Annotated in this window: 56 protein-coding genes and 1 other annotated feature (1 of these 57 cut by a window edge); of the genes, 11 read left to right on the top strand and 45 right to left on the bottom strand. The window is 60.8% G+C overall.

From position 1 onward, the window contains the following. Positions 1 to 122 carry the 5' end (the start) of a hypothetical protein gene (locus Q0908_RS06210; protein ID WP_299281951.1) on the bottom strand. The gene continues 415 nt to the left of window position 1, outside the view, so the window shows 122 of its 537 coding nt (coding positions 1-122); the start codon lies at positions 120 to 122; its stop codon lies beyond the left edge, outside the window. A 133-nt stretch (positions 123 to 255) separates the two neighbouring features. Between Q0908_RS06210 and Q0908_RS06205 the strand changes: the two genes are divergently transcribed. Beyond that, positions 256 to 660, top strand: a complete 405-nt coding sequence (locus tag Q0908_RS06205) for a SufE family protein (RefSeq protein WP_299281949.1) — start codon at positions 256 to 258, stop codon at positions 658 to 660. Positions 661 to 665: 5 nt separating this feature from the next. Here Q0908_RS06205 and Q0908_RS06200 read toward each other — a convergent pair whose 3' ends face one another. The 12 genes from Q0908_RS06200 to Q0908_RS06150 form a co-directional block, all read right to left on the bottom strand. Then, positions 666 to 1,043, bottom strand: a complete 378-nt coding sequence (locus tag Q0908_RS06200; protein ID WP_299281947.1) for a response regulator — start codon at positions 1,041 to 1,043, stop codon at positions 666 to 668. A 76-nt stretch (positions 1,044 to 1,119) separates the two neighbouring features. Beyond that, positions 1,120 to 1,485, bottom strand: a complete 366-nt coding sequence (locus Q0908_RS20380) for a helix-turn-helix domain-containing protein (RefSeq protein ID WP_366868799.1) — start codon at positions 1,483 to 1,485, stop codon at positions 1,120 to 1,122. Positions 1,486 to 1,668: 183 nt separating this feature from the next. After that, positions 1,669 to 1,905: a hypothetical protein gene (locus tag Q0908_RS06195; RefSeq protein WP_299281945.1), complete on the bottom strand. Its 237-nt coding sequence runs from the start codon at positions 1,903 to 1,905 to the stop codon at positions 1,669 to 1,671. Positions 1,906 to 1,908: 3 nt separating this feature from the next. Next, positions 1,909 to 2,160, bottom strand: a complete 252-nt coding sequence (locus Q0908_RS06190; RefSeq protein WP_299281943.1) for a hypothetical protein — start codon at positions 2,158 to 2,160, stop codon at positions 1,909 to 1,911. A 39-nt stretch (positions 2,161 to 2,199) separates the two neighbouring features. Further along, positions 2,200 to 2,463, bottom strand: coding sequence for a hypothetical protein (locus Q0908_RS06185; RefSeq protein ID WP_299281941.1), 264 nt, complete (start codon positions 2,461 to 2,463; stop codon positions 2,200 to 2,202). Positions 2,464 to 2,487: 24 nt separating this feature from the next. Beyond that, positions 2,488 to 3,675: a glycosyltransferase family 4 protein gene (locus tag Q0908_RS06180; RefSeq protein WP_299281939.1), complete on the bottom strand. Its 1,188-nt coding sequence runs from the start codon at positions 3,673 to 3,675 to the stop codon at positions 2,488 to 2,490. A gap of 18 nt (positions 3,676 to 3,693) precedes the next feature. Then, positions 3,694 to 4,860 carry a polysaccharide biosynthesis/export family protein gene (locus Q0908_RS06175; protein ID WP_299281937.1) on the bottom strand — a complete coding sequence of 389 codons (1,167 nt, stop codon included), beginning with the start codon at positions 4,858 to 4,860 and terminating at the stop codon, positions 3,694 to 3,696. 226 nt (positions 4,861 to 5,086) lie between these two features. Then, positions 5,087 to 6,355, bottom strand: a complete 1,269-nt coding sequence (locus Q0908_RS06170) for a hypothetical protein (RefSeq protein ID WP_299281935.1) — start codon at positions 6,353 to 6,355, stop codon at positions 5,087 to 5,089. Continuing rightward, positions 6,352 to 7,680: an oligosaccharide flippase family protein gene (locus tag Q0908_RS06165; RefSeq protein WP_299281933.1), complete on the bottom strand. Its 1,329-nt coding sequence runs from the start codon at positions 7,678 to 7,680 to the stop codon at positions 6,352 to 6,354. Before Q0908_RS06165 ends, Q0908_RS06170 begins: the two co-directional genes overlap by 4 nt. 298 nt (positions 7,681 to 7,978) lie before the next feature. Then, on the bottom strand, positions 7,979 to 8,620 hold the full coding sequence (locus tag Q0908_RS06160; RefSeq protein ID WP_299281931.1) for an HAD family hydrolase: 642 nt from the start codon (positions 8,618 to 8,620) through the stop codon (positions 7,979 to 7,981). Between the two features lie 11 nt (positions 8,621 to 8,631). Next, on the bottom strand, positions 8,632 to 9,606 hold the full coding sequence (locus Q0908_RS06155) for an ATP-grasp domain-containing protein (protein WP_299281929.1): 975 nt from the start codon (positions 9,604 to 9,606) through the stop codon (positions 8,632 to 8,634). A 28-nt stretch (positions 9,607 to 9,634) separates the two neighbouring features. After that, a complete protein-coding gene (locus Q0908_RS06150) occupies positions 9,635 to 11,080 on the bottom strand; it encodes an FAD-dependent oxidoreductase (protein WP_299281927.1) in 1,446 nt (481 codons plus the stop codon). Positions 11,081 to 11,246: 166 nt separating this feature from the next. Here Q0908_RS06150 and Q0908_RS06145 point away from each other — a divergent pair, with 166 nt between their 5' ends. The 3 genes from Q0908_RS06145 to Q0908_RS06135 are packed head-to-tail and all read left to right on the top strand — an operon-like array spanning position 11,247 to position 14,794. Beyond that, positions 11,247 to 12,224, top strand: a complete 978-nt coding sequence (locus tag Q0908_RS06145; RefSeq protein WP_299281925.1) for a polysaccharide deacetylase family protein — start codon at positions 11,247 to 11,249, stop codon at positions 12,222 to 12,224. Beyond that, complete coding sequence (locus Q0908_RS06140) at positions 12,224 to 13,471, top strand: glycosyltransferase family 4 protein (protein WP_299281922.1); 1,248 nt, start codon at positions 12,224 to 12,226, stop codon at positions 13,469 to 13,471. The genes Q0908_RS06145 and Q0908_RS06140 overlap by 1 nt, the downstream gene beginning before the upstream one ends. Further along, positions 13,472 to 14,794, top strand: a complete 1,323-nt coding sequence (locus Q0908_RS06135; protein WP_299281920.1) for a nucleotide sugar dehydrogenase — start codon at positions 13,472 to 13,474, stop codon at positions 14,792 to 14,794. Between the two features lie 5 nt (positions 14,795 to 14,799). On the opposite strand, the gene Q0908_RS06130 is transcribed toward Q0908_RS06135, so the two are convergent. The 15 genes from Q0908_RS06130 to Q0908_RS06060 all read right to left on the bottom strand — a co-directional run bounded on the left by Q0908_RS06130 (position 14,800) and on the right by Q0908_RS06060 (position 32,650). Then, positions 14,800 to 16,218: a hypothetical protein gene (locus Q0908_RS06130; RefSeq protein WP_299281919.1), complete on the bottom strand. Its 1,419-nt coding sequence runs from the start codon at positions 16,216 to 16,218 to the stop codon at positions 14,800 to 14,802. Next, complete coding sequence (locus tag Q0908_RS06125) at positions 16,190 to 18,109, bottom strand: AAA family ATPase (RefSeq protein ID WP_299281917.1); 1,920 nt, start codon at positions 18,107 to 18,109, stop codon at positions 16,190 to 16,192. The genes Q0908_RS06130 and Q0908_RS06125 overlap by 29 nt, the downstream gene beginning before the upstream one ends. A 1-nt stretch (position 18,110) precedes the next feature. Continuing rightward, entirely contained in the window at positions 18,111 to 19,304 is a 1,194-nt protein-coding gene (locus tag Q0908_RS06120) for a glycosyltransferase (protein WP_299281915.1), read from the bottom strand. Between the two features lie 9 nt (positions 19,305 to 19,313). Then, positions 19,314 to 20,453: a glycosyltransferase gene (locus tag Q0908_RS06115; RefSeq protein WP_299281914.1), complete on the bottom strand. Its 1,140-nt coding sequence runs from the start codon at positions 20,451 to 20,453 to the stop codon at positions 19,314 to 19,316. Further along, the gene (locus Q0908_RS06110) at positions 20,450 to 21,523 is read right to left on the bottom strand and encodes a glycosyltransferase family 2 protein (protein ID WP_299281913.1); all 1,074 of its coding nucleotides are present in this window, start codon (positions 21,521 to 21,523) and stop codon (positions 20,450 to 20,452) included. The genes Q0908_RS06115 and Q0908_RS06110 overlap by 4 nt, the downstream gene beginning before the upstream one ends. Further along, entirely contained in the window at positions 21,451 to 22,428 is a 978-nt protein-coding gene (locus Q0908_RS06105; RefSeq protein ID WP_299281911.1) for an NAD(P)-dependent oxidoreductase, read from the bottom strand. The genes Q0908_RS06110 and Q0908_RS06105 overlap by 73 nt, the downstream gene beginning before the upstream one ends. 12 nt (positions 22,429 to 22,440) lie before the next feature. Further along, complete coding sequence (locus tag Q0908_RS06100) at positions 22,441 to 23,697, bottom strand: class I SAM-dependent methyltransferase (RefSeq protein ID WP_299281909.1); 1,257 nt, start codon at positions 23,695 to 23,697, stop codon at positions 22,441 to 22,443. Positions 23,698 to 23,719: 22 nt separating this feature from the next. Then, positions 23,720 to 23,947: a hypothetical protein gene (locus Q0908_RS06095; protein WP_299281907.1), complete on the bottom strand. Its 228-nt coding sequence runs from the start codon at positions 23,945 to 23,947 to the stop codon at positions 23,720 to 23,722. A gap of 257 nt (positions 23,948 to 24,204) precedes the next feature. Beyond that, positions 24,205 to 25,422, bottom strand: a complete 1,218-nt coding sequence (locus Q0908_RS06090; RefSeq protein WP_299281905.1) for an aminotransferase class I/II-fold pyridoxal phosphate-dependent enzyme — start codon at positions 25,420 to 25,422, stop codon at positions 24,205 to 24,207. Beyond that, positions 25,419 to 26,642: a CDP-glucose 4,6-dehydratase gene (rfbG, locus tag Q0908_RS06085; protein ID WP_299281902.1), complete on the bottom strand. Its 1,224-nt coding sequence runs from the start codon at positions 26,640 to 26,642 to the stop codon at positions 25,419 to 25,421. The genes Q0908_RS06090 and rfbG overlap by 4 nt, the downstream gene beginning before the upstream one ends. A gap of 11 nt (positions 26,643 to 26,653) precedes the next feature. After that, positions 26,654 to 27,460 (bottom strand): glucose-1-phosphate cytidylyltransferase, encoded by an 807-nt coding sequence (gene rfbF, locus Q0908_RS06080; RefSeq protein ID WP_299281901.1) that lies wholly within the window; start codon positions 27,458 to 27,460, stop codon positions 26,654 to 26,656. A gap of 94 nt (positions 27,461 to 27,554) precedes the next feature. After that, a complete protein-coding gene (locus Q0908_RS06075) occupies positions 27,555 to 28,757 on the bottom strand; it encodes a hypothetical protein (RefSeq protein WP_299281899.1) in 1,203 nt (400 codons plus the stop codon). Beyond that, entirely contained in the window at positions 28,750 to 29,205 is a 456-nt protein-coding gene (locus tag Q0908_RS06070; protein ID WP_299281898.1) for a GtrA family protein, read from the bottom strand. The genes Q0908_RS06075 and Q0908_RS06070 overlap by 8 nt, the downstream gene beginning before the upstream one ends. Next, entirely contained in the window at positions 29,202 to 30,437 is a 1,236-nt protein-coding gene (locus tag Q0908_RS06065; protein WP_299281897.1) for a glycosyltransferase family 4 protein, read from the bottom strand. Before Q0908_RS06065 ends, Q0908_RS06070 begins: the two co-directional genes overlap by 4 nt. Before the next feature lie 50 nt (positions 30,438 to 30,487). Further along, positions 30,488 to 32,650 carry a nucleoside-diphosphate sugar epimerase/dehydratase gene (locus tag Q0908_RS06060; RefSeq protein WP_299281895.1) on the bottom strand — a complete coding sequence of 721 codons (2,163 nt, stop codon included), beginning with the start codon at positions 32,648 to 32,650 and terminating at the stop codon, positions 30,488 to 30,490. Between the two features lie 883 nt (positions 32,651 to 33,533). On the opposite strand from Q0908_RS06060, the gene Q0908_RS06055 reads away from it, so the two are divergent. From Q0908_RS06055 to Q0908_RS06040, 4 genes are read left to right on the top strand one after another with little or no spacing between them, the layout of a single operon-like run. Next, positions 33,534 to 34,133 (top strand): sugar transferase, encoded by a 600-nt coding sequence (locus Q0908_RS06055; protein ID WP_299281893.1) that lies wholly within the window; start codon positions 33,534 to 33,536, stop codon positions 34,131 to 34,133. After that, the gene (locus tag Q0908_RS06050) at positions 34,130 to 35,041 is read left to right on the top strand and encodes a formyltransferase family protein (protein ID WP_299281891.1); all 912 of its coding nucleotides are present in this window, start codon (positions 34,130 to 34,132) and stop codon (positions 35,039 to 35,041) included. The genes Q0908_RS06055 and Q0908_RS06050 overlap by 4 nt, the downstream gene beginning before the upstream one ends. Beyond that, on the top strand, positions 35,038 to 35,745 hold the full coding sequence (locus tag Q0908_RS06045) for a PIG-L deacetylase family protein (RefSeq protein WP_299281889.1): 708 nt from the start codon (positions 35,038 to 35,040) through the stop codon (positions 35,743 to 35,745). Before Q0908_RS06050 ends, Q0908_RS06045 begins: the two co-directional genes overlap by 4 nt. 22 nt (positions 35,746 to 35,767) lie before the next feature. Then, positions 35,768 to 36,955 (top strand): DegT/DnrJ/EryC1/StrS aminotransferase family protein, encoded by a 1,188-nt coding sequence (locus Q0908_RS06040; RefSeq protein ID WP_299281887.1) that lies wholly within the window; start codon positions 35,768 to 35,770, stop codon positions 36,953 to 36,955. Positions 36,956 to 36,977: 22 nt separating this feature from the next. On the opposite strand, the gene Q0908_RS06035 is transcribed toward Q0908_RS06040, so the two are convergent. From Q0908_RS06035 to Q0908_RS05970, 14 genes are all read right to left on the bottom strand, one after another. Further along, a complete protein-coding gene (locus Q0908_RS06035; protein WP_299281885.1) occupies positions 36,978 to 37,979 on the bottom strand; it encodes an NAD-dependent epimerase/dehydratase family protein in 1,002 nt (333 codons plus the stop codon). Continuing rightward, complete coding sequence (locus Q0908_RS06030) at positions 37,976 to 39,310, bottom strand: UDP-glucose/GDP-mannose dehydrogenase family protein (RefSeq protein WP_299281884.1); 1,335 nt, start codon at positions 39,308 to 39,310, stop codon at positions 37,976 to 37,978. The genes Q0908_RS06035 and Q0908_RS06030 overlap by 4 nt, the downstream gene beginning before the upstream one ends. 171 nt (positions 39,311 to 39,481) lie before the next feature. Next, entirely contained in the window at positions 39,482 to 40,171 is a 690-nt protein-coding gene (gene phoB / locus Q0908_RS06025; RefSeq protein WP_299281882.1) for a phosphate regulon transcriptional regulator PhoB, read from the bottom strand. 12 nt (positions 40,172 to 40,183) lie between these two features. Next, positions 40,184 to 40,885 carry a phosphate signaling complex protein PhoU gene (gene phoU / locus Q0908_RS06020; protein WP_299281880.1) on the bottom strand — a complete coding sequence of 234 codons (702 nt, stop codon included), beginning with the start codon at positions 40,883 to 40,885 and terminating at the stop codon, positions 40,184 to 40,186. 12 nt (positions 40,886 to 40,897) lie between these two features. Continuing rightward, positions 40,898 to 41,695, bottom strand: a complete 798-nt coding sequence (gene pstB / locus Q0908_RS06015) for a phosphate ABC transporter ATP-binding protein PstB (protein ID WP_299281878.1) — start codon at positions 41,693 to 41,695, stop codon at positions 40,898 to 40,900. An 11-nt stretch (positions 41,696 to 41,706) separates the two neighbouring features. Beyond that, a complete protein-coding gene (pstA, locus tag Q0908_RS06010) occupies positions 41,707 to 43,029 on the bottom strand; it encodes a phosphate ABC transporter permease PstA (protein WP_299281876.1) in 1,323 nt (440 codons plus the stop codon). Further along, a complete protein-coding gene (pstC, locus tag Q0908_RS06005; protein WP_299281875.1) occupies positions 43,029 to 44,492 on the bottom strand; it encodes a phosphate ABC transporter permease subunit PstC in 1,464 nt (487 codons plus the stop codon). The genes pstA and pstC overlap by 1 nt, the downstream gene beginning before the upstream one ends. Before the next feature lie 98 nt (positions 44,493 to 44,590). Beyond that, positions 44,591 to 45,631 carry a substrate-binding domain-containing protein gene (locus Q0908_RS06000; RefSeq protein ID WP_299281873.1) on the bottom strand — a complete coding sequence of 347 codons (1,041 nt, stop codon included), beginning with the start codon at positions 45,629 to 45,631 and terminating at the stop codon, positions 44,591 to 44,593. A gap of 117 nt (positions 45,632 to 45,748) precedes the next feature. Further along, positions 45,749 to 46,822, bottom strand: a complete 1,074-nt coding sequence (locus Q0908_RS05995) for an ATP-binding protein (RefSeq protein ID WP_299281872.1) — start codon at positions 46,820 to 46,822, stop codon at positions 45,749 to 45,751. Between the two features lie 11 nt (positions 46,823 to 46,833). Next, complete coding sequence (locus Q0908_RS05990; RefSeq protein ID WP_299281871.1) at positions 46,834 to 48,021, bottom strand: aminotransferase class I/II-fold pyridoxal phosphate-dependent enzyme; 1,188 nt, start codon at positions 48,019 to 48,021, stop codon at positions 46,834 to 46,836. Further along, positions 48,018 to 48,341: a hypothetical protein gene (locus Q0908_RS05985; RefSeq protein ID WP_299281870.1), complete on the bottom strand. Its 324-nt coding sequence runs from the start codon at positions 48,339 to 48,341 to the stop codon at positions 48,018 to 48,020. The genes Q0908_RS05990 and Q0908_RS05985 overlap by 4 nt, the downstream gene beginning before the upstream one ends. Further along, the gene (locus Q0908_RS05980; protein WP_299281869.1) at positions 48,341 to 48,868 is read right to left on the bottom strand and encodes a gamma carbonic anhydrase family protein; all 528 of its coding nucleotides are present in this window, start codon (positions 48,866 to 48,868) and stop codon (positions 48,341 to 48,343) included. The genes Q0908_RS05985 and Q0908_RS05980 overlap by 1 nt, the downstream gene beginning before the upstream one ends. Next, a complete protein-coding gene (gmk, locus tag Q0908_RS05975; protein WP_299281867.1) occupies positions 48,865 to 49,512 on the bottom strand; it encodes a guanylate kinase in 648 nt (215 codons plus the stop codon). Before gmk ends, Q0908_RS05980 begins: the two co-directional genes overlap by 4 nt. Before the next feature lie 4 nt (positions 49,513 to 49,516). Continuing rightward, positions 49,517 to 50,431 carry a YicC/YloC family endoribonuclease gene (locus Q0908_RS05970; protein ID WP_299281865.1) on the bottom strand — a complete coding sequence of 305 codons (915 nt, stop codon included), beginning with the start codon at positions 50,429 to 50,431 and terminating at the stop codon, positions 49,517 to 49,519. Between the two features lie 196 nt (positions 50,432 to 50,627). Between Q0908_RS05970 and Q0908_RS05965 the strand changes: the two genes are divergently transcribed. Then, the gene (locus Q0908_RS05965; protein ID WP_299281863.1) at positions 50,628 to 51,329 is read left to right on the top strand and encodes a PAS domain-containing protein; all 702 of its coding nucleotides are present in this window, start codon (positions 50,628 to 50,630) and stop codon (positions 51,327 to 51,329) included. A gap of 73 nt (positions 51,330 to 51,402) precedes the next feature. Here Q0908_RS05965 and Q0908_RS05960 read toward each other — a convergent pair whose 3' ends face one another. Further along, positions 51,403 to 52,776 carry a class II 3-deoxy-7-phosphoheptulonate synthase gene (locus tag Q0908_RS05960; protein WP_299281861.1) on the bottom strand — a complete coding sequence of 458 codons (1,374 nt, stop codon included), beginning with the start codon at positions 52,774 to 52,776 and terminating at the stop codon, positions 51,403 to 51,405. 187 nt (positions 52,777 to 52,963) lie between these two features. Between Q0908_RS05960 and Q0908_RS05955 the strand changes: the two genes are divergently transcribed. Beyond that, positions 52,964 to 53,968, top strand: a complete 1,005-nt coding sequence (locus tag Q0908_RS05955) for a GlxA family transcriptional regulator (RefSeq protein ID WP_299281859.1) — start codon at positions 52,964 to 52,966, stop codon at positions 53,966 to 53,968. Positions 53,969 to 54,035: 67 nt separating this feature from the next. Next, complete coding sequence (locus tag Q0908_RS05950; protein WP_299281857.1) at positions 54,036 to 54,203, top strand: hypothetical protein; 168 nt, start codon at positions 54,036 to 54,038, stop codon at positions 54,201 to 54,203. Between the two features lie 283 nt (positions 54,204 to 54,486). Here Q0908_RS05950 and Q0908_RS05945 read toward each other — a convergent pair whose 3' ends face one another. Both Q0908_RS05945 and Q0908_RS05940 read right to left on the bottom strand, forming a co-directional pair. Further along, entirely contained in the window at positions 54,487 to 54,720 is a 234-nt protein-coding gene (locus Q0908_RS05945; protein ID WP_299282380.1) for a hypothetical protein, read from the bottom strand. Continuing rightward, positions 54,670 to 54,781 (top strand) — a sequence feature (AL1L pseudoknot). (Overlaps the previous gene by 51 nt.) A 172-nt stretch (positions 54,782 to 54,953) precedes the next feature. Next, positions 54,954 to 56,360, bottom strand: a complete 1,407-nt coding sequence (locus Q0908_RS05940) for a hypothetical protein (RefSeq protein ID WP_299281855.1) — start codon at positions 56,358 to 56,360, stop codon at positions 54,954 to 54,956. Between the last annotated feature and the right edge of the window lie 371 nt (positions 56,361 to 56,731).

Here is a 56,731-nt window from a genome sequence, read left to right as displayed (position 1 = left end):
CGCACCGGTTGGGGCTCGTTCCGGCCGAACCAGTTGGCGGGATTGACCCGGCTGTCGCGCACAGTTGCGCAGGCGGTCAATGCGATCAATGCAACGAAAATCGAAACGGTTCTGAGGCGCATGGTCTGCTCGTGTCCTGTTTTTATGGGAATGTGGTAGCCCAAGTCGCTCCGCTTGAAAAGCATACATTGCCGGGCTGGACGTTTGCGCCGCGCGCGCCTAGGTCCGTTGGGACAGCAAAACCGTGAGGCCCAGATGGCGACCGCCGCATTCGAAGAGATTGTTGAGGATTTTGAGTTCCTGGAGGACTGGGAGGACCGGTATCGCCATGTCATTGATCAGGGCAAGGCGATGGACCCGCTGCCTGAAGCGCTGAAGGTGCCCGCGACCAAGGTCGATGGCTGCGCAAGCCAGGTGTGGCTGCATCCGGTGATCGAGGATGGTAGGTTTCATTTTGACGGCGAAAGCGATGCGATGATCGTGAACGGGCTGATCGCAGTCCTGCGCAGCCTTTATAACGGATTAACCCCGGCAGAGGTGCTGGCCGTCGATGCGCGCGCTGAAATGGTACGCTTGGGTCTTAACGATCACTTGTCCGCGCAACGCTCAAACGGATTGCGCGCCATGATCGAACGGATCAGGTTGGTCGCGGCGGAGTAGGGGCCTCAGACCGCTGATATGCGCTGATCTTGCACGACCTGCTTTAATTTGGCGGTCAGTGCGTGCAGCGAAAATGGCTTGTCCAGAAATTCAAACCCGTCGCGGCACAGGTCATTTGCCATCGTTCCGTTGCCCGATGCAAAGATGACTGCGGTTCCGGCGTTTTTCAGCGCGCTGCCAAGAGCGATGCTGGTCTGGCCGCGATCCACGTTAATATCGAGGATCGCCAAATCAAAGCGCGCGCGGTCGGCCAACTCCTGAGCGGCGGCGAGCTTGTAGGCGACCTCGAGCGTCTCGAACCCAAGCGTCTGAAGATGCGCGCCAGTGTCCATTGCCACCAGCGGTTCATCTTCGAGGTACAAAACTTTCAGGCCTTCAAACACGCGCTATGGTCCAATCGCAGTTGCATCAACATAAATTCTAAGCGCACAACGGCACACGCGCGCTTTGGTTCCCGGCTTACGGGTAAGGTTTTGTGCGTGTGACAAAAATGCGCCTCGTGCTGTCAAAGGATCGCTTGATCGTGTCAGGCTGCGGACCGGGAACTAAGAAAGGCCAGTTTAGCGCGCTCACCGGGTGCCGGATCAGTTTGCGTTGCGTGGGACGGCGGTGCAGCGTGCGCTGGTGCGCGGCCATCGCGAAGTAACCAGCGTACTTCTTTGGGACAAGATCATCGGCCCAGAAGTTGCGTTTGATCTCACGCAAGATCGTCGACTTGTGCCGTTTTAGAACCCGAGCCATCTCTCGAACGGGCACTTTTGCATGCCACCAATCCTCAATTCTACGGCGTTCTCTCAAGCTCAGTTGCGTGTAAACGGCTCCCATGCCATGATCTCCCATTAGATAACGTATTGTTTTCTAATAGGAGTCGCACTTCAGGGTAGCGCGCGCCGCGCTAAATATAAAACGCCTATAATCCATATTATGTAAAATGTGTGATGGCGAGCAAACCGTTAGAGCCGCGTAAATGCTGGGCACCTATCGCATACGCCGAGATGGCTATGTCGTTCAGGGCTCCAAATCCAGCCCTGTCACCTCGGTCAGGCTCTTGATCTCCGGCGCGTAATAGCTTTCCGATGCGCCGCGCAGATCAGAACTTAGCTTTGGGTACACTGGTGGGTGCACCACAAGGTTGCGGGTCGCAGTCACCGGCCGGGTGTAACGCACCGGATCGATCACTGGTCGGGGCGGTTTCAGAAACGCTCGTAACCATTGGGAAACAACAGCTTCAGACTTGTATTTCACCTTTTACTTCAAGGGTGGCGCGAGGGCGTCCTGGTATCCGATATGATCGGCCAGAGACGTCAGTTGACGTACCGAATGCTTTTGAATGTCATCAAACCTTAGAAACAGGAACCGTTCTGCCGTGAAGCGATCCACAAAGCGCGCGATGTGGTGCGCATCGCGGCCGTCGCTGATGAAACACATCTGAGGATGCGCGCGCGCAGGGTCCAGATGTGCTGCGATATCCGCGTCCACCTCACCGTGGCGATACAGCATGCAGTCATCCGAGTCCGCACGCTCGAACGGGTCGCGGATCTACATGATCAGCTTCACATTGGGCGCGTGGTCCTTGATGCGCGCGCCGGCTGCGGGATCCGTGAGGTAGGAGTTGAATTTTTCACCCAGGATGGCACCACGGGGTCGCGGAAATTGATCCGCATACCACGCAGGACCTTTGCTAAAATTGCGCGAGAAATAGTGCAGCTCGGGGTCCGGCATGGTGATGTCGAAGTTGCGCTGAAGCGAGTTTTGCAGCCAAGTTGTGGCGCATTTTGCCCCACCGATGATCAGGAGGTCCAACTTGAGATCAGACGTATGTGTTTCCTAAAGCTGTCGCGCCACCAGCCGTTCGTAAATGGCGCTGATTTTTGAAACGTGCTTGTCCGTACCGTAGTTCTCCACCACATCCGCCTTTGCGGCGGCAATTATCCGTGACCTGAGGTCTGGGTCTTTTTTGAGCGCCAGGACCGGTTCTACAAAGGCGCCTGGATCGTCCTTGTCGACCAGAAATCCGGTCTTGCCGTGGGTTATGGCCTCGGGGTTGCCGCCGTGATCCGTCGCGATAACGGGCGTGCCAAGATACATGGCTTCGATCAGTGTGCGCCCGAACGGCTCGTTCAGCGCGGTCACCAGCATGGCATCCACCCCAGCCATGTAAGGCTGGATGGGGCTGCGAAATCCCATGAGCCGGACACGCGGTCCAAGCCCCAACTCTGCTGCCAGAGCGGCCGCAATTTCATCCAGACGGGAGTCCGGGCGCTCCATTTCGCCAAAGATCAGACCATAGACCGGTGTGTCTGGCAATTGCGCCTGAACGGCGGCCACCGAACGGACAAAATGATCCGGCCGTTTGCGTACGATCATGGAGCCGAAGTACCCGAGTATAAGCGCATGCGGCTCAATCCCCAGCTCAGCACAGACTTGCGCGCGTGCCATGGCCGGATCGGGTGGGGTCGTTGCAAAATCAAACGGGCTGTGAACGATGTCGCAGCGCCCTTGGATCTTGCGTAAGGGATTGTTCGGCTTGGCATATTCGGACACCGTCACGATCCGATTGGCCAGCAGTGGGGCGATCTTGTTGATCCCTACCCCGTCCGGGTCTTGGCGATGATGCCACAGCAAAGCGCGGCCAGACAGACGCGTTGGTAGCACCCAATTGGCATGCATCCGCCCGTCATTTGTGTGCACGATATCCGCGCCGATCCGCTTCAACACCGCGCGGAGCGCGGGAAAGGTACGGCCCATATATCCCATAACACCGGTCGAATTGCTGGTCGCCAATGTGCGTTCAGACCCGAGGACCGGAATGTTGGGCACGGCCTCGAAAGTGTCCGCGCTGTCGCGCAGCATGTCGGCGAATGGGCCCGTGGGGCGATGGATCAGGATGCGTGGATCAAACCGATCCAAGTCGAGGTTGCGGATCAGCATCATCGCCGAGATGTGGCTGCCGCCGATTTCGTTCCCGCCGACAAATGGAAACAGGACGCGGATACGTTTGGACGTGCGTGCCATATTTACAGATGCCCGTGCTTACTCGGTCAGAAAGGCGGCAAGCGGCTGGATGGCTTCGAGCAAGTCGCCGGGTTTGACGAGCGTGTCGCGGGTCACAGTGATGGTTTCCGTGCTGTCACCTGTCGTCCGGGTGATCCGGTATATCGGAGGCTCTTTTGCGGCCAGGGATGACGTGGCCCCGCCATCATTCGCCATATAGTCACGATGAATGGCTTGGGTGGTCAGAAACCGGATGCGCGCCTCGGCCAGGGCATCGCGGGTCTGTTTGAGTTCCGTCAACCGGCGCAACCGCGCCTGATCCAGAATCCCGGCTTCTTCACGCAAGGCCGTGTTGCGCTGTTGCTCGGCTGTGAGGCGCGCAACTTCGACTTGCAGGCGCCGTGCCTCCATATTCGCGATGCTGGTTTGCAGTGCGGCGACCCGCGTGTTGATGACAAGACCACGCTCCTGAAGGGTCGAGATCCGCTCAAGTTCCTCTTTTGTGCTGTCGATCTGACCGGTGATCAACTGCATCTCCTGGTCCAACCGCACGATCTGTTCGTCCAGCAAACGCTGAAGCTCACGCAGCGCCTCTTGTTGAGATAAAACAGCCGTTTGGTTGGCGTCCTTCAACTGGCTTTCGATGAGTGACAAGGTGACACTCTCATCGGTCCCCTGCCCTTCGTAGCTGGCGATTTCAGCGACCAGCCGGGCCTCTTGGGCCATGAGCGCGTCGAGGTTGACCCGGACCTGTTCCAGACGGCCGCGCAGCTCGATATCGGGCTTCGTCGAGGTCTGACCGGGCTCATAGGTGCGCGGCGGGCCGCCCGCCAGCGCCAGCGCCTGTCCCACGGTCAGCCCGGCACTGAAAGGATGCGCGCCGGGGCGGTCCACGGCACCGGTCACGAAAACGGGTCGGTATTGCGAGACCTCAATGGCGACAGTCGGGGCATCCGGCAACCCAATGCGACGCTGCAACATCGCGCTGATTTCGTCTGACAGAGCCTGAGGTGTCTTTCCGGTCGCTTCGACCTGCCCGGCCAGCGCGACCGAGATCGCCCCCCCTGCCCCCACCTTGTATTCACCGCTGACGCCCGCCCATTCCTGATAGGTCTGATCGGTAAAGCTCCAATTGCCAGCGCGGATGAAAATCGTGTCGCCAGGTGACAGCGTGTGGGTTTCGGCAAAGCCGGGTTGCGCCAGCACGACAAGCGCTACCGCGCCAATCAGTCGTCTGCAAAGTCGCGGTAAAGACAAGTGGGATGTGGCCATATGTGACACGATCAAAAACCTTCAAATTTGAAACTATAAAAATGGGCGCACAAAGTGCTGAAATATGTCTGCCAAATTCGCCTAAAAGCTGCCGGGTTGTTATCACAAAAGCGGCTACGTTCAAAATACAAACATCTGTTGGCACGATCGCTATTCGGTCTCAGGCGTTCTTTGGGGTTCCCTTTGGTGGCGCGTGGTCCGTTTCGGGCTGGTTTTGGGTCGTGGTGCGCGCAGATACGGCTGCGGCACTCAGCGCGAGAGCCAAAATGAACGGCACCGCCCAGAACCGTGCATAGACATGGGCAAATCCATTCATGGCCAGCGCGAACATCAACAGCACAGTCAAACTCAGCCCGCCAAGCAGCCGGGTTTCGCTATATTGCAACGCGCGCCAACTGAGGAATATCCCGGTCACAAACAGCCCAATCAAACCCAAAAGCGCCATCAATGATCCCTCGGTCAGCAACAGAAGATAGGTGTTGTGAACCGGCGCGCCGTGCAGGCTGAACACGCGGTATTGATCAGTCCCAAGACCGACAAACAACGTGTCGCGCGCAATGTCCATGGCTTCTGAAATCAGCTCCATACGCCCGGTGAATGTGCCAGCGGCGCTGATGTCGCCTGTGGTCAGCATCCCCATAACGCGGCGCACGAAAATATCCGGCAAGATTGCGTCGCCGAACACAAAGATCGCAATCGCGGCCACCAGTCCGACGCCCAGAACCCATGCTGTCAGCCGCAAGGACCCGGTGAACACCGCCAGTGCAACCACCCCGATCGTGGCGAGAAAGAAGCCGGTGTTCGAGGCCGTCAAAATCAGCCCATAGACCAGCACGACAATGCAGACCCCAAAGGTCACGATCCTGATCCTTCCGAGATATGTGAGGAAAAACGCATAGACGATGGCAAGGGCCGTGAGTGTGCCCGCTGCATTCTCCCGCTCGATCAGCGAGGTCAGCCGACCGCTACCGGACATGAACCGCAAGTCGTCCGGTGTGTAATGCGCCACGTAGATGCCGTGGATCATGATCAAGACCAGCGACAGCACAAAGGCATGTATCAGCCTCAGTGTTTCCTCCAAAGGTCGATTGCAGATCAAAACCGGCAGCAAGAGCATCGAAAAACCGTATTGCACAAAGCCGACCAGCCCGTCGCGCGGGTCGCCGTTCACGAGCGATCCGATCAGCAGCCCGCCTTGCAGCAGGATCAGGCTCACGATCCAGAACGACGTGGCCTCGCCAAAGAATTTCAGCGGCATACGCTGCCGAAGCGTCATGGCCACCAACGCCAATAGCGCCATGATGTCGCTGGCCGTGACATAGATGTTGGGCAAGCGCAGGAAGTTCATAGGCGCAAGGAACACGACAGCGACCACCAGCCATGTCTCGACCTGCGACAGCGTCAGTCCGTGTGATAGCGGACGGCTCATGCATGTACCTCGGTTTGGATCGGGCTTGCGCGGGTTTCAATCGTTTTGCGGGCGCGCACCGTGTCATGGATGACCACCCCACAGCTGCCAAGCCACAGCAGGTTGAACAATACGTGATTGAGCGACAGCCCCACCGGTCCAAGCCACACGATCAGCGGCACGGTCAGCGCAAAGAATAACACGGTCGCGATCAGCGTGATCCACACCAGTTCGCGATCCTTGCGGATGGTCTGCATCGAAGGGTTGGCCATGATCCCGCTGAGGTAAATTGCGACGGCCAGCAGTTGCACGCTGACCAGCAGAGCCGCATCGCGAAAGCCCTCGCCAAAGAACAAGGCCAGCAGATCGCCCATGTAAAAGGCCGCCGGCACATAGAACACTACGCTCAGACCACCCAGGACCAGTGTTGTAGTCACCACCGGCTTTCGAAACGCCCGCGCAGTGCCGGAGGACCAGATGCGCACGAGTTCGGGATAAACCGCCTGGCTGAGCGGGCGCACCAGCCGCAGCGTGGCGTGCGACAACCGCCGGGCCAGAAAATATGCGCCGACCAGTGCTGTATCCGCAAATGCAGACAGGATGACGATGTCAAACCGCTGCGTGGACTGGCGCAGGATCACGTTGATGTTCGAGTTCCAGAGCAGGCGCAGAAAGCCCGGGTTTTTGCCCAGCACACCATGCAAGCGCGGCGTCAGGATCTGCGTGTATCCGCGGCGGCGCAACTCGCGCAAACCAAACGCAAAGCCGAGGCTGCCGCTCAGTATTCGTTCGACCAGCAGGATGACGATAAAGGCCCAAATGCCCGAACCGAACCAGAACGCCACCGCGGTGAGCGCAAAGCGCACTATCACAGTGCTAAAGTCAATCCTGGCCAACAAATCGAACCGGTCCAACACCCGCAAAATCGCAATGCCTGTGGGCTGCAGCGTGAAAAACAACCCGAGGCTCAGCACCTGGACATAGCGGGTGTGCTCTTCGGACAGGTTCAACAATGGGATGGCCACGGATGCCAGCCCAACCGCAACGCTCCCCGCGACCAGCGCACCTGCCATGTCTATGATGATCGAGGCTTTGAGCAGTCGCTTGAACCTCTCTGTATCGCCCGCCTCCAGCGCCTCCATCCTGTATCTGATGACGGATTGCCACGGCTCAAGCCGGATCAGCCGGCCAACGATCCGGGTATAGGCCTGCACAATCGCGATCACACCCAGGCCCACCGGACCAACCGTGCGCGCCATCATGGCCAAGGTGACCACACCGACCAACCCGCCCAGAACCTGCGTTGAAAACAACCACCCCGCGTTTCGGATAATGCGCTTGTACATCACTTTTTGAGCCAGCCAGCCGGGATGTTGCCCTACCCGCAGCATTGGACAGGCCCCCAAAGGTGCGCGCGAGCGTGGCAGCGGCGTGTAGTGGAATACCCAAGAGAACGGTGCACGGACCCACGGGCAAGTTGGTGATCGAATATAAACAAAAACGGTCCCCAAAAATCAGGGCGCAAGCGGCGCTAAATACTGTTGGTCAAAAAAAGTGCCCGGGATAAAGCCCGAGGAAGACATGAAATATCTGCGAAGGATACACCAAAAGGGTGTCACCGCAAACCTATTGCCGCGCATTCACCTATAGCGAGAAGTCGTGCAGGCTTTGGATCACCACGTCCGCCGCATGTGCCTTGGTTTTGGGCACGGGATCATGAACCCCGCCCGCGCGCGTGATCTGCACGGTGGTCCAGCCCCGTGCCTTGGGCGTGATAAAGTCCTTGGCCGGATTGTCCGCGATATAGATCATGTGGGCGGCGGGCCCCGCGATCTGTTCCATCTCGATGAAGGCGCGCGGATGGGGTTTGCCATAGCCTTCGCCCCAGGCTCCAGTAGGCCGCAAATGTTCGATCCAACGAGGTAGGTCCAGAGCTGCAATCTTGTTGCGTTGCATATGTGCAGGCCCATCCGTGATCAGCCCAAACGGTTGCGGCGTCCGCTGTAGAAACGCGGCGGCATCCGGGCACAGCGAGACGTCGGGGGGATGGCTGCGATAGGCGTCGATCAGGGTCTGGATTGCAATGTCTGCCTCGCTCAGTCCAAGCGCGTCGCGGGCCAGATCAAAGATCGTGCGCCGCTCGCCCGCCTCGAACAAGGCCCGACAGCGGGGCCCGAACCCCTCCACCCCCGTCTCGCGCTGGACCAACTCGTCAAGATGCGTATAGGCGCTGAAGGCAAAGTCACGCTCCAGATAGAGGGTGTCATCGAGGTCAAAGACGATCATCAAGCACGCCCCTATCCCCGGTAGATCGCATCGTCATAGCGGAGCATCTCGGCACCATCGCGCCACGCATTGTCCGCGCTGCGGGGCAGATCGGCCACCTCTTCGAGCAGCCACCGCGCAAAGGAGGCACCAGCATATTCAGCCAGCGGATAACCACCGCCAAAGCGGGCGTTGATCTCGAAGACGGCGATGCCGATCTCGGGGTCCTCGATCACCTGAAAACAGGCGACGCCGCGCAAATCGGGCAAGGCGCGTAAAATGCCAGCGGCGATCTCATGCAGATCCTTGCGGCGTTCCGTGCGCCCCTTCTCAACCTCCCCTGCCCTGACCGACAAACGCTTGTGGGGAACCACGCACCGCAGCGCACCCTCGGCGTCAACGAACATGTTGATGGTGTATTCCGGCCCGGTCAGACGGTCCTGAAAGATCATCGGTTCGTCGAAGCTGTCGGGCAACGCGTCGATGTGATCAAACACGGCCAGCCCACGGCTCGCGCTGCCGCCCGACGGTTTGGCAAAGACGGGCCAGCGCAAGCCGTCCGGCGTGGCGCGCAGTTGGGCTTCGGTCAATGTGCGAGGGACGGGTACACCGGCGGCATCCAGCACGCGGGCGGTTTCGGATTTGTCCCGCACCACGTCGATCACGGGCGGCGCAGATACATGCACCCGGATGCCCGCCGCCGCAAACTCTGGCGCGGCCTGCGCCAAGGGCAGCAATTCGGGATCGATTGCGGGCACGATCAGCCCCACCCGTTCGGCGCGCGCAATATCAAGGATCGCGGCGGCATAACCGGGATCGGTAGCGCGGGGCACGGCAAACGCGGCATCAGCCGCCGCGCAGGCCGCGCTCATCCCCGGGTCCAGATCGCAGGCAATCACCCGGCCCTCAAGCCCAAGATCGCGCAGACTGGTGCGAAAGCTGCTAAGCAAACCCACGCGTCGCCCGGCAGAGCAGATGAGAACTGAAAGGGACTTGGATGTCGTCATTGCGTTCGCCTTTTCTTGGGTCATCAGGTTAGACCGCACTGCGGGCGCTGACGGCAATATTGTCGTCTTGGCGCCGGGTCGGATCCGCTGCCGCCTCGAATGCAGCCCGATCATCAGTCAGGATCGCGTTGGCGGCCTGCAAGCCAGACAGGCTGGCCCAGTCCGCACCGGGCCGGTTCACATGATAGATCGACGTCAGCTTAGACACTTCGGCAAAGACCGCCGTGCGATAGGCGGTCTGCTGTTCGCGCCAACTGGCCGCCGCATTTGTGCGCTGGAAATGCATGACATGGGCCCCGATCACGTCGGCACGGGCGAGCAGACCTGCGCGCTCCAGCTCCGAGGTCGCGATCTCGATCTGCTGCTCTGACGTGCAGTTCAGGATTTCCGCCTGCCCGTCACAGAAGAATTCGACGCAATAGGCCGCCTTGCCCTCTGGCACCATGCGCCCGCCAAAGGCCCCGAAATTTGTGATGCGCCCGCACAAAAGTGTGGGGTCATTCACCTCGAGCCATGCATGGGGAAATTGATGGGGCGTATCCAGAAACAGATAGACCAGCAGCACGGCGCGCTGCGCTTCGGACCCTGGTGCCGGCAGGTCCACCCCCTCGGTCCGGGCGGCTGGCAGGGCGTCCCAAAGCCGCTCGATTGGCATGCTCGACACCACATGGCGCGCGTTTTGAACGGTGGTCTTGCCGTCAACATCGTAGGTGACCGTCACGCCGTCGGCGGTTTGTTCCAATGCGGTGACGTTGGCCCCGAACACAATCTTGCCACCCAAAGCGGTGTATTGCGCCGCAAGCCGTTCAAACAATTGCCCGGTGCCGCCGCCCGGATGTCGCCATGCCACCTGCCGTGACACCCCCGCGCGCGCCGCCATGGCCAGCGCATTTTTTGCCGTTGCCAGCAGGCCTGTGCCCTGATCCTGATCGACCGGATTGGTGTCGGGCGGGGCGATGTCGGCCCAGGCCAGGCCGCGAAACTTTTCCCAATATCCCTGCGCGAGAATGCGGGCAAAGGTTCGGCCGACGCGGAAATGCCAGAACTCTTCGTAGGTTTCAGGCGCGCGCCGCGCGCTGGCCATCCAGCCGCGCAACAGATCAGAACCGCCCCGTGCGAGCCACCCCACGGGCATGCCGCGCGTGCGGCCACGATAGGCCCCCGACATCTCGACAATGCGCCCCTCGTAAAGACTGCCAACCCGGTGTGGATAAGGCGTGTAGTCGTCCCCCAACGCATCGCGCCACAACTGGTCGATTTCGGGAAAGCGGGCGTAAAGCTCCTTACGTCCCAGATCCAGCGTGAAATCCTGCCAGCGCGGCGAACGCATCATGCCGCCCACATGCTGGCCCTGCTCAAGCAACACGGGCGCGTGCCCCCCCTTTTGCAAGGTCAGCGCAGCACTCAGGCCCGACGGCCCTGCCCCGATCACAATGGTTTGCGCTGTATCCAAAGATACGTTTCGAGAGCCCATGACTCACACCAATTAAATTTCTCGTTACAAAAATCAGTTACAGGAAGACTGCGATTTGCTATGATTTTCAAAGTTAAATTTTCTAATTTCTTTTTTGTCACTTAAATTTGCATTAAAATCAATGGTATCTGCACAAGATAACAGTCAATTCTCCAGTGGTGGTTTTGTGCTTTCTCTGGATCTGGAGCTGATGTGGGGCGTTTATGGCAGCCATTCCATCGACTCCTATGGCCAAAACATCCTTGGCGTGCGTCGGGCCGTTCCGGCCATGCTTGACCTGTTCGAGGCCGAGGGCGTTGCCGCCACATGGGCGTGCGTGGGCCTTTTGATGTTTGAAAACCGTGACGCGCTGCGGGCCGCTTTGCCCCATCGCCGCCCACAGTTTTCCAATGCACGCGATGACACCTATGCGTTTATCGACGCGGTCGGCCCGGATGAGGCGTCCGACCCCTATCACTTTGGTCTGTCGCTGGTGCGAGAGATCGCAGCCCGCCCCGATCAGGAATTGGCCACACACACGTTTGCGCATTTCTATTGCCTCGAAGACCAGTTGGACGTGCCCGCCTTTGCAGCCGACATCGACGCAGCCATTGCCGCCTTTGAGCCACTCAATGTGCGCCCGCGCAGTATCGTGTTTCCGCGCAATCAGGTGACCAAGGATGCCCAGGCGGTCTGTGCGGCACGCGGCATTGATGTCTATCGCGGCCCCGGCCCGTTTCGCATGGATCGCCCTGGGGGGCGGGCGCAGCAGTCCACGTTGCGGCGCGGGCTCCGGCTGGCCAACAGCTATGTGCCGCTCTGTGGTCCTGCGGTGGTGGATGTCGCACGCGAGGGGGACGCCACGAATGTCCCGGCAAGTCGCTTTCTGCGCCCCTACAGCGGCGGTGCGATGGCACCTGCCCGTTTGCAGATCAACCTGATCAAACGCGAGATGGCGCAAGCCGCCCGCCAGAACCGCCTGTTCCACTTGTGGTTTCATCCGCACAATTTCGGCACCCACACGGACGAGAATCTGGCGTTGCTGGCAGAGATCGTGGCGTTCTGGCGCAACCTGAATGACCGCTTTGGCTGGCCGTCGCGCACCATGGCGCAAGCTGCCGATGCTGCCCGGAACACCGCCGCACAGATGCCCGGTGCGGCGTGATGCAGCGCACTGCCACATACCGGCAGGCCCTTGCGCCGGACACGGTCCAGGGCTTGACGGTACCCGGATCCCGCACGGACACGAGCCCCGCGCGCAAGCCGCGCATCGTGGTGCTGGCCAGCCTCACCTCATCGCTTGTGGGCTTCCGCTATGATCTGCTCAAGGCGATGGCGGCATCCGCAGATGTTCTGGCCTGCGCGCCAAACCCGGATCCCGTGACCGAGGCAAAGCTGGCCGAGATCGGCGTCGCCTTCAAGATCGTGCCGATGCATCGCACAGGACAGAACCCGCTGCAGGACGTTCGGACCTTTCGCGCCCTTGTGCGCTTGTTTCGCAATTTCAAACCCGACATCGTCTTTCCCTACACCATGAAGCCGATCATCTATGGCGGCCTTGCGGCGCGTTGGGCGGGCGTGGACCGGGTGCTGCCGATGTGTACGGGCCTTGGCTATGTGTTTGTCGATGACCATTGCGGCCTGCGCAAACGGCTGCTGCGCAAGGGATCGATCCAGCTTTATCGCCATGCGCTGAAGGCTGTGGACGAGGTCGTGGTCTATAACAAAGCCGACGCGGCGGAGTTCCGCCGACACCGCCTTGTGCCTCCGGGCAGTGCTGTCAGCATTGTGCCCGGCTCCGGCGTGAACCTGGACCGCTTTGCCCACCAACCGATGCCCAAAGGGCCGCCGGTCTTTCTGATGGTCGCCCGCCTGCTGCGCGACAAGGGAGTTTGCGAGTACGTTCAGGCCGCCCGCCTGCTCAAGGCGCGCCACCCCGAAGCGCGGTGCCAGCTTGTCGGGCCGGTCGATGCCAACCCATCCTCGATCACCATTAAGGAGGTGCAAGCCTGGGAGGCCGAGGGCGTCATCGAATATCTCGGCGAAGCGCCAGATGTGCGCCCCCATCTGGCGGCCTGCAGCGTCTTTGTGCTGCCCTCCTATCGCGAGGGCGTATCGCGCACCGTGCTTGAGGCGATGTCAACAGGGCGCCCCGTTATCACATCCGATGCGCCCGGCTGCGCCGAGCCTGTAGACGAAGGCGCCAGCGGGTACGTCGTGCCGGTGCGCAATGCGGACCGGCTGGCAGATGCGATGGCCCGGTTCGTGCAGGACCCTGATTTGGCCGCACGTATGGGCATTGCGGCGCGTGAACGGGCGGCGGCGCGCTTTGATGTGGTCAAGGTCAACGCAATCCTCATGGCCAAGCTTGGCCTGACCCCCACAGTGCCGCATGCGGAAATGGATTTCTAATTGGATACGTCACCGACCCCTGCCCGCGCCGACCAACATGCTCTGATCGCCGAACGGGTCGCCGTGATCGGGCTCGGCTATGTCGGTCTGCCCGTGGCCCTTGCCCTGTCCAGAACGGTGCAGCATCTGGTGGGCTATGATCATGCGGCCACGCGGGTGCAGACCCTTGTCGCTGGTCAGGATACCAACAACGAAACAACCGGTGAGGAGCTGCACACCACCCGCACGCAATTCAGCGCCGAGGCCAGCGATCTGGCGGGATGCACCACCTTCATCATCACCGTGCCCACGCCGCTTGACGGCTTCAATCGCCCCGACCTCAGTGCGATCCTGTCCGCCTGTAAGGTCATCGGGCCGCATGTGACACGCGGGGGCGTCGTCGTGCTCGAAAGCACCGTCTATCCGGGCGTGACCGAAGACGTCATGGGCCCGGCCATCGAGGCAGCATCGGGCCTGATCTGCGGGCAGGACTTTTTCCTCGCCTATTCGCCCGAGCGGATCAATCCCGGTGACAGCGTCAACACCTTTGAGACGATCACCAAGGTCGTGGCCGGGCAGACCCCCGATATAACCGAACGTGTTGCCGCCCTTTACGGCTCGGTCGTGACGGCAGGGATCCACAAGGCCGGTTCGATCCGCATTGCCGAGGCGGCCAAGGTCATCGAGAACACGCAGCGCGACATCAACATCGCGCTCATGAACGAGTTGTCGATCATCTTTGAGCGCCTCGATATTCCGACCCGTGATGTGCTGGAGGCCGCTGGCACCAAGTGGAATTTCCTGCCCTTTTCACCCGGTCTGGTGGGCGGGCATTGCATCGGGATTGACCCCTACTACTTGGCGGCCAAAGCGGTCGAGGTGGGCCTGCACCCTGAAATGATTCTGGCCGGGCGGCGCACCAATGACGCGATGAGCAAGTTTGTCGCCGAACGCGCCATCCGCATGCTGACCACGGCGGGCCTGTCGCCGGGCCAGGCGCGCGTCGGCGTTCTGGGTCTGACCTTTAAGGAAAACGTGCCTGATCTGCGCAACTCACGCGTGCCCGAGATCGTGCGCATCCTGTCGGAATATTCGGTGCAGCCGATCCTGTTCGACCCGGTCGGATCGCCCGACGACCTGCACAGCCATTACGGGCTGACGATGGTGCCGCTGTCAGAGCTCTGTGACCTCGATATGCTCATCCTTGCGGTGCCACATGAGTCGTTCCTGACCGAAGGCGCGGACCTTACGGCCCGCATCCGCGAAGGGGGCATATTGCTGGACCTCAAGAGCGCGCTGCCCCGCGATGCTATCCGCCCGGACATCACGGTATGGTCCCTCTAGGGGCGTCAGTCCAGCGGATCGCCCGCCATTTCGGCGAGCCAGCTTTCCACAAAACTCAGACCCGTCAACGCATCGTGCGCCCATGGATCATTTGCATTCTCCGGGTCGAGGTCATCACGCCCCGCCTCCCATGCATCGGGTAAGCCGTCGCCATCCGTGTCGCGCATCTGTGCCGGGTCATTGATCGTCGCAAGATCCGGCCAGCCGCCCACCTGTGCCACCTCGTCGATCACTTGCCCGGTGCAGGCGATGACATCTGCCGTCACCTGAGCATCAAGCGAGTCCAGATCGCGGGTGCCTGCGATGCGGTCCCCGGCATGGGCCAACAGGTGATCGACGATTTCGGCCGCGGGCATTGGGGCCACCGACAGCGTGGGCAAGTCGTCCGACACCTGCTGGCCCCGCGCAACTGCATCCAGCACCTGAAAGTGGCGCAACCGACATCCCGCGGGCGTGCCCGTCACATTGTCCGCCACCATCAGGCGCACGGTGTTCTCATCCTCCCATTCGAACACCTGCACCGCCTCGGGCGTCTTGCGCACAGTGCTTGGACCCGTCAACGCGACATTGCCCACATAGGCCACATCGGCATCGCCAAGCAGATCGTAGACTTCGCCAAACTGGCTGATCGGGTTGTAAAAGATGTTGTTGATGACCTCGACCGGGCCGATGGATGTGCCCTTCACGTCTGGCATCCGGTCGCGGTGATGGGCAAAGAGGTTACGCAGCAGGCTGATGCGCCCGCAGGCATTGTAGACCCCCTCGGCTGAACAAATCAGCGCCCCCTTGGAATGGCGCCCTTTGGGATGGTTAGTGCGATCAAGGCTGAGGCTGAGGATACTGTCGGACAGGGTGATGTCCGAGGCGGTGCTGTTTGAGACGTGGATGTTGAACGTCTCGTCCGTGGCAAAAGACATCGACAGATTGTCGAGCATGACATGGCGCGCGTTTTCGACAGTGATCGCATCCACCGTGGGGGATGGGTCGCGGCTTGGACCGGGGCGCAGCTTGAGGTGGCGAATGACCACATCATGGGCGTTCTTGACGATCAGCGGGCCGTGACGGCCGCCAATGATACGCAATTGCACACCGTCCCCCGGTGCGGTCTGGCCTGCTATATAGACGTTGGAACCGACCATGATCGGACCTTGCAAATCGATGGTGCCCGCCACCCCAAAGATGCAGATGCGCGGTCGCGATCCGAGATCCTGCGCGCAGGCGCGCAAGCTGCCGGGGCCTGCGTCGGCCAAGGTCGTGACGGCGGTGATCATGCCGCCCTTCCACCCCACGGCCTGCACGCCATAGCCATCCGCCCCGGGAAAAGCGCCCTCGCCCGCAGCCCCGACCGGGGCACACGAAAGCAGCGACAGGGCCAACCCCCGGATCAGGCTGGGCCTAACCCTGCTGATAGGCGTCTTCGCCATAATAATGCGCATAGCCCCCATATCCGTAGGTGCGGTGTTTGCTAAGATCGACATCGTTGATGATAGTGCCCGCCACGGGGACACCGTTGTGCCGCAACCGCTCGGAGGCATCGCGCAGCACGTCCTGGGTGGTTTTGCCCCACCGCACAACGAGGATCGAGTTGTCCACCAGATTGTTCAATCGGCACGCCTCGTCCAAGATCAGCACCGGCGGCGTGTCGACAAGGACCAGATCATAGGCCGCGTTCAGATGGGTGCGCAGCTCGCTCAGTTGCGCCTTGAACACGTTGGGCGGGGTCTTGTCGCGCATCTTGATGCTGAGGAACTCAAGGCTGACATCTTCGGCTTCGTCCAGAACCAGAACCTCGGGCAGTTTGACGCCTGACAACACATCCTCAAGAGAAGATGTCGAGCGAGACAGTTCCATCAAGGCCGCAGCCCCCTGCCGGTGGAAATCGAGGTCCAGAACCAGAACACGCATCCCGTCCTGCGCTGCGGCGGTTGCAAGGGCGACGGCGACGGTGGATTTGCCTTCGTTGGGCAGACCAGAGGTTACCATCACGATGCGGCTTTTCTCGACCATGTTGAACCAGATCGTCAGGAAACCCCGCAACGCCTCGGTGAAGGCAGAATAGGGATGAGACAGGATAAACATGCTCGGCTTGTAAAGATCGCCGACATATTCATGCTTGAAGATCCGGGGAGTGTAGCCAAGGTTGGGCAGCCCGCTGACCGCACTGGTCTGATCCTCGTTCCACAGCCGCGTGTTCACGCTTTCCAGTGCGAGGGCTGCGATAAAGGACAGCACGAGCCCAGCCATAGCACTGGCTACCAGCGCGACAGGTGGGTTTGGTGAGGCGGGCTCGGACGGGATGCGGGCAAAGGACACCTGGCGATCCCCTTGCGTGATGAAATCGATCTGCGTTTCCAGATCGTTCAACCGCTCGATCGAGCTTTCATAACGCACGCTCAACAATTCCATCGCACGTTCCTGGCTGAGCAAGGACAGCTCGGCGCGGGTGCGGTCGTGCAAGGCGGCGCGGACCTCTTCCAGTTGGGCGGCGGCACGGGCACCGACGCCGTCTTCGTCTGCGCTGCCCTGGCGGGCCGCGACAATCGCCGTCAGACGGTCAACATCGCCGCGCAACTGTATGGGCAGGTCCGTATCATCAAGCTCATTCTCGCGGATGAACGATGCCAGCGCCAGTTCGGCGGCCGACAACTCTTCGCCCAGCATCTGGACCCGCTCGCGCAGGAAGGTGATCGAGTCGCTGATAGCCTGTCGGCGTTTCTGGACGTTCTGCGCAATATAAGTCTCGGCGACCGCATTCGCGATATCCGCTGCAAGCTGTGCATCAGATGCCGTCGCAATGATCTGCACCGCAAGGCTTTCACCCTCGCGGAACACTGAATAAGAGCTGAGCATTTTGTCGATCAGGCGCTCGCGCTCGCTGGCGTCACCGGCAAGCACATCGGAGGTGTCCGCGCCCATGAAGGCGGGGTTGTCATAGGGCTGCAGCGTGTCGAGCACCTGATAGGCAAACTCGCGCGAGCGCAGGATGTTCAGCTCGGTCTCAATGGTGGCACGCGACAACTCGAACGTTTCAAGCTGTACATCAGAGGACCGCACACGCGTGTCGAGCGTTGTCAGCACCACAGTTGAGCGGGTCTTGTACTCCGGCTCCATCGTGGAGACGACCACATAGGTGGCTGTCATGATCGCGGCCGTCACAAAGACGATAAGCGCCATGCGACGGCGGATGATCCGCCATATGCCGTCAAGCCCCACCCGGTCTTCCGAATGCCCTGCGAGTGAGTGAAGAATGGTCTTTGGCGGGGTCATATGTGGATGTGCCTTGGCTTGGGTGTCGGTCATGATTGTGTCGGTCATCTCATCCCTCCTTTCCTGCGCGGGCCAGATCGGCGGAGCGCGTGGCGGATGTGTTTACGGTGGAACCGTCGATGGCCTGACGATATGCGGCGCGGTGCGCCTCGACATAGTGCGGGGTGGAAAACAGGGCCGAGACGCGGGCCCGCGCCGCCTTGCCCATTTGCATGCGATGCGCTGGTCCGCCTTCGATCATCTGGGCAAGTTTCGCGGCTTGGGCGGTGGGATCACTGGGTGGTACGATATGCCCTGTGTCCCCGATCAGGTGCGCGCAATCGCCCACATCGGTGGCCACGGCAGGCACCTCGCAGGCCATCGCCTCACAAACGGCCAAAGGAAAGGCTTCGCCCCAGGCCGAGGACAGCAGAAACAGATCAAAGCCCGGCACCAAGGCATGAATGTCGTCGCGGGCGGGCACCATGCTGATCCGATCACTCAGGCCCAGTTTGTGCATTTCGGCCTCAGCCGCGCTGCCCGAGTGGCCCGCGCCGATCATCACGCCATGCACATTGTGGCCTTGTCCGCGCAGAACGCCGATGGCCCGGACCATGCTCACATGATCCTTCATGGGGTGGTTGCGCGCGGCGTTGCCGATCAGAATCCGATCATCGCGCACCCCGATCAGATCACACAGGCGCGCGCGCCCCTCGGGGTCTGGGCGAAAGACATCCGTGTCCACGGCATTGGGGATCAGCACGGCGCGCGCGCGGGTCAGGCCGATGGCCTCGTGCTGAGCGCGCGAGACCTTCGAGCAATAGGTGATCAGATCCACCCCCGGCGCGACACGCGTCATCATCCGCAGCATGGCACGCGTTGTATTTTTCTCATTGGCCACTTCCTGCAAGGAGTGGTGGATGCCCCAGACAAGCGCTGGCCGCGCGGGAGGGCGTCGGCCCGCGACCCCGGCCCACGCGGCCAAACATCCATGATACATCCACCCGTGGACGACCTCTGGGGCCGAGCGGCGCAGATGGGCACGCAATTTGCGCACCGCAGTCAATGTCGACAGCGGCGAGGTCATCCCGAGGGAGGTCACACTGGATCCTGTCTCGCGGATTGGTCCGGCGATACTGCCGTCATCCATCAACGACACCACCTCGTGCTGCGCCGCCTCGGGACCAAGCGCCGCCAGATAGCGTTGAAGCATGATTTGAGCACCGCCAATATTGGTACTGGTCACGACGTGGGTGATCTTCATCGCGTCCTCCTAGCGTTCAGATTGGGGGTGAGAGCGGACCACAGGCGTGCGGCCCCGCGCGTGGCGTGGACTGGCAGCAGCGTCGGCGATCACGTCGTCCCACTGCGCTAGTATGATGGCCGGATCAAGTCGCGCGCGCAAAGCAGCCGCGTTCTGTGCCATTGCGGCGCGCATCTTTGGCGCGGCGGCGAGGGCCCCAAGCGCTTCGGCCAGGGCCATCACATCGCCCTGCGGCACAAGGCGACCATTCACCCCGTCCTCAATCAACTCCTGAGGGCCGAAATCGCAGTCAAAAGCGACGACGGGGCGCCCATTGACCAGGCCTTCGGCCACGACATTGGGAAAGCCTTCATAGCGGCTCGACAGCACCAGAATATCGGTTTCGGCGATCCATGCACCCGGCGTCACACTGTTGCCGGGCAGATCGACCACATCATCCAGACCAAGGGCCGTGCGCTGCGCCTCAAGGGCGGCACGCTGTTCGCCTTCGCCATAGATGGTCAGGCGCAAGTCGCGGCCCTGCCCATGCAGCAACGCCATGGCGCGCAACAACAGATCAAAGCCCTTTTGGTGAGACAGCCGCCCGACAGCCGCCAGCCGCGGGGGATTTACGACTGGCGGGTCGGACTGTCCCGCGCGGGGCGCGCAGGGATTGGGGATCACTCGGATATTGTCGTGGGCACGCGTCGGCACATCGCGGCAGGCCCGTTTGGTCTGCATCACGATCCGTGCGGCCTTTGGCATCAGGGCGGACTGGGCATGCCGCCAGAGCGGGTGTGCGCCCTGGGCCTGCACATTGTTGCGTTCGGACACGATGACGGGGGTCTTGGTGCCAAGTGCGGCAATCAGCGTCTGGACATTGATCTTGGTCAGAAAGGACACCACCACATCCGGCTCTTGGGCGCGGATCAGGGCGCGGATTGCGCGTGTGCGGCGCAGCATGCTCAGCCGGGCGCGGCGCGGTTGTGGCGGGTCCAACACATGCAGGCTGACACCCTCGGGGTATTCAAAATAGGACCCCTCGGGCGGGCAGGTCATGGCCGCCACATGCACCTCGTCGCCAAGCCGGGCGCGATGCGCGGCAATCATCGCCACGATCTTTTCCGCACCGCCTGCGCCAAAACCGGCCTGTATGATGAGAAGTTTCATCCGCCCCACTCCGCCGCCTCGATCCGGGCGCGGTCCGGGGACCAGCGCGCGTGATCAGGGGGTGTATGGCCGCCGTTCAACCCGGTGTCGATCAGCGGGCGCCCAAGACCCTTGGACTGCAAGAAGATGCGCCCGATGTACTCGCCCATGATCCCCGGGAACATCGCATTGAGCGTCATCGACAACAGCAGCAGGATGGTGGTGGTGGCAAAGCCCGCAAGCCAGTCGGCCCCAAAGATAAACTTGTCTACGATATAGCCAATCAGCAGCAGAAAGGTCGACAGGCCCACAAACGTGCTGATCATCGAGGCCGACCGCAGCGGCAACAGTGAGTGGTTGATCAAGCCGTCAATTACCAATGATAACAAGGCCTTGAAAGGGCGTTTTGACGCTCCGGCCGTGCGCGCCTGGCGGTCGTCGTCAAAGCCGATCTGGGAAAGTTCCATACCGCAGATCAGGCGGCGCACGTAAGATGACTGGTCGTCAATCTGGCGCAACTCGTCCAGAATGTGCCGGTCCGTAAGGCGAAACTCACCCGCGTTTCGCGGTAGATCATCATTGCTGATCAGATCGATGAGGGCATAGGACGCGCGCCGATTGGCTGCCACGATGGGCCCATCGGGCGGGCTTTTGCGCACGCCGTAAACCACGTGATGGCCTTGACGCCATTGGTCAAGCATCTGAGGAATCAGCTCGGGCGAGTCCCGCATGTCGCACTCAAGCTGGACGGCGCACGCCCCTTGGGCCGCGCGATAGGCCGCCAGCACCGACTTTTGATAGCCGACATTGCGTGAAAAGCGGATCAGCCGCACCCGTTCATCTGCCGCCGACATCTCGGACAGAATATCAAAGGTGCGATCCTCCGAGTGATTGTCGGCAAAGATCACCTCCATCTCGTACCCGTCCAGGCCGTCAAAGACAGCACACACACGGTAATAGGCGGTGCACACATTCGCCTCATCGTTGAGGACGGGGATCAGGATCGAGACAAGGGTGGTCATGCCGCACCTGTTTGGGTCAGTTGCGCTGCGCGGGGGCGGCGTGGCGGGGTGGCGCGTGATCGTGTCCATTCGAATGTCCTTTTCAGCCCTTCTTCAAGGGTGATGCGCGCGCTCCAGCCCAGAGTCTGTCGGGCCAGCGCTGCGCTGGCAATCAATTCGGTTGCCGGCGTGGTTTGGGTCTTCTCTTTCAGCAGCGCAAGGCTTGCGCCGCAGGCTCGCAGCACTTCGCGGCCTAATTGCGCCATCGTCGGCGCCTGCCCGGTGCCGAGGTTCACCAGATCGGGTGCCACATCTCCGGCATCGGCCACGGCCAAAAGGCCAGCGACAACGTCATCCACATGGATCATGTCACGCCGATCCAGCGGGCGGTGCAGGGTCAGAGCGTCACCTTCGCGGCAGGCATTGATCAATCGCGGGATCAGGAAGTCCGGGTTTTGCATCGGCCCGTATGTGAGGGCCAGCCGTGCGGTGATCGCCGCAAAAGGCAGCCGCGCGCGCACGGACTGAAGATAATGCGTGGCCGCACACATCGAGGCGGCATAGAGCCCACGCGGCGCTTCGCGCAGGCGCTCGTCATAAGGCACAGCGACGTCCCCATATTCCGCGATGGTGCCACTGCGCACGAGCACAGCGGGCGGCACGTCGCAGGCTGCCGCCACCAGCGTCACAAGCGGGGTCAGGTTGTCCTCAAGGCTTTGGGCCGCGTCGCGCAGATCATCCTGCGCCACATAGCGGGTCGTGGCCCCCAGATGAAAAATCACATCCGCCTTGGCCACCTGCAGGGCCTGGCGCACACTGCCGACATTTGCAAAGTCAGCGTGCAGCAGTGCGATTTGGGGGCGCACGTCATCCAGGCGCGCAAGCGAGGAGCCTGCGCGCGCCAACACTGTCACCCGGTCGCCACGTGCAAGGCAGGCGCGCACCAAGTGCGCCCCGATAAAGCCCGTACCCCCTGTGATCAGAATGGATGCCATCGCCCTGCCCGCCTATTCCGTGTCAGCGCCGACGATGCGCGGCGTCGGCAAGGGTACGATGAACTTCCCACCGACCGGCTCATAGTCGGACAGCTGCGTGCGGATCTCGTCAAAGAAATTCCAGGCCAGCACCAGCATGTAGTTTGGTTTGTGCTCTGCGATGGCTTGGGGAGCGAGGATCGGGATTTTTGACCCCGGCGCGTAGAGTCCCTGTTTCAGTGGATTGCGATCCACAAGAAAATCAAGGGTTTCCGGGCCGATCCCAAAGTAGTTGAGCAACGTGTTGCCCTTGGCGGGCGCACCATATCCGGCAATTGTCTGACCTTTTGCCTTTATGTCGGACAGCAGGGCCAGTAAATCGGTCTTCATCTCTTCGACCCGCGCGGCAAAGTCGAGATATCCATCGCGATCCAGCAGACCGGCGGCCCGCTCGTCCGCGATCATTTCGGCAACGATAGGGGTGGGTGTCACACCTTGCGACGCCTTGCGCATGAAAACCCGCATGGACCCGCCATGCACCGACAATTTTGTCACATCCACCACATCAAAGCCGGTCGCCTGCCCCAGTTTGACAATGGACAGCAGGCTCAGCTCGGACATGTGTTCGTGATAGACGTTATCGAACTCGTTGGTTTCCATGATCGCCTTGCCCCACGGCACCTCGATCACAAAGGTCCCATCCTCAGCGAGCAGGATGTCGACAGAGGCCATGAACCTGTGCAGGTCACCGATTTGGTTAAAGGTGTTGGAGGTCGCGATGGCTTGTGCCCAGCCATGGTAGCCGACCACCTCCCGCGCGGTTTCGGGGGTCAGATAGGCAACATGCACCTCGACGCCCTGCTTGGCCGCGATCTCGGCCAGATTGGCCGCCGGATCGATCCCGAGGGTGCGGGACCCGTTCGCATTTGCAAAGCCAAGCATCAGCCCGTCATTGCAGCCGATATCGATGATCAACCCACCTTTCGCAATTTTTTCAAGGGCTTGAGCGAAAGACTTGAAGTGTGTGTGCATCGTGGTCGCGCCAGAAGGCACATATAGGTAGTGGGTAAAGAACCCTTCGGGGATTTGATCGGCCACCTGGATCAGCCCGCAATCCAGACAGCCTTGGGTGTTGAGCGGAAAGGCCGGTTGGGGGTCATTCAATTCGTCGGGCCGTACGAACATGTTCGCGGGGGGATGATTGCCCATCGGCAAAAACGTCAGCAGATTTTCCGACTGACAACAGCGGCAGATTTTCAACGTACTGCTCAGAGCAACTTGAGTGTTCATATCCGCGTCCTGTTCAAAGTCTTCAATAGTAATAATCCAGGGGTCGGGCCGCCTGTTGCGCGCCGCGATATCTCGCAAAGATGTCTTTGGCGGAGAAGGTATGGGCGGATTTCCTGCCCAGAAGGACGACGCCGCTGGCACGGTCCGCCGCGTCGTCTTCGGGGATCAGGTGATTGAGGTCGTGCGGCCCGAAAAAGATCAGTTTTGCGAGGCTGCCGACATGGCGCGAACGGGACAGACCCCGGAACAAATAGTCGATCGGTCAGATGATCTGCATCTCCACTTTCGGTGAACCGGGTGAAATCGTAAGGGCCGTCAGGCACTTGCTGCATGAACGGGGTCTCGGCATCGACCGGCTTCGCAAAATCAACATAGATCGGCAACCCATCGGACTGGGACACGCACGTGGTCCCGGCGGGGCCGGGCGCGGTCTGCGGCCAGTTAGCAAGGCTGTCTACGATTTTGCGATCTGCGAGGGTCATCTCATTCTCCTGAAAGGGCGCGCGCCTAAGCCGCCATGTGGGTCGCGCTCCGGTTTTGGTGTTGCGCTGCGAACGCCTCGAACTGTTCATGGACATAGGCGACATGGGCGTCTGTCAGCCCATGGTGACAGGCCAGCAGAATGCCGCTCCGCATCACGGCATCCGACACCGGATAGCCGCCCGCATCCGTGCGATGCTCAACGTCCTTCATGGCGGGCTGGCGCAGAATGTTGCCGGTGAAGACGGGCCGCGTCTGGATGTCGGCCTTTTCCACGAACATCTGCAGCGCGCGCCGGGTAAAGGGCACGTCATCGCGCAACGTCAGCGGGAATGACAACCAGCCTGTGCGCGAGTCCGGCAATTGACGCGGCAGCACGAACCAGTCCTCGTAGTCTTTGAAGAACGTGAGGTGGCTGGCGAAGTTCTTTTCCCGCTCTGAGATGTGCAGGTCCAGCTTGTCGAGCTGCACAAGACCGAAGGCGGCGCTGACTTCGGCGAGTTCGAGGTTGTACCCAAGTGTTTCAAAGTCGAATGTCGTATTGTATTCAATGCCATCCAATTTGACGTTAAAGAGGTTGTCGATGATCTCACTGTCACCGAACAGGGATGAGCTGCGCCCCCACGCCCGGAGCAGAACCGCCTTGCGCGCGAGTTCAGGGTCGTTGACGCACAGCATGCCGCCATTGCCCGCCCCTTTGATCACGTGACTGCCGCAAAAGCTGGTGGTTGAGACATCGGAATAGCGCCCCGTGCTGCGCCCTTTCATGGTGGCCCCCAAAGTGTCGGCGCTATCTTCGATCACGCGCAGCCCGTACTTGTCGGCAAGGGCGCGGATGGCTTTCCAATCCGGCAGGTTCCCGATAAGCGAAGGGATCATCAGCGCGCTTGTCTTGTCGGTGATCATCGCCTCGATCTTGGACACGTCGATGTTGTAGGTACCCTCTTCGGCATCGACAAAGGCCGGGATCAGCCCGTGGCGGATCAGCGGCGCAACCGTGGTGGCAAAGGTGAGCGCAGGTGTGATCACCTCGCTGCCTTTGGGCAGGTCCAGGATCTTGACGGCAAGATAATTGGCCGAAGACCCGGAATTCACCATGATCCCGTGCGCTTTGTCGAACAGCGCGGCAACCCGGGCCTGCATCTTGGGCACACGCGGCCCCATCTGGGTCGACGTTTGCAGAACTTCGACAACCGCATCAATCTCTTCCTGACCGTGAACGGTCTGACCGTAATCCACTCTCATTTCCGTCCTCCTGACGTTTTGCCAGGCTGGACACTGAGCGTGCCTGTCAAGAGGGGTTTGCGGCGGCGGCTGGCTTCGGCTGCGATGATGGGAACTGGGGTGGTATGGGTGCGCTGCCCGTCCATACAGCCGCAGAATGTGCTGATTTGCGCGTCCGTGAGGGCCACCATGCCGTGGCCGTCGGCATGGTGGCGATACCATTCGACGGTCATGCGAACCGCTTCGCTGAGGCTGAGTTGGGGCCGCCAGCCGAGTCGTGTGTGGGCCTTGGTGCTGTCGAGGCGCAACAGCCCCGCCTCGTGCATCTGTTGACTGGGGGCCGCATCCTGGGCCTCGCCGTACACAATCTCTGGCCCGCCGGGCCCCCACGCTTCGCAGATTTCCTGTGTCAGCTGGCGCACCGGCACGGTCGAGGACACGTCGGGGCCAAAGTTCCACGCGCCCTCGAACGGGGCACCATGCTGAAACAGGCGTGCGGCGAGCGCCATGTATCCCGACACCGGCTCAAGCACGTGCTGCCATGGACGCACGCTGCCCGGATTGCGGATGTTGACCGGACGTTTGTTGGCGGCGGCGCGCACGATATCGGGCACAAGGCGCTCCAGCCCCCAATCGCCACCGCCAAAGACATTGCCCGCCCGTACCGTGGCAAGCCGTGGTCCGCCCTCCTTGTTGAAGAACGAGCGGCGATAGGCGTGGGCCAGAATTTCGGCGCACCCTTTGGAGGCGCTGTAAGGATCCGCGCCGCCCAAGGGATCCGCCTCGCGGTAGCCCCACTCCCATTCGTTGTTTTCATAGCATTTGTCGCTGGTGACCACGATGATCGCCTTGAGCGACGGCATCCGCTGCGCCAGTTCCAGCACGTGCGCGGTGCCCATCACGTTGGTCGCAAATGTCTCTACCGGATAGGAATAGGACCGGCGCAAAAGCGGTTGGGCCGCCATATGGATCAGAATCTCCGCATCCAGCGTGCCCATGACCTTACTGAGCCGCACACGGTCGGTGATGTCCGCCATCCGGCTGTTCACGGAGCGCGCAACCCCGCAGGCCTCAAAGAAGCTGGGGCCGGTTTCGGGCGGCAATGCAATTCCTGTGACCTCGGCCCCAAGCCGCGCGAGCCACAGCGACATCCACCCGCCCTTAAAGCCCGTGTGCCCAGTCAGAAGCACCCGTCGCCCTGCGAACACACCGCCGAAATCTGATCCGATCTGAGCCGACATCGCCTTGATCCTTAAATGGCGACGGCCGGGATGCGCTCCGGCTGATAGACTTCAAAGTCCATCCAGGGCGGCGTTTCGTCTTCGCACAGCGCGTCAAGCTTATTGCGGTCACGCACGGTGTCCATCGGATGCCAGAACCCATTGTGGCGATAGGCCATCAACTGCCCATCCTTGGCCATCTGGCTGAGCGGGGTGTGTTCGAGGGGTTCTGTGTCGTCGACCATGTAGTCGAGCACGCCGGGCTCGAACACGAAGTAGCCACCATTGATCCAGGTATCACCCCCTTCGACCTTTTCTGTGAAGGCATTCACCCTGTCCCCATGAATATCGATATTGCCGAAACGCGCGGGCGGCTGCACGGCTGTCACCGTCGCCAGCTTGCCATGCGAGCGATGGAAGTCGAGCAGCGCATCAATGTCGACATTGCCCAGCCCATCGGAATAGGTGCACATGAACGTCTCGCCGTTCAGCCAGTCCTTGAGACGGCGGATGCGCCCGCTCGTCATGGTGTTGGCACCGGTATCGACCACCGACACGTTCCACCCGCCGGGGGCCGAGGGCACCAGCGTCATCTCGCCACTGTCTAGCGCCACCGTGATGTTGTTGGCGATCAGGTGGTAGTTGGCAAAGAACTGTTTGAGCAGCAGCGCCTTGTAGCCTGCGGCAATCACGAAATCGCGGTGCCCGAAGTGGCTGTAGATATCCATGACGCGCGCGATGATCGGGCGTCCGCCGACCTCGACCATGGGTTTGGGAATGGACACGGTTTCTTCGGCAAGTCTGGATCCAAGGCCGCCGGCAAGAAGTATCGTCTTCATTGGATTGGTCCCTTCTTTATGTCTTTAGAAAAAATGGGCGCGGTCGCGCCGGAAAAATCGGCATGCGCGCTGTGGGGAAAAATGGGGGCAATTGTCATTTCGCGACCTCCCCTTGGGCAACAACCAGCACGCCGTCGTCATAACGGTTCGACAGGCTTTGCGCGGCCACGGTCTGATAGCCATGGGCTTGCGCATTGGCCCGCATGGGCGCTTCAAGGTCCGGCTCATCGCCCAGCAAAAAGGCCGCAGGTGGTACGGTATCAAACCGGGTGACCAAGCCACCTGGCCCGGACATCACGATATGCGCGGCCAGATCGGGCGTGGTGAATTCCGCCACCCGGTCGGCGAATTGCCCGGTCGCGATTTCAGGATAAACCTCCAGCCCTTCTTCCAGCAGATAAAGCGGCATCAGCGTTGCGATGGGACCTGTCAGGCCCGCCTCGCTCAGCACCGCTGCGATCTCGCGCCCGCCATCGTCGAACTGCGCCACCTCGGTTTGGGCCGGGGCGCGCAAGGCCAGAAGCCCGGGGGAAAGTCGCGGCAGCGCCAGAAACACCATCAGGATCATGCCCGCCGCCAATGCAGGCTCCAGCATTTGTATGGTCTGCTGATCAAGCGCGCCTGTCAGCACAAGCCAGCCCGAGGCGACCACGCCAATGCTCAGCAGCAGTGCACCGCCCGAAAGCCATCCGGCATAGGCCATTACCACCTTATCACGCAGGCTCATTGCCAGCTGAGGTTCGGTATGCTGGAACACCTCCCAATAGGCGATGTGGGGGCCAGTGTGAAAGCCGGTCACGTGGGCCATGAACACCTCGGGCGCGCTCAGCAATTGTACGAACAATGGCGCGGCACCGACAAGCCCGCCAATCAGGGCAGGCAGCACCACGCGGCGCAGTCGCTGTGCAAAGCCGAGAGTGCGGGGCAGCAGAATGGCTGCAAGCATCATGGGCGGAATGATGACGACGGCACTGATCGTCATCCCCGTCGCGACCGACAGGCACAGGCCCGCGCAGAACAACGGCACGGCGCGCACGTCCCCGCGCAGCACTTCGTTCAGGAACAGGCCAAGCGCCAGCACCCCAAAGCTGGGCAGCAGCAGGTTGTGCGCGGGCGCGACAAACAGCATCTCGTCCTGGCGAATGCCGAAAAACATGATGCGACCAAACAGGGCGGTCAGCAGCACCAGCACGCCGATCACCGCAGCGATCTGCATCAAGCGCGATTTGGGAGCGCGCAGTGCGTGCGGGGTGCGTGTCGCACCGGGCAGCGGCGGTGTGCATGCCACATCAGCCATCCGAAAGACCTGCGCGCAGTGGCACGCCAAGGGCGGCAGAGACGCCGACATAGGATGCGACCACGATCAAGGGCAGCGCGAGTGCTTGGCCCAGATAGGGGTTCAACCCTCCGGTCAGCAGCACCGTCAACAGCGCGGCGTTCAATGCGCAAAGTGCCACATGGACCAGAACATAGCGGGGCAGCCGCGCGGTGCCCTGCACCCCGAAGACGAGGCGCGCATGGGTGGTGTAGTTCCACAGAACCGCCAACCCGAATTGCGCGATCAGCGCGATCTGCGGGACGGCACCCATCCAGACCGCCGCAGCATAGACGCCGTAGCCGAACCCGGTGTTGAGCATACCCGCGCCCAGAAAGCGCAGCACACGCGCCCGGACCTGGGGCGTGGTCGAGGCGGCGTCAGTGCCCATATCAAACGGTAGATCAATAGGATAGCGCATCTGTTTCATGCCACCGACTCCACGCTTGCGCTCAGTGGGGTTGCGGGGGCCGTGGCATGGGCGACGCACGGTGCCTCAAGCCCCATATTGGTCAGCAACAGGGCGTTGACCTTGTGCACATCATAGCGCTCGATCACGCGCTCATGCGCCGCCTGCCCCATCGTCTGGGCCAATGCGGGATCGGCGATGAACTGCGCCATGGCCGTGGCCAAGGCCGACGCGTCATCGCAAGGCACAACCCGGCCCGATACGCCATCTTCGATGGTTTCACCGCAGCCGGGCGCGTCGGTGGTGATGACGGGCAGACCGCTCGCCATCGCCTCAAGGATGGTGCGTGGCACCCCTTCGCGCAGCATGGTGGGCAGAACAAACACTCCGGCAGATGCGAGATGCGGGCGCACATCGCGGGTCTCACCCAAATAGGTCAGCAGCCCCTCTGCCTGCCACTGTTCGACTTGGGCCAATGGGATCGCATCGGGGTTGGTATCAAGCGGACCAAGCACGCCAAGTTCAAACTTGTGGCCGCGCGCGCGCAACAGACGTGCGGCCTCGGCCAGAACCTCGAGCCCCTTGCTTTTCAACAACCGCCCCACAAAGAGGAACCGGAATTGGGCCGGAGCCTCGGTAGGGGGGGCAAAGCGGCGGGTGTCGACCCCCGATCCGGGCACATCCACCAAGGGCACATTGTCGGGGATCAGACGCAGGCTGCGTATGTCGCGCCGTTCCTGCCTGTTGTAGCAAAACGCGGCTGTCACATGGCGCAACGCCATCCGATGCAAGGCGACGACAATGGCGCGCACCAAACGGCGCCGCCCACGCGGGCGCGCCTTGGAAAACGCATAGCCAAGGCCGGTGAACAGCGCATAGCGGCGCGGCACACCTGCGATATGGCCCGCCCAGCATCCATAGAGGATCGGCTTCATCGTGTAGCCAACCACCACATCCGGGCGCAGCGCCGACAGCAGTTGAGAGATGGCGCGCAGCGTGCGCAGATCCGCCAGCGGGTTCAGCCCGGTGCGCTGCATGGGCACGCTGTGGCAGGTGATCCCTTCGCGCTGCAATTGCGCGCGGGTGTCAGGATCAAAGTCCGGCGCCAGCGCTGTCACATGGTGCCCCTGCGCCAGCATCCGGCGCATAAGTTCCAGCCGAAAGTTCACCAGCGACCAGGCGAGACTCGCAATCACGACGACGTGCTGCGGCGTCACCGGAGTCGCTTCCACGGTGTCGTCGGAGGATACCACTCCCGTCCGCCGCAAATGCGGCGGCGTATGTTCAGTAGCGTTCGACATGTTTAAGTATTTGTTTCGTAATGCAATTGGCTTGGATAACCGCCCGTCGGCAGGGCGATCGTCACGGGCGATGATGCAATGGGCCGCCCGCGTGGTTCCGGCGCGCGCAGCGCATCGCCGGTAATTTCGATGGGCCGCAGCCCGTTGACCCCGTAGCCGGGCACAAGGTTCTTCAGCCGGCGTTTCACGTCACGCGCCGACCCGCCCCGCGCCGCCCCTTCAAGATGATGGATAGCCGCGCGCAGCCGCGAGATGGCGATGCCCTCAGGTACTGCGGCCTGCACACCGGGAATGCCGCAATCACGCGGCGTTTCGGATTCGTCAAACAGCTCTTCGAACAGCTTTTCACCGGGGCGAATGCCGATCACTTCGATCTTGATGTCATCGTCAGGGCGCAGCCCGGCCAAGCGGATCATCCGTTCAGCGATATCCATGATCTTGACCGGCTCTCCCATATCCAGAACAAAGATCTGGCCCAGGCCGGTTTTCTGCGCCAAGCCCTTTGCCGCCGCCACAAGCGTCAGTTCGACCGCCTCGCGGATGGTCATGAAATAGCGGGTCATGCGGTCGTCCGTGATCGTGAGTGGTCCGCCTTGAGCGATCTGTTTCTGGAACAACGGGATGAGCGAGCCGGACGATCCCAGGACGTTGCCAAACCGGACCGAGAAAAAGCGGGTGCTTTCGCCGGTTTCGGACGTGATGCGATCCTGCGCCTGAACGTAGAATTCGGCGACCCGCTTGGTCGCGCCCATCACATTGGTGGTGTTCACGGCCTTGTCGGTCGACACCTGCACCATCGCAATGGCACCCACGTCGCGGGCTGCATCTGCAATGTTGCGGGTGCCGATCACGTTGGTCAGCACGCCCTCGCACGGGTTGGCCTCGACCATGGGCACATGCTTCAGGGCCGCGGCATTGAACACCAGTTCGGGGCGGTGCTTGGCAAAGATCGCGTTGACCCGCCTGGCGTCGCGAATGTCTGCCACATGCACATGGTGCTGAACGTCCGGAAAATACTGCTTCAGATCCTGATCAATGGTGTAGGCGTTCAATTCGCACTGTTCCAGCAAGACCAGCTGGCTCGGACCGAAGGAGGCGATCTGGCGCGACAACTCACTGCCGATGGACCCGCCTGCCCCGGTGATCAGAACGCGGCGGCCGTTGAACAAGGCGCGCAACAGCGACCGCTCAACCGCCTTTTGCGGTCGGTCAAGGATGTCTGTGGGGTCAACGGCGCGCGGCTCAACTCCGCCAAGGTCGGAGCCCGAGGGTGCTTCGCCCAGGTTGGGCAGACGCGAGACAGGGACGCTGTGCGCATTGGCCCACCCGATCAACTTGCCGATTCCGTCGGAATCAAGCTGGGTGATCGGTTCGGTCAGGAACAGGCGTTGGGGCAGCGCCTCCATCATTTCCAGGGTCGCGCACAGCCGGTCAGGCGACAAAAGCGAGCCGAGTATGTCGATGTCGTGAAACACGAGGCCGCCCGTGTCGCGCGCGTCATCGATGATACCAATGGGCCGATAGCGGGCGTCGGGCGTGCGTGAGGCGCGCACGAAAAGATCACAATTGGTCCCGGTCCCGACGACGAGCACTGGAATGCGCGTGTCGGCAACGGCCATGTCGGCGGGCGCGCGGGCGGTGTGATTGACCTTACGCACCAGCTCGCGGTGACGGGCACACAGGCGCAAGCCGACCAGCGCAGGGACTACAACCAGGAATTGGATGGCGAAAGAGGCAAATGGGACCGCCGCCGCGCCCGGCAACAGCGACAGGCACAGCCATTGCAGGCCAAGCGCAAACAGCGCCCCGCGCACGACGACAACCGCGTCGCGTAAAGACGTGGCGCGGGCGTGGCCTCTGTAAAAGGCGCTGAGGGGATACATGATCAAAGCGGCCAGAACGGCCGACGAGACGAACGCAACAAGGCTCTCGCTGAGGACATGTGCGCCGATCAGATTGGCCGTTAACAGCAATGCTGCGAGCGCGGCCAAGGCAGTTGCGACGGTGTCGGCGATTGCAAGCCGGCGGTTGGCGCGTAATGACGCCAACAGCCGGCCCGTCGATGCAAATCGCCGTCCGATCCGCGCCATAATTGCGCGGCCGGCCCGTCGTGTTGGCGTCCAGACCAATTGGTCGCCCGTCGTCATGCCGTCTAAATTGCTCATTTCAAACACCTCGTTAAACAAATACCAGCACCTCCTAATCAGGCAACCGGTCGCAATAGAAATGACACACGTTTCCAGACACCGACAAACCAGGTTTGTCAGTCTCAAAACGGAAAATGCTCAGCCGTGTGTAGCCGTTTTTATGTCGCGCATAATTCGATCAGGAGCGCGTTATCTTATTCGAAATTCATCAGGCTTATCGCCCTGCATTATTATTTGGTCTTATATATTTTTTGGTCCCGCGTGTCCCCGCAGGTATGTTTGCCACTCGTCGCATCGTCACCTGCACGAAGAAATTCTCGCGTCACTCAGGTGTGTCAGGCAGGAAATTGCCTACCTCATGTATACGGAAAATTTGTAAAAAAGTAAGTGATTTGTTAACAATTTTCTGCCGCTCGTGTGGATAAATCCTGAAATATCACTAAATTACAGTATGTTAGATTTTTCGGGTCTGCGGCGGGTTTTTGCCACTTTAATAGACGCCCTGAACGAGCTTCCCTACATGGTTGTATTTTCTGAGACTGAGTTCCCTTATCGAGAGTACGGACCTGTTTCGAAGCAATTCTTCGCCGGTTTGCGATTCGGCAATGGATTGCTTTGTGTTTTCGAAAGACTGCGATTTTGGAGAAAACAGTCCGCTCCTATTATCGCAATAGTTGAATTGATCATCTTTTTACCATTCTATTAATCTATCGCGATGATTGCCCTTTGCTTACTCCTGAGAATACCTTGTGCTGCTGTGATCTTTAGTAATAGCCAACAAAGCGCACATCATATATAGAGTGACGCGTATTGATTAAAGAAACCGCCGCGTGGCGGTGTTGACCCTAACGAAGTGGTGCCGCAAGGGCAGATTTTGCCCGCACCCGATTGAGTATTGAACATGAACCGTGCGGTTGAACTATTGATAACGGGGCTGGCTGGTCTGCTGGCGTTGCCGTTTTTCCTGATTGCCTATGTCATTCTGCGCCTGTCGCTTGGCGCGCCAAGTGTGTTTCGACAGACCCGCAGCGGGTTGCACGATGTGCCGTTCACAGTCATCAAATTGCGCACCATGTCAGATGCGCGCGCGCCAGACGGCGCTTTGCTGCCGGATGCGCAGCGCCAGACCCCTATCTCGACCATTGTGCGCCGACTGCGTCTGGACGAGTTGCCCCAGCTTTTGACCATTCTGCGCGGTGAGATGGCGCTGGTCGGGCCCCGCCCCCTTTTGCGCGAGACCATCGCGGGTTTCGGGCAGGATGGCCTGCGCCGCGCCACGGTCCGTCCCGGTCTGACCGGGTGGGCGCAGGTCAGCGGCAACACCATGTTGTCCGACACCGAAAAGCTGCAACTGGACCTTTGGTATATAGCCAACCGCAGCACATGGCTTGATCTGCGTATTCTGGCCGAGACGATTGGCGTCGCACTTTATGGCGAGCAGCGCCGTGTGGATCGCATCGCGCTTGTGTCGAAGTCGCTGACCGGGTCTGCAACATCATGAGGACGGTGTTTGTCGGGGCGGTCGAAGGCTCGCGTGCCGCACTTGCCGCGATTTGTGCGGCAGGGCATGCGCCTGATCTGGTGGTGACATTGCCCACAGATCTCGCACGGCGTCATTCCGACTTTGCCGATCTTGGGCCAATTGCAGCGCAATATGACATCCCCGTGCACCGGACCGAGAAAAGCGACGCCCCCGATACTCATGCGGCCATTGCCGCAATAAGCCCCGACATCATTATGGTCATCGGCTGGTCCCAGATTTGTGGGCCCGCGTTCCGGGCACTGGCGAAACACGGTGCCATTGGCTTTCATCCCTCCGCCCTGCCCCAGTTGCGTGGGCGCGGTGTCATACCGTGGACCATTCTGATGGGTGGCACACAGGCCGGGGCGAGCCTGTTCTGGCTTGACGATGGGGTAGACACCGGCGACCTCGCCGCGCAACGCCAGTTTTCCATCGATCCGGAGGCCGAAACTGCCCGTAGTCTTTATGATAAGGTGATCGACGCCTTGCAGGACATGCTGCCCGCCCTCTTGTCTGACCTCAAGGCAGGTCAGCGGCCCGCCACGGCGCAGGATGACACGCAAGCCTCTGTCTGTGCCCGGCGCCGGCCCAGTGACGGGTTGATCGACTGGACCAAACCAGCGCGCGACATTCACCGATTGATCCGCGCGGCCGGGCCGCCCTATCCCGGGGCCTTCACCACCACCGCCTCCGGAGAGACGCTGGTGATCACCGCCGCACAGCTCTGTCCGCGCACGGGGTATTATGTCGGCCTGCCCGGTCAGGTGCAGGCGGTCACGCCTGACCTTTTCACTGTCTATTGCGGCGACGGTGCATGCCTTGATGTGACCGAATGGTCCGGTGCGCCCCCCGCCCAACACACCCACCTTGGAAGGAGCCAGCTATGAGCGCCCTGCCCGACCTGTTTGGCCAACCCGACCCGGACGGGTGCCCCGTTCTGGTGGTTGCGCCGCATCCTGATGACGAAATCCTGGGCGTGGGTGGCACCATGGCACGTCTCGCCCGTGCGGGACACAATGTACATGTTGCGGTTGTGACCAGCGGCCAGCCGCCCCGCTTTGACGCGGCACAAATCGCGACAGTCCGGGCCGAGGCCGCAGCGGCGCACGGCCAACTCGGTATTGCCCAGACCCACTGGCTGGATTTCCCGGCAGCCGAGCTGGCCGAACATCCCCATGGTGCACTGAATGCGGGCCTTGGCGATCTGATCCGGACGATGGACCCGCACACGGTCTTTGCCCCCCACCCCGGCGACATCCACATGGATCACCAGTTGACGTTCCTGTCGACGCTGGTGGCAAGCCGGCCGCACCAGGCGCGCTATCCCACCACGATCCTGGCCTACGAAACCCTGTCCGAAACGAACTGGAACGCGCCTTACCTCACGCCCCCTTTCGTGCCGAACGTCTTTATCGATATCACCGACACGCTTGAGGACAAGCTGGCCGCCTTTGCCTGCTTTGCCAGTCAGGTGCGCGCGGCGCCGCACGAACGCTCGATCGAGAGCCTGCGCGCCCTTGCCACCCTGCGTGGTGCCACCGTCCACCGCGCGGCCGCCGAGGGCTTTGTCCTTGTCCGCGCCGTCCTTTGACCCCTGAAACCGGAGAATGCCCATGTCTCGCTGGCCCATATATGATGATGATCAGATCGCTGCCGTCACGGCGGTGCTGAAATCCGGCAAGGTCAACGCCTGGACCGGCTTTGACGTGACCGCCTTCGAGGATGCCTATTGCGCCTATACCGGGGCCTCCTTTGCCATCGCGATGGCGAACGGATCGGTGACGCTGGATACGGCCCTGCGGGCGCTCGACCTTGAACCCGGCGACGAGGTGATCGTGACGCCCCGCAGCTTTGTCGCCTCGGCGGCGTGTGTGATGCTGGCAGGCGGCGTGCCCGTCTTTGCCGATATCGACCCCGACACGCAGAACATCACGCCTGAAACCATTGCCCCGCTGATCACGCCGCGCACGCGCGGGATCATCCCGGTACACCTTGCGGGCTGGCCCTGCGACATGGTCGAGATCATGGCGCTGGCCGAGGCCCACGGGCTGTGGGTGATCGAGGATTGCGCCCAGGCCCATGGCGCGATGATCGGTGCGCGCCATGTGGGCACCTTTGGCACGTTCGGCTCGTTTTCCTTCTGTCAGGACAAGATCATGACCACGGGCGGCGAAGGGGGCATGTTGCTGACCGAGGATCCGCAATTGTGGGACCGCGCGTGGAGCTTCAAGGATCACGGCAAAAGCTATGCGGTGGTCCATGCCGACGACCACCCTCCCGGCTTTCGCTGGCTGCATCGGGGGGAACCCGGCACCAACCTGCGCATGACCGGCATGTCGGCGGCTATTGGCCGTGTCCAGCTTGAACGCTTGAACGACTGGCGCGCGATCCGCACCGCCCATGCTGCCGTTCTGACCGAGACGCTGTCGGGGTGCAGCGCCTTCCGCGTCGTGACCCCGCCTGATGGCATCACCCATGCGTGGTATCGCTATTACGCGTTTGTCGAACCGTCGGCCCTTGCCACCGGCTGGTCACGCGACCGCATTCTTGCCGAAATCTCCGACGCAGGCTTTCCCGCCTTTTCGGGCAGTTGTTCCGAAATCTACCGCGAAGAGATGTTCCGCGCCCGTGGCATCGGCCCCTCCGCACCGCTGCCGGTCGCGCAATCGCTTGGGGAGACCAGCCTTGCCTTTTTGATCGACCCAAGCTGGTCGCGGGACGAGATTGCCGATCTGGCACAGACCGTCGCACGGATCGGGCGGATGGCCGAGCGGCGCAGCCCTGTGGCGTCGTCTGCTTGAATTAAAACCCGTAAGGTGCGGTTCAGGAATAATAATCCCTGTACCACTCCACAAAGGCAGCAACCCCATCGGGCACCGATGTTTGCGGCGTGTAGCCCGTCAGGTCAGACAAGAGCGTCTCGTCCGCCCAGGTCGCGGGCACGTCGCCGGGCTGCATGTCCATCATGTTTTTGGTGGCTTTGCGCCCCAGTGAGGTCTCGATCGCCTCGATGAAATCGAGCAGGCGCACCGGTGCCCCGTTTCCTATGTTCACAATGCGGTACGGAGCCACCGGCGACAGGCTGTCCGCCTCGCCCACGGGCGCGTCGCGTTCGGGCGGGACATCCATCAACAGGCGGATCGCATTCACCAGATCGGTGACATAGGTAAAGTCCCGCTCCATATCGCCGTGATTGTAGACGTCGATGGGTGATCCTTCGAGGATCGCGCGGGTGAATTTGAACAGCGCCATATCCGGGCGCCCCCACGGTCCATAGACCGTAAAGAAGCGGAACATCGTGACTGGCATGTGATAAAGATGCGCATAGGAATGGGCCATCGCCTCATTCGCCTTTTTCGTGGCCGCATAGAACGACATCTGCGCGTCGGCCTTGTGCGTTTCGGCATAAGGCATGTCGGCATTGGCCCCGTAGATGGACGAGGTCGAGGCCATCAGCAGATGCGTACAAGGTGTGGCGCGCACCGCCTCGAGCAGGTTGTATGTGCCGATGATATTGGCATCCACATAGGATCGCGGGTTGTCGATGGAATAACGCACCCCGGCTTGCGCGGCGAGATGGACAATCACGTCCGGTTTCTCGGCCGCGACCAGATCGTGCAGCGCGCCATCGGTCTCGAGGCGTTCGTTCACAACGCGAAACTGCGGCGATTGCAGTAACATCTGCTGGCGCCGTTCCTTGAGCGTCACATCATAGTAGTCGGTCAGCGCATCAAACCCCACCACCTCGCACCCATCGCCGAGCAGTCGCTTGCACAGATGATAGCCGATGAACCCCGCCGATCCCGTCACGAGAACTTTGGTCATTGTACGGCCTCCTCTTTCTGCCAGGCGGTACGCCCGATGCTGTCATAGGCTGCAAAGCCCGCCTTTTCCGCGTCTTGTGCGGCGTAGATATTGCGCAGGTCCGCCATATGGGGTGTGGCCATGCTGCCCGCGAGGCGCTTGAGGTCGAGCGCGCGAAACTCGTTCCATTCAGTCAGCGTGACAACCAGATCGGCGTTCTCGCAAGCCTCATAGGCATCCTCGACCCAAGTGACACCGGGCAGCAAGCCTTCGCCCTCATGTCGCCCTTGCGGGTCGGTCACGCGAACCTTGGCCCCTGCCCCGATGAGGGCGGGCACGATGGTCAGCGACGGAGCGTCGCGCATGTCATCGGTGTTGGGTTTGAAGGTGACGCCCAGAACGGCCACCGTCTTGCCCGCCAGACGATCCGCGCAGAGCGCAAAGATCTTGTCGATCATGCGCCGCTTGATCTCTTCATTGACCTTGATGACCGTCTCGGTGATCTGCATCGGCACGGCATGTTCCTGACCGATGCGGGCCAGTGCGCGGGTGTCCTTGGGAAAGCAGGACCCGCCATAGCCCGGCCCGGCATGCAGGAACTTGTTACCGATCCGCCCATCCAGCCCCATCCCTTGCGAGACTTGCTTGATGTCGGCACCGGTGCGTTCGCACAGCATCGCGATTTCGTTGATGAAGGTGATCTTGGTCGCCAGAAACGCGTTGGCGGCGTATTTGATCATCTCCGCACTTTCGAGATCGGTGGTCACGATGGGGAAGTCGCGCAGGTAAAGAGGGCGGTAGATCTCGGCCATGACATCGGCGGCGCGCTCGGACTGCACCCCGACCACAACGCGGTCGGGCTTCATGAAGTCGTCAATGGCGGCCCCTTCGCGCAGAAATTCAGGGTTGCTGGCCACATCGAAATCGAGTGACGGGTTGGCGGCACGCACCACCTCTGCCACGCGCCGGTTGGTGCCGACGGGCACGGTGGATTTGGTCACGATCACCACATAGTTCTGGGCGAGCCTTGCGATCTCTTCGGCGGCGGCCATCACATAGGTGAGGTCTGCATGTCCATCGCCGCGCCGGGTGGGTGTGCCCACGGCGATAAACACCGCTTCGGCACCGTCAATCGCGCTGGCAAGGTCGGTGGTAAAGCTGAGCCGCCCGCCCTCGACGTTGCGCACCATCAGCGCCTCGAGCCCGGGTTCATAGATCGGCACCTCGCCACGCAAAAGCGTGTCGATCTTGGTCGCGTCCTTATCGACGCAAGTGACCGTGTGTCCAAAATCGGAGAAACAAACACCCGACACAAGGCCCACATAGCCCGTGCCGATTACCGCAATTTTCATGGAAATGTCCTTCTGGCCAATCGCCGTCTTTGTCGTGAAAAAGGTCTTCAGTCGTAAAAAATATCAGTGCTAATGCACAGGTTTATACAGCAGTATCAGCGGTTTCGCTAGTCTTTCGCATAATGCTGATTTCAAAAATGCGTTTTGAGGCCGAAATGGGCGCGCGGGGCCTTAGCCCAACGCGTATCCCGCGCCGCGCACTGTGCGCACCGGATCGCGGCCCCCGTAATGGGTCAGCGCCTTGCGCAGCCGCCCGATATGGACGTCGACGGTGCGCGAATCCACATAGATGTCGCGCCCCCAGACCCGGTCGAGCAGTTGCTCGCGGCTCCAGACCCGGCCAGGTTTTTCCATGAAGGTGCTGAGCAGGCGGAATTCCGTTGGGCCGAGTTTCAGCTCTTTCGGCCCGCGCGTGACCTTGTGGCTTTCGGCATCCAGAACGATGTCATCATATTCCAGCCGCTGCCCCACGGTCGAGGGGCGCACACGGCGCAACTGGCTGCGCACGCGCGCCATCAGTTCGATCACCGAATAGGGTTTGACCACATAGTCATCCGCCCCTGTTTCCAGCCCGCGCACCTTGTCCACCTCTTCAGACCGGGCCGAGAGCATGATGATCGGGATGGACCGCGTCTCGGGCCTTATTTTCAGACGCCGGCACACTTCGATGCCCGACAGGTTCGGCATCATCCAGTCCAGCACGATGATGTCAGGCATGTCCTCGTCCACCAGCAACAGCGCCTCTTCGCCATTCTGGGCGCGGCTGACGGCAAAGCCTTCGGCCTCGAGGTTATAGGCCAGCACTTCGCGCTGTGCAGGCTCGTCTTCGACAACCAGAACGCGGGGCTGATCGGCGGACATGGGCGTGCTCTCCTAAACGGGCAGCGAGGTTTTGTCGGCCTTCTGGCGCGGATCATCCGGTATCGTGCCCGTGACCAGATAGACGACCTGTTCAGCGATCGAGGTCACGTGGTCGCCCATGCGTTCGACGTTTTTGGCGATGAAATGGAGGTGCATGCAGGCGGTGATGTTGCGCGGGTCCTCCATCATGAAGGTGAGGAATTCGCGGAACAGGGCATTGTACATCTGATCCACCTCGGCGTCGCGGTCGATGACGTCCTGCGCCAGTTCCGCATCCCGCGCCACGTAGGCATCCAGCGCGTCCTTGAGCATCCGGTTGACCTCTTTGGACATGCGGCGCAGCGCGGCGGCGCTGTCGTTTACAGGGGCCATCTGGGACAGGACACCGGTGCGCTTGGCCATGTTTTTTGCATAGTCGCCAATACGTTCCAGGTTGGCGCTCACCTTCATCACTGACAGGACCAGGCGCAGATCAATCGCCGTGGGCGCGCGCAGGGCGATGACGCGCGCGGCCTCTTCGTTGATGGTTTCCTCGAGCGCGTCGATGGACTTATCGGCTTTGCGCACCGTCTCGGCGCGTTCCTCGTCGCGGCTCTCGAGGCTGATCGCGGCCTCTAGAATTGCGTTTTCGACCAGCCCGCCCATTTTCATGATCTGGGCCTGAATCGCCTCGAGATCGCGGTCAAAGGCGGATGCAATATGTAGATCGTTCATAGCGTGCTCTCCTTAGCCGATACGGCCGGTGATGTAGCTTTCGGTGCGCGGATCGACCGGATTGGTAAAGATCTGGCCGGTCTCGCCGTATTCCACGAGGTTGCCGAGGTGGAAAAACGCGGTTTTCTGACTGACGCGCGCGGCCTGCTGCATGGAGTGGGTGACGATCACCACCGAATAGTTGGTGCGCAATTCATCAATCAATTCCTCGACTTGCGCCGTGGCGATCGGATCGAGCGCCGAGCAGGGTTCGTCCATCAACAGCACTTCGGGTTCGGTGGCCACAGCGCGCGCGATGCACAAACGCTGCTGCTGCCCGCCGGACAGGCCTGTGCCGGGGGCGTTCAACCGGTCCTTGACTTCATCCCAGATGGCTGCACGGCGCAGGGATTTCTCAACGATATCATCAAGATCGCCCTTGTTCTTCGACAAGCCATGGATGCGCGGCCCGTAGGCCACATTGTCATAGATCGACTTGGGGAACGGGTTGGGCTTTTGAAACACCATGCCGACCTTTGCGCGCAGCTGGACGGGGTCGACCTTGGGATCGTAGATGTCCTCGCCATCAATCAGAATGTCGCCTTGCACGCGACATACGTCAATTGTGTCGTTCATCCTATTGATACAGCGCAAGAAAGTGGACTTGCCACACCCCGAGGGGCCGATGAACGCGGTCACGGTCTTGTCTTCGATATCGACGTTCACATCCTTGATGGCGTGGTTGTCGCCATAAAAGACCTGTACGTTCTTGGCCGCGATCTTGACCTCGTTTGTCTCCACGTCTCTCTCCAAAATTCTCATATCATTCATCGACGTGACCCCTACCAGCGGCGTTCAAAGCGCCGCCGCAGGATCACGGCGATGGTGTTCATCGTAATCAGGAAGGCCAGCAGGATGATGATGCCACCCCAGGCCTTCTCGTAAAACCCCGGATCGGCGCGGCTGGCCCAGGTGTAGATCTGGGCGGGCATGGCCGAGTTGGCGTCGGTGAACCCGGCCAGAAACCCTTCGGGATACTCGCGCGCCACAAAGCCGACCATGCCGATCAGCAAGAGTGGGGCCGTTTCGCCAAGCGCCTGCGCCAGCCCGATGATGGTGCCGGTCAAAATGCCCGGCATGGCTAGCGGCAGCACATGGTGGAACACCGACTGCATCTTGGACGCCCCGACCCCAAGCGCCGCGTCGCGGATCGACTGGGGCACCGCGTTCAGTGAGGCGCGTGTCGAGATGATGATCGTGGGCAGCGTCATCAGCGTCAGCACAAGCCCCCCGACCAGCGGCGCGGATTGGGGCAAACCAGCGAACTGGATGAACACGGCCAGACCCAGAATACCGAACACGATCGACGGCACGGCGGCAAGGTTCGAGATGTTGACCTCGATCAGGTCGGTCCAGCGGTTCTTGGGTGCGAATTCCTCGAGGTAGATCGAGGCGGCAACCCCGATGGGCAGCGACAGGAACAGCACCACCAGCATCATAAAGAATGAGCCGATCACCGACGCCCCAAGGCCCGCACCGCCCGGATTGTCCACGCCTGAATCCGTGCCGGTGATGAAATTCCAGTTGAACGCACCCGTGATGATCCCGGCCTCTTCGAGGGCGTCCACCAGATCAAGGTCAGCCGCCATCAGGAACCGGCTGTCGACCAGCGACTCCCGCGTGATCCGGCCGTTCATGTACCCATCAACCCGCGAGGACGCGGCCAATTCGAAACTGACGGGCGTGCCTATGCGGTCCGGGTTTTCCTTGAAGAAATCACGGATCGTCCCACCCGGCTTGCCCACCAGCCGCTCGATCGCCTTGGCGTCGAATTCAACCGCGAGGCCCCGCGCGGTCAACTGCCCCTCAAGCGCGGCGATAAAGAAATTCTCATAGGCCTTGGTTTTGAGCATCTTGCTCTCGGCCTCGTCGATGGCCGCCTGGCTGAGGGTGAACTCCACGTCCACCACCGTCTGCGTGAACGCTGGCAGCCCCGAGCGCAGGATCGAGCCAAAGAGGAACAGCAGGAACAAGAGGCCAATGCTGATCGCGACGATCCCATAGGCGCGGAACCGCTTTTCGGCGGCATTGCGTTTGCGGGTGCGCGCGTCGGTGACGGTCAGGCCCTTCCGGGGCGCGCCGCTGTCTATGCTTGCGTCTGTCATCAGTCGTACTGCTCCCGATACTTGCGCACGATATAAAGGGCAAAGACGTTCAGCCCGAGCGTCAGCACGAACAGCGTCATGCCAAGCGCGAAGGCCACCAGCGCCTCGGGCGAGGCAAAGTCAGCGTCCCCGGTCAACTGGCTCACGATCTTGGCGGTGATCGTCGTCATCGCATCAAAGGGATTCATCGACAGGCGCGCCGCGGCCCCTGCCCCCAACACCACGATCATCGTCTCGCCGATGGCGCGGCTGGCGGCCAGCAGGATCGCCCCCACGATGCCGGGCAAGGCGGCGGGCAGGATGACTTGGCGGATGGTTTCGGATTGTGTGGCCCCAAGCCCATAGGACCCATCACGCAACGCCTGTGGCACCGCGTTGATGATGTCATCTGATAGCGAGGACACAAACGGGATCAACATGATACCCATGACCAGCCCGGCGGTCATTACGGCTGTGCCCCCCGACATCCAGCCCACCGTGTCCTGGCCGAACATCGACACGAGGATCGGCCCCACAGTCAGCAAGGCAAACAGCCCGTAGACGATTGTAGGGATCCCCGCGAGGATCTCGATCAGCGGCTTGGCGATGCTGCGCACGCGCGGTGAGGCGTATTCCGATAGGTAGATGGCCGAGAACAGACCGACCGGCACCGCCACCATCAAGGCAATGATCGAGATGTAGAATGTGCCCCAAAGCAGCGGCAGCACCCCAAGGTCGGATGCGCCACCGCGCCCGGAAAAACTTGGAGCCCAGTTGGTCCCGAAAAAGAAATCGGCAGCGGGGTAGAGCTTAAAGAACTCGATGGTGTTGAACAGCAGGGCAAAAACGATGCCCACCGTCGTCAAGATCGCGACAGAGGCGGCAAACATCAGCAGCGCCAGAATGCCCCGTTCCACCACATTGCGCGCCCGAAACAGCGCATGGGACTGGCGAAACGCATAGGCCGCACCAACCGCTGCGATCAGCAGGGCAAGGACGCTCATGGCGAGGTTGCCGGTGGCGTTCAACGTCCGGTAGGTTTGCGCGCCTTCGAGCACTTCGGGGCTGACTTCAGAGCCAAGCGCGACGCCCAACGCGCCCAATTTTTCGCGCACATCGCTCGTGATGGCTGCGGCCTCCGCTCCGGTCATCTCGCCGTCGCGCACCGCCAGATCAAGCCCGTCCGCCACGCGGCGAATGTCACTCATTACCAGACTGACCGACCCGCCATCCGACACGACCGTGTCAGGCAAGGTCGCCAGCACACGGGAATTCACGATATAGGGCTGCGCCAGCAGCCACACGACCAGCAAAGCGGCAGCGGGCACAATCGCCCACATCGCCACGTTGGCCCCGTAGTAGCTGGGCAAGGAATGCAAATCGCGGCTGTCACCACCCGCGCTGGTCAACGCCCGCTGACGCCCCAAGACGTAGCCTACGCCCGCAATGGCAAGGATGATAAGAACGAGCCAAGAAAAGGGCATGTCGGCTCCGATTTAGACGGAAAGTGGCAGGACACCCCGGCAGATGGGGCAGTTCGGGGAGGGCGTATGCCGCCTTCCCCTGTCTTGTAAAGGGGCGCTTAGCTGCCGCCGTTCATCACCGCTTCGTTGGCGACGGTGTCTTGGGTCGCTGACAATTCAGGATCGGACACCAGACCATAGGCCGCCAGCGGGCCGTCGGGGCCAGCCACTTCGTCAGCCACGAAGAACGAGGCGAACTCCTTGAGGCCGGGGATCACGCCGATATGCGCTTTCTTGACGTAGAAGAACAAGGGGCGCGAGACGGGGTATTCCCCGGTCGAGATCGTCTCGGTCGAGGGGGCCACGCCGCCCATGGTCGCCACTTTCAGTTTGTCGGTGTTGTTCTCGTAGAACGACAGGCCGAAGATGCCGATGCCGTTGGGGTTGGCGTCGATGCGGGCGAGGGTTTCGGTGTAGTCGCCGTCGATATCGACCGATTTGCCGTCCTGGCGCACGTCGATGCAGGCATCTTCGGCGTCATCTTCGGACATGCCGGCTTCGATCATCGCAGCCATTGCCCCTGTGGCTTCACAGCCCTCAAGCAGCACCTTGTCCTCGAACACTTCACGTGTGCCGTGCTTGGTGCCGGGGATGAAGGCGACGATGTCCTCGGCGGGCAGATCACCGTTGAAGTCGGCCCATTGCTGGTGCGGGTTGTCGACGATTGCACCATCAACCAGCACTTGCGAGCCAAGCGCGTTGAAGATGTCGGCAGGCTGGAAAGCGGTGTAGGCGGGGCCGTTGATCTGGCTGGCGAACACGATGCCGTCATAGCCAATACGCACTTCGATGATGTCGGTCACACCCGCTTCGGCGCAGGCGGCGATCTCTTTTTCGCGGATAGCGCGGCTGGCATTTGCGATGTCGATGGTGTTTTCACCCACACCTTCGCAGAACCGCTTGAGGCCCGAGGACGAGCCACCCGATTCCACGACCGGCGTCGGGAAGTCGAAGTTTTCGCCAAAGGCTTCGGCCACGATGGACGCATAAGGCAGCACGGTCGACGATCCGGCAATCTGGACCTGATCGCGCGCGATCCCGGCAGTGGCGGTAAAAGCCGTGATGGCAAGCGTCGAGGTCGTGAGTTTTACAAAGGACATGACTGTCTCCTGTCTGGCATTTCGATGATCCCCCCCATGAGGATCTTGGCGTCCGTGTAGGCAGCCCGCGCAATGCTTTTGTGACAGAGACGTAACAGTTTTATGACAGCGCCTGCATTACCCTGACGTCACCGGGTTTGACTCGCGCACCGGCAGGATCACGGTAAAGGTCGCCCCCTGCCCCAGATCGCTTTCGACCCGCAGCCGTCCGCGATGACGGTTGATGATATGTTTGACGATGGCAAGGCCCAGCCCCGTGCCCCCAAGTGCCCGGCTGCGATGATCGTCCACGCGGTAAAACCGTTCGGTCAGACGCGGCAGGTGCTGCGGGTCGATACCGGGGCCATAGTCGATGATCTGCACCCGCACGCCCGGTGCCCGCAGGGCTGGCTCGCGCGCGCTTTGCGTCATGCGGACCGTGACCTTGCCGCCCGCCCCGCCATATTTGATCGCGTTTTCAATAAGGTTGGTGAACACCTGTTTGAGCTGATCGGCGTCTCCGTTCATCTGCACAACGGCGTCGCCGAACGCTGGCTCGAGCGTCACATGCGCCTCACCCGCCAATGTGCGCAGCGTGCGCAGGGTCGAGTCGAGCACATCGTTCAAGACCACCGTTTCAGTGGGCCGCACCCGTTCGTCTCCTTCCACCCGGTTCAGCGACATGAGGTCGCCCACCAGCCGGTTCATCCGTGCCGCCTCGTCCTGCATGATGTCCAGAAACCGTTCGGCGGCAGCAGGATCATTGCGGGCCGGGCCGCGCAAGGTCTCGATAAAGCCCATTAGCGCGGTCAGCGGGGTGCGCAATTCGTGGCTCGCGTTGGCCACGAAATCGCGCCGCATCTGGCTGGTCTGTTCCAGATGGGTGATGTCCTCGAAACTCAAGAGCGCCACTCCGGCCCGGCGCTGCCCCACCCCCGGCACAGCGCGTACGCTGACCCGGAACGTGGTGTCCTGCGCGCCGTCATTGCCCAGATATTGGGTCGTCCGCGCCCGCCCGTCCTGCAACGTCGCCTCGATCGCATCGAGCATGGCGGGTTGGCGCAGCATGGTGACATAATTGCGCCCGCGCGCCTGTTGCCCGATCAGCGTCAGCGCTTCGGCATTGGCGGCGACGATCCGTTCTGAGCCGTCAATGGCCAGAGCGGGTAACGGGACGGCATTCAGCAGCGCCTCCAACATCTCCTCGCCCATCGCCCTGGTCCCTATGCGGTTGCGGCCTGTACCGCAGCGGTGAAGACAGCGCAAAGCGCATCCGGGTCCTCGAGCCCGACTGAGACGCGGAAGAACCCTTCGGACATGCCGAGTTCAGCGCGTTTTTCTGCCGTGAGTGCGCGATGCGAGGACGAGGCAGGATGCGACAGCGTCGTGCCCACATCCCCCAGGGTCGGCGCAAAGCTGAGACCCTCTGCCCCACGTGCAAGCGCGTTGGCCGCCGCCCGATCGCCGTCGATCTCGAAGCTGACCATGTTGCAATACTGGCCCTTCAGCAGCGCCTCCGCGCGGGCATGGTCAGGATGATCGCGGCGCGCCGGGTAGATCACGCGCTTGACCCCCTGCAGGCTGCCAAGGTGGTCGGCAAGGCGCATCGCGGTGGATTGCGCACGATCATAACGCAACTCGAAACTCAGCATTCCCCGCTCGGCCAGCCAGCAGTCGAACGGGCTCGGCGTCATGCCAGTGGTGACGGTGAAGACCCGCAAGCGATCATTGATCGCCTGATCGCGCGCCGCGACGTAGCCCAGCATCACATCCGAATGACCCGCCAGCAGTTTGGTGATCGAGTGGATGACGATATCCGCTCCGTGATCAAAGGCGCGGAACGCACGGGGGGTGGTAAAAGTGTTATCGACCACAAGCAACACACCGGTTTCGCGTGCGAGTGCGGAGAGGCCAAGAATATCTGCGACGCGCAGGGTCGGGTTCGACACCACCTCGACCAGTATCAGTCGGGTTTCGGGACGGATTGCTGCCCGCACGGCCTCGACATCGCCGGGATCGACCATCGAGGTCTCGATCCCGAGGCGTGGCAGGTCTTCGGACATCATCCGCAGCGAGCGGCCATAAAGCTGATTGCCCCCGATCACGTGATCACCGGCCTTGGTCAGCCCGAGCAGCACAGCCGACACCGCCCCCATCCCCGAGGAGCACAACACGCCCATATGCGGCGCGCCCTCCATCCGGTCGATGGCTTTGGCAACCACGTCGGCGTTCGGATGCCCCTCGCGGCTGTAGGTATAGCCGTGCAGATCGCCCTCGTATTGCGCATCCAGCATGTCGGGCGTGTCGGACGCATAAACCACAGACGGCGACAGCGGCGTCACCACGGGGTGCGACGCGCTGTCTGGCAGCGGCGTAGGGCGCACCAGCGAGCCGCGGTCGTTCTTGGTCATTCCAGCAACTCCGTGTGATAGCCGGGGCCGGAGAACGCGATGTCGATGCTCATCCAGCATGGGCGCGGCAGGTGTGCCTTGATCGCAGTCACGATACCACGCTGTAACGCGGCCACGAATTGCGCGTCCCGGTGGGGTTTGGGCAGCAGCGACAGAGACGCCTTGAAGTTGGTGTGTCGGAAATGCGGTGCGGGATAGGCGCGCCCCTTGGTTTCGCCCGATCCGGCATCGTGGGCCAGAATGATCGCTTCGACGTCAGCAAGGATCGCATCAACGTCGATGTCCAAGTCATTGGAATAATGGAGTTCACAATGGGGCATCAGCCAATCACCTCGGTCATCTCGTCGCGAAAGCGCCGCATGTTTTCCTGATAATGCAGCGCCGAGGCGCGCAGGCTCTGGATGGCCTGTTCGTCCAACGCGCGCACCACCTTGCCCGGCACGCCCATCACAAGCGAGCCGTCCGGGATCTCCTTGCCTTCGGTGATCAGTGCCCCCGCGCCGATCAGGCAGTTCTTGCCGATACGCGCCCCGTTCAGCACCGTGGCACCCATCCCGATCAGGGAATTGTCGCCGATGGTGCAGCCATGCAGCATGACCTTGTGCCCGATGGTGCAGCCCGCGCCGATGGTCAGCGGAAAGCCCATGTCGATATGCATCACGCAGTTTTCCTGCACATTGCTGCCCGCGCCGATACGGATTTCCTCGTGATCGGCGCGGATCGTGCAGCCAAACCAGACGCTTGCGGCCTCTTCCAGCACAACTTGACCGATCAGGTTGGCATCCGGGGCCACCCATGTGTCAGCGGCAATCTGAGGGCGGTGATCGCCCAAGGCATATAGGGTCATGTCAACTCCTCGAACTGGGTTTGCAAGGTGCGTACGTGGTCGTTCAACTGGGGTTGTTGTTCGCGGCGCAGGCGGGTGGCGCTGATGATGGTCTTGAGTTGAGCCTCTGTCTCGTCAAGGTCATCGTTCACAAGCACATAATCATAGCTGTCCCACCGGCTGATCTCGTCCCAGCTTTTGCGCATCCGCTTGTCGATCACATCGGCGCTGTCCTGGGCGCGATTGACCAGACGGCGGTGCAATTCGGTGATGGAGGGCGGCAGGATAAAGATCGAAAGGGTGTGCTGGCCCAGATCCGAATTGCGGATCTGCTGTGCGCCTTGCCAGTCGATGTCAAAGAGCACGTCACAGCCGCTTTCGATGGCTTTCGAGACAGGCCCCTTGGGCGAGCCGTAGAAATTGCCGAACACATGCGCATGTTCCAGCATTTCACCATCTGCGACGTGGGCTTTGAAGGTGGCCTCGGGAATAAAGCGGTAATGTTCGCCGTCCACTTCGCCCGGACGGGGCGCGCGGGTGGTGGCCGATACGGAAAAGGCCAGATCATTGTCCCATTGGCGCAAACGGCCCGCGAGGGTGCTTTTCCCGGCTCCTGAAGGCGACGACAGTATGATCAAAAGGCCGCGGCGATTGGGGGCGGTCATAGTCTTATTCCACGTTCTGAACTTGTTCGCGCATCTGATCGATCAGCGCCTTGAGGGCGAGGCCCACGCGGGTCAACTCGGCATTCTGCGCCTTTGAGCACAGCGTGTTGGCCTCGCGGTTGAATTCCTGCATCAGAAAGTCGAGCTTGCGCCCCACGGCCCCGCCCTGCCCGATCAACCCGTGTGCGGCATGGACATGGGCGTGCAGACGGTCGATCTCTTCGGTCACGTCGGCCTTGACGGCCAGCAGTGCAAGTTCCTGCGCGACACGGTCCGGGTCTGCGGCATCGGCGTTCGCCAAGACGCGCGCAAGGTTCCGGTTGAGCGTTTCAGCGACTTCGGACTTGCGCGCCTCGGCCAGTGCGGCAGCCTCATCCGTCAGGGTCGCAATCTGGGCCAGTTGGCCGGTCAATACTTCGGTCAACGCGGCCCCTTCGGCGGTGCGCATCGCATCAAACGCCTCAAGAAGTGCCGGCAGATCGGCAAGCAGCGAAGCGCGCAAGGGCGCGGGATCATCCTGCGCCACGGTTTGTTCGATGACACCGCGCATGGCGGCAATGTCGCTGGCGCGGGACGGGGCCAATGACAGGCCCTGTTCCATCGCCTCGGCCTCGATCTCGAGCAGGGCCTGCACCATGGCTTGCATCTGGGCGGTGTTCAGGGACACAGCGGCCACCGCATCATCGCGGGTGACGCGCAGCGACAGTGTCACGTTGCCCCGGTGCGCGTGGGCGGCAACCATGGGGCGGGCGGCGGCCTCAAGCCCATCAATCCAGTCGGGCACGCGCAGGCGCACATCCAGCCCCTTGCCGTTCACACATCTTATGTCCCACGACCAGCGGAACGGATCCATCGCACCCGTACCAGCCGCAAAGCCGGTCATCGAACGCAACGGGGTCGGAGTGGTTTTGTCGCTCATGCTCACGCGTTTAGGCCCATCGCCGCACCCAAGCAAGCCAAAGCCTGCACGGCCGCCCCGTCGTCCCGTGCGCCGGGAAGGTTAACCAATTGTTAGGATTTGGCGCGAAATCCGCTGTAAATTTGATACATGTCGCACTCAGTTGAGGAACCAACGGCCCGGATCGGGTTTGAATAACGAGTGAAAGACGCAAGCGATGGACAAATCAGACCTTAACCCGCACACTATCGTAGCTATGACAGAGTTTCGCGCAGAAGTTGGATATTCCGCCATTTCCCAGGTCGAGGCCTATTGGGAAGGCTTGCGCGGTGCCCGCCTCATGCCGAAGCGATCCGAGATTGATCCTCGCGGCATCGAAACGGCGCTGGAATACACATTCGTTCTGGAACGGATTGCCCCCGGCATGGCCCGCATCCGTATTGCGGGCAGCCATCTGAGCGACCTCATGGGCATGGAGGTGCGCGGTATGCCGCTGACCTCGCTGATCACGCCCCCCTGTCGCCGCCAGATCAATGATGTGATCGAGGACGTATGTCAGCGCCCTGCCGTCTGCGAATTGCGCATGAACGCTGAAACCAGCGCCACCAAGCCGCATCTGGATGCGCGCATGTTGCTGTTGCCGCTCAAGAGTGACCTTGGCGATGTCAGCCGTGTGTTGGGCTGCATGATCGCACAAGGTGAGGTTGGTCATACGCCCCGCCGCTTTGACGTGGTGGGTGCGAAAATTCGGCCCATCTCCGCCCCATCAACCGTGCCTGCACCACCCAAAAGCGCACCGCAGACCGCACAGCAGCGAGCTGGATACGTGGACGGTCTGGCAGAGTCTGCCGCAGCCTTCAAATCCCACACGCCGCGCCCGGATGTCCCATATTTGCGTGTTGTTAAGAACGACGACTAAATAACCGATATTTAAAGGAAAAGAGACTCCCGACAACGCCGTCGGGAGGCCTTTTTTCTGTTCGAAGACGGGCTTAACTGGCTGCGCGCGCCTTGCCACGTGTGTTGCGCAGGTTGGACAGCTCTTCGGCGACGAGGAACGCCAGTTCCAGCGATTGCGACGCGTTGAGGCGCGGATCGCAGGCCGTGTGATACCGGTCGCTCAGGTCCTCATCTGTCACGGCACGCACGCCGCCGGTGCATTCGGTCACGTCCTGGCCCGTCATCTCGAAATGCACACCACCGGGGGTGGTGCCCTCGGCTGCGTGAACCCCGAAGAACTCGCGCACTTCGCGCAACACAGAGTCAAAGGGCCGCGTCTTGTAACCGGTCGACGATTTGATCGTGTTGCCGTGCATCGCGTCGCAAACCCAGACCACGTTAGCACCTTCTTCGCGCACCGTGTTGATCAGGCGGGGCAGATGTTCGCCCACGGCCCCTGCCCCGAAACGGGCGATCAGGGTCAAACGGCCCGCTTCGTTTTCGGGGTTCAATTTGGCCATCAGCGCCTTGAGGTCATCAGACGTCATGGTCGGCCCGCACTTGAGGCCAATCGGGTTCTGCACGCCGCTGGCAAATTCGACATGCGCCCCGTCCGGCTGGCGGGTCCGGTCGCCGATCCAGATCATGTGACCCGAACCTGCAAGCCACTTGCCGGAGGTCGAATCAATCCGTGTCAGCGCCTCTTCGTATTCCAGCAGCAGGGATTCGTGGCTGGTGTAGAACTCGACGGTCGAAAACTCATGGGTGGTGTCGGCGTCAATGCCTGCGGCGGCCATAAAGTCGATGGTGTCCTGAATGCGCGCGGCAATCTCGCTGTAGCGGTTGGTTTCCGCCCCATCGGCAAAGCCGAGCGTCCAGGAATGGACCATGTTCATGTCTGCAAAACCACCCGTCGAAAAGGCGCGCAGCAGGTTCAGCGTGGCAGCCGCCTGGGTATAGGCCTGCAACATCTTGGCCGGGTCGGGGATGCGGGCCTCTGGTGTGAAGTCCAGCTCGTTGATGATGTCACCGCGGTAGCTGGGCAATTCCACACCGTTGATTGTTTCGGTCGGGGCCGAGCGGGGCTTGGCGAATTGACCGGCCATGCGGCCCAGTTTGATCACCGGCACCTTGGCCCCGTATGTCAGGACCATCGCCATCTGCAGCATGACCTTGAACGTATCACGGATGCTGTCGGCGCTGAACTGGTCGAACGCCTCGGCGCAATCCCCGCCCTGCAACAAAAAGGCGTCGCCACGCGACGCATCGGCCAAATGCTTCTTCAGCCGACGTGCTTCACCCGCGAAGACCAGCGGTGGATATTTGGAGAGCTGCGCCTCAACCGCGTTCAGGGCCGCAGCATCGGTATAATCGGGCATCTGGATCCGGGGCTTGGCGCGCCAGTCAGATTTTGTCCAATTGCTCATCGTCTCTCTCCGCAAAAATGTTAGCGATCTCATCATCGCGGCCTCTCTATACAAAAGGCACGACCCCGTGACCATATCACAAATACGCCCCCTTGACGTAGGGTTTGGCGCGTGGTCATGCTCCGCATCAGGCTGAAATAAGAGGCGTTTTTGAAAGATCGCCCATTAACCCAGGAACATTGCCGCGATGTCGACCCCGCGCCCGGCCACCCAGATTCCTCAAGAGATCGATAAGCCAAGGCATTTCGTCTTTGTTCTGCTTGAAAATTTCACCTTGCTGAGTTTCGCTGCAGCCCTCGAGAGCCTGCGCATCGCCAATCGCATGGCCGAGCGCGAGATTTACACCTGGCGCACCATTGGTGAGGGGGGCGATGTCGCTTATTGCTCTGCCGGGACGGGGTTCAGGCTGGACGGTGATCTCGACGAGATCGGGCGCGACGATGTGATCATGATCTGCTCGGGCATCGATGTCCAAGAGGCCACGACCAGGCGCCTGCTTGGCTGGCTGCGTCGGGAGGCGCGCAAGGGTGTGCCTGTCGCCGGTCTGTGTACTGCCGCCTATACGCTGGCCAAGGCCGGTCTGCTGGACGGCAAGCGTGCCACGATCCATTGGGAGAATCAGGACAGCTTTGCCGAAGAGTTCCAAGAGGTCGAGTTGACCAAATCTGTCTTCGTGGTGGATGAAAAGCGGCTGACCACGGCGGGCGGCACCTCGTCCATTGACCTGATGCTCAAGCTGATTGCGGATGATCACGACGAACATCTGGCCAATGCGGTGGCGGATCAACTGATCTATTCCTCGATCCGCACCGATCAGGACACGCAACGTCTTTCAGTGCCCACCCGGATCGGCGTGCGCCACCCAAAACTCAGCCAGGTCATTCAGATCATGGAACAAAATATCGAAGAGCCGATCAGCCCTTCGATCCTCGCCAAGGACGTCGGCATGTCCACCCGCCAGCTTGAGCGCCTGTTCCGCCGCTATCTCAACCGCTCACCCAAGCGGTATTACATGGAATTGCGGCTGCAAAAGGCGCGCAACCTGCTGATGCAGACCGACATGAGCGTGATCAATGTCGCTCTGGCCTGCGGCTTTGCCAGTCCCTCGCATTTTTCCAAATGTTACCGCGCGCATTACGACACCACACCTTACCGCGAACGTGGCACCCACGCCGCGCGCCTGTCGATTTAGCGCCTGCCCCAGGATCGCCACGCCCTGACCCAAGATTGGCCTGAAACCCACGGTAGAAACCGTGGTCATGAGCAATGACATATCCAACCCGCCCCGCCACATGCGCTTGTTCGAGCTGATGCGTCAAACCGCATTGGGCAATCAGGCTGCCAAATCTTCCGATCAGCGCCAGAACACGGCAGAAGAGTGGAAGACCCTCAAGATTCAGGCGCTCCGCTCTTTGGAGCCACAATAATCTTGCTAAAGTCGTGATAGAAAGCTGCGCCGATCGGTGGGCCTGCTTGGCCCGCCTTTGCGGATCAGGACAGCTAAGCGGGACGAAGCCGAACCGCGCCGTGTTTGCCGGAGGCTCCAACTCCTGAATAGGATGGAGCATCATGACGAAGACAGGGAACAAGTATTCGCCAGACGTGCGCGAACGTGCCGTAGGGATGATTTTGGACAGTCGAGGTCAGGATGACAGCCGCAGGTCTGCGAGCCTGTAGATTTCATCGAAGATCGGCTGCGCGCCGCAAACGCTAAATGATTGGTTCAAGAAGGTCGAAGTGGATCGGGGTGAGCGCGGCGGTATCACGCGCGAGCAGGTCGGGAAGATGAAAGTTCTGGAACGAGACGTGCGTGAGTTGACGCAGGCCAATGAGATCCTGCGCAAAGCATCTGCATTTTTTGCCCCCGCTCCTATCGCCGCAAGCGGCGACCGCCGCGCAGCGAGCCGGAGCTCGACCGCCCACTGAAACGATGATCCGGTTCATAGAAGATCACCGCGCGGATCATGGGGGCGAGCCAATCTGCCGCGTCCAGCCGATTGCCCCAGCCACGTTCTATGATCATTTGGCAAAGCGCGCGGACCCTTAACGCTTTTCGGATCGTGCAAAGCGAAACTGAAGCTCGAGATTGAGCATAATCAATCATGCAAACGAGCCAGAGCCTCGATTGCACAAGCCGCTCTGATGACCCATTTTATAGGACGAAGGACAAAGGCAGACTAGATAGCAAGTATATCGAAGATGAAAATGACATTGCAGTCTAAATCATCATCATCTGTGAGTGGGAGAATCAGACTGTTGGACGAGAATGTTTGTGTAAATGAAAGAGAACTATTGGTACGATCCACACAATTGATTGATCCACTCAAGATACGGCCTTCTGGAAAATTAGGGGGCACGAAAGCGGTTGGAATCCGGCTGACTTGAAAACTTACATTTTGCGGTTCTAGATTGTCTGAAGAGTTGCTGACTGCTCCATTGAGCGACAGCAAAGTCGCATCAAACGCGCCAACATTCGACTCAATGTCAAATCCGTCAGGAGCACCAATACTATCTGGAACTGGGGTCCCATCTGGAAATCGGATAAAATACGTAATCTGAAGTTGGGCGGTTGCTGCTGAGGCGACAGTCGTCGTTTTTTCTCTGACGTCAACGAGAGAAGACCCAAACCCGATAAATCTGGTTGGAGGTCTGAGTCTCTGACCGGTAGACGGTCGGGACTTAAAAACAACAGGATTTCGAGCACCAATTGACGTGTTGCCGAGCCTGCCGCCGTCTATCGCCGCCGACTTGGTTTGTTTTTCCCTTCGCCAGAAAGGTGGGCGCCCGGAGGAGATCGACTTGGTTTTCCTCCCCAGAGATATTTCATATTGCAGACCTGCCACCAAATCCACATCCCCATCCCAATTCGAACGTAGCCCCAGTTTGCCTGTGAGCCCGTTCCCATTTGAACCAAGCCCATACCTGCTTGCCTGTAATTCTAGGCGCCACCCATCTTCGCTCTCCGCAAAGCGCGTTTCCCTGTAATCATACACACCGCCCTCTACGCCGATATTCCACAGCGGGTTGAGAGACCAATCGTACCGCGAGTAAACGTCAAAACCCTCGCGCAGTGCCACACCTGAACCGCCCCTACGAGATGGATCCGTATAGTCTTCGCGCGGCAGGTAGTAGTTGGCACCAGCGGTAAAGATTGACGCTGCACCAATGCGTTGCAGTTCCGCGCCGAAGGATAACCCAAACATAAACTCTTTGGCATTATCTACAGATGCGCCATCCAGATATGCATTGGCTCCTATAACCCAGGTGTCATCAATCGCTTTGCGCCAAACAAGCCCAGCAAATGCTGTTCCCCCCTTGGACACGACATCGCTGATGTCAAATCTTGAATAACTTAAGCCGCCATGGATAAAAAAGCCGCTGTCTCGACCAACGCCAAATGGTGTAAAGGTCTCCGCTTGCAGGTTCACACGGCCATCTGACGCATTTAGCGAAAACCGGCCACTTGCGTTAACTTTGCCATCTCCTTTTGGGAGTAAACGAATGTCTTCAGCGTGTGCGGTATGCGGTGTCAGGCTACTGCAAATCAGGACTGCTACCAAGAGTTTTACTATACCTTCAAACAAAGTTTAGCCCTTCGAAAGTCAGTTCAGAGTGGGAAAGGAGCCGTCAAAACTTCAAGTTTCGAATCTTTTCAACCGGCAAGTGATCTCGTGAGTGGTGACACCGCTGAACCGTTGCAAAATCTCGATCCTGTCTGCTGTCAAGAACTCGACTTCCCGGATTGTCCGACAAGAACCTAGTTGACGATAAAGGGATGGGATTTCAAAAATTCAGGGTTCTATTGCAAAACTCGCTGATCTTCTCACTTCGGCGCTAGGGCCAGCCCCCATTGGTTTCCGCGTGGTGGCGTGGTTCGCGGTTCGGAAGACCGGGCGGTGACCATGTCTGATCTTTTCTGATTGAGCGACGCGCAGATGGCCGGTCTGGCCCCCTT

Source organism: uncultured Tateyamaria sp., assembly GCF_947494755.1.
In the GTDB taxonomy this organism is placed as follows: domain Bacteria; phylum Pseudomonadota; class Alphaproteobacteria; order Rhodobacterales; family Rhodobacteraceae; genus Tateyamaria.
Note: the sequence above shows the minus strand (reverse complement) of the source record. Positions and strands in the feature narration are given on the sequence as shown.

What these genes read in the sequence shown, in the direction of transcription:
- Q0908_RS06205 (WP_299281949.1), top strand. Translation starts at nt 256, where the DNA reads ATGGCGACCGCCGCATTCGAAGAGATTGTTGAGGATTTTGAGTTCCTG.
- Q0908_RS20380 (WP_366868799.1), bottom strand. Translation starts at nt 1,485, where the DNA reads ATGGGAGCCGTTTACACGCAACTGAGCTTGAGAGAACGCCGTAGAATT.
- Q0908_RS06190 (WP_299281943.1), bottom strand. Translation starts at nt 2,160, where the DNA reads ATGCTGTATCGCCACGGTGAGGTGGACGCGGATATCGCAGCACATCTG.
- Q0908_RS06180 (WP_299281939.1), bottom strand. Translation starts at nt 3,675, where the DNA reads ATGGCACGCACGTCCAAACGTATCCGCGTCCTGTTTCCATTTGTCGGC.
- Q0908_RS06170 (WP_299281935.1), bottom strand. Translation starts at nt 6,355, where the DNA reads ATGAGCCGTCCGCTATCACACGGACTGACGCTGTCGCAGGTCGAGACA.
- Q0908_RS06165 (WP_299281933.1), bottom strand. Translation starts at nt 7,680, where the DNA reads ATGTACAAGCGCATTATCCGAAACGCGGGGTGGTTGTTTTCAACGCAG.
- Q0908_RS06160 (WP_299281931.1), bottom strand. Translation starts at nt 8,620, where the DNA reads ATGATCGTCTTTGACCTCGATGACACCCTCTATCTGGAGCGTGACTTT.
- Q0908_RS06155 (WP_299281929.1), bottom strand. Translation starts at nt 9,606, where the DNA reads ATGACGACATCCAAGTCCCTTTCAGTTCTCATCTGCTCTGCCGGGCGA.
- Q0908_RS06150 (WP_299281927.1), bottom strand. Translation starts at nt 11,080, where the DNA reads ATGGGCTCTCGAAACGTATCTTTGGATACAGCGCAAACCATTGTGATC.
- Q0908_RS06140 (WP_299281922.1), top strand. Translation starts at nt 12,224, where the DNA reads ATGCAGCGCACTGCCACATACCGGCAGGCCCTTGCGCCGGACACGGTC.
- Q0908_RS06130 (WP_299281919.1), bottom strand. Translation starts at nt 16,218, where the DNA reads ATGGCGAAGACGCCTATCAGCAGGGTTAGGCCCAGCCTGATCCGGGGG.
- Q0908_RS06125 (WP_299281917.1), bottom strand. Translation starts at nt 18,109, where the DNA reads ATGACCGACACAATCATGACCGACACCCAAGCCAAGGCACATCCACAT.
- Q0908_RS06120 (WP_299281915.1), bottom strand. Translation starts at nt 19,304, where the DNA reads ATGAAGATCACCCACGTCGTGACCAGTACCAATATTGGCGGTGCTCAA.
- Q0908_RS06115 (WP_299281914.1), bottom strand. Translation starts at nt 20,453, where the DNA reads ATGAAACTTCTCATCATACAGGCCGGTTTTGGCGCAGGCGGTGCGGAA.
- Q0908_RS06110 (WP_299281913.1), bottom strand. Translation starts at nt 21,523, where the DNA reads ATGGACACGATCACGCGCCACCCCGCCACGCCGCCCCCGCGCAGCGCA.
- Q0908_RS06105 (WP_299281911.1), bottom strand. Translation starts at nt 22,428, where the DNA reads ATGGCATCCATTCTGATCACAGGGGGTACGGGCTTTATCGGGGCGCAC.
- Q0908_RS06100 (WP_299281909.1), bottom strand. Translation starts at nt 23,697, where the DNA reads ATGAACACTCAAGTTGCTCTGAGCAGTACGTTGAAAATCTGCCGCTGT.
- Q0908_RS06090 (WP_299281905.1), bottom strand. Translation starts at nt 25,422, where the DNA reads ATGAGAGTGGATTACGGTCAGACCGTTCACGGTCAGGAAGAGATTGAT.
- rfbG (WP_299281902.1), bottom strand. Translation starts at nt 26,642, where the DNA reads ATGTCGGCTCAGATCGGATCAGATTTCGGCGGTGTGTTCGCAGGGCGA.
- rfbF (WP_299281901.1), bottom strand. Translation starts at nt 27,460, where the DNA reads ATGAAGACGATACTTCTTGCCGGCGGCCTTGGATCCAGACTTGCCGAA.
- Q0908_RS06075 (WP_299281899.1), bottom strand. Translation starts at nt 28,757, where the DNA reads ATGGCTGATGTGGCATGCACACCGCCGCTGCCCGGTGCGACACGCACC.
- Q0908_RS06070 (WP_299281898.1), bottom strand. Translation starts at nt 29,205, where the DNA reads ATGAAACAGATGCGCTATCCTATTGATCTACCGTTTGATATGGGCACT.
- Q0908_RS06060 (WP_299281895.1), bottom strand. Translation starts at nt 32,650, where the DNA reads ATGAGCAATTTAGACGGCATGACGACGGGCGACCAATTGGTCTGGACG.
- Q0908_RS06055 (WP_299281893.1), top strand. Translation starts at nt 33,534, where the DNA reads ATGAACCGTGCGGTTGAACTATTGATAACGGGGCTGGCTGGTCTGCTG.
- Q0908_RS06050 (WP_299281891.1), top strand. Translation starts at nt 34,130, where the DNA reads ATGAGGACGGTGTTTGTCGGGGCGGTCGAAGGCTCGCGTGCCGCACTT.
- Q0908_RS06045 (WP_299281889.1), top strand. Translation starts at nt 35,038, where the DNA reads ATGAGCGCCCTGCCCGACCTGTTTGGCCAACCCGACCCGGACGGGTGC.
- Q0908_RS06040 (WP_299281887.1), top strand. Translation starts at nt 35,768, where the DNA reads ATGTCTCGCTGGCCCATATATGATGATGATCAGATCGCTGCCGTCACG.
- Q0908_RS06035 (WP_299281885.1), bottom strand. Translation starts at nt 37,979, where the DNA reads ATGACCAAAGTTCTCGTGACGGGATCGGCGGGGTTCATCGGCTATCAT.
- Q0908_RS06030 (WP_299281884.1), bottom strand. Translation starts at nt 39,310, where the DNA reads ATGAAAATTGCGGTAATCGGCACGGGCTATGTGGGCCTTGTGTCGGGT.
- phoB (WP_299281882.1), bottom strand. Translation starts at nt 40,171, where the DNA reads ATGTCCGCCGATCAGCCCCGCGTTCTGGTTGTCGAAGACGAGCCTGCA.
- phoU (WP_299281880.1), bottom strand. Translation starts at nt 40,885, where the DNA reads ATGAACGATCTACATATTGCATCCGCCTTTGACCGCGATCTCGAGGCG.
- pstB (WP_299281878.1), bottom strand. Translation starts at nt 41,695, where the DNA reads ATGAATGATATGAGAATTTTGGAGAGAGACGTGGAGACAAACGAGGTC.
- pstA (WP_299281876.1), bottom strand. Translation starts at nt 43,029, where the DNA reads ATGACAGACGCAAGCATAGACAGCGGCGCGCCCCGGAAGGGCCTGACC.
- pstC (WP_299281875.1), bottom strand. Translation starts at nt 44,492, where the DNA reads ATGCCCTTTTCTTGGCTCGTTCTTATCATCCTTGCCATTGCGGGCGTA.
- Q0908_RS06000 (WP_299281873.1), bottom strand. Translation starts at nt 45,631, where the DNA reads ATGTCCTTTGTAAAACTCACGACCTCGACGCTTGCCATCACGGCTTTT.
- Q0908_RS05995 (WP_299281872.1), bottom strand. Translation starts at nt 46,822, where the DNA reads ATGGGCGAGGAGATGTTGGAGGCGCTGCTGAATGCCGTCCCGTTACCC.
- Q0908_RS05990 (WP_299281871.1), bottom strand. Translation starts at nt 48,021, where the DNA reads ATGACCAAGAACGACCGCGGCTCGCTGGTGCGCCCTACGCCGCTGCCA.
- Q0908_RS05985 (WP_299281870.1), bottom strand. Translation starts at nt 48,341, where the DNA reads ATGCCCCATTGTGAACTCCATTATTCCAATGACTTGGACATCGACGTT.
- Q0908_RS05980 (WP_299281869.1), bottom strand. Translation starts at nt 48,868, where the DNA reads ATGACCCTATATGCCTTGGGCGATCACCGCCCTCAGATTGCCGCTGAC.
- gmk (WP_299281867.1), bottom strand. Translation starts at nt 49,512, where the DNA reads ATGACCGCCCCCAATCGCCGCGGCCTTTTGATCATACTGTCGTCGCCT.
- Q0908_RS05970 (WP_299281865.1), bottom strand. Translation starts at nt 50,431, where the DNA reads ATGAGCGACAAAACCACTCCGACCCCGTTGCGTTCGATGACCGGCTTT.
- Q0908_RS05965 (WP_299281863.1), top strand. Translation starts at nt 50,628, where the DNA reads ATGGACAAATCAGACCTTAACCCGCACACTATCGTAGCTATGACAGAG.
- Q0908_RS05960 (WP_299281861.1), bottom strand. Translation starts at nt 52,776, where the DNA reads ATGAGCAATTGGACAAAATCTGACTGGCGCGCCAAGCCCCGGATCCAG.
- Q0908_RS05955 (WP_299281859.1), top strand. Translation starts at nt 52,964, where the DNA reads ATGTCGACCCCGCGCCCGGCCACCCAGATTCCTCAAGAGATCGATAAG.
- Q0908_RS05950 (WP_299281857.1), top strand. Translation starts at nt 54,036, where the DNA reads ATGAGCAATGACATATCCAACCCGCCCCGCCACATGCGCTTGTTCGAG.
- Q0908_RS05945 (WP_299282380.1), bottom strand. Translation starts at nt 54,720, where the DNA reads ATGAACCGGATCATCGTTTCAGTGGGCGGTCGAGCTCCGGCTCGCTGC.